Origin of the sequence: Bacillus cereus group sp. Bc010, assembly GCF_027716745.1 — a bacterium.
Taxonomy (GTDB): domain Bacteria; phylum Bacillota; class Bacilli; order Bacillales; family Bacillaceae_G; genus Bacillus_A; species Bacillus_A pacificus.
The window spans coordinates 1-57,671 of the sequence record NZ_JAQFUY010000023.1 but is presented as its reverse complement, the minus strand read 5'-3'; the positions used below and the strand labels follow the sequence as shown (position 1 = coordinate 57,671).

Here is a 57,671-nt window from a genome sequence, read left to right as displayed (position 1 = left end):
CTGAACAAACTTAAACAAATTTGTAATCATCCCGCTCTTTATTTAAAAGAAATGGAACCGAAAGACATCATCGAGCGTTCCATGAAAACGAGCACGCTCATGGAACTCATTGAAAATATAAAAGATCAAAATGAAAGTTGCTTAATCTTCACGCAATACATCGGTATGGGGAACATGCTAAAAGATGTGTTAGAAGAACATTTCGGTCAGCGCGTCCTCTTCTTAAACGGTAGTGTACCGAAGAAAGAACGTGACAAAATGATCGAACAGTTCCAAAACGGAACGTATGACATCTTCATTTTATCGTTAAAAGCAGGTGGTACAGGATTAAACTTAACAGCTGCCAACCATGTCATTCACTACGATCGTTGGTGGAATCCAGCGGTAGAAAACCAAGCAACAGACCGTGCATATCGCATTGGTCAAAAGCGTTTCGTTCACGTTCATAAACTGATTACAACGGGGACACTTGAAGAGAAAATCGATGAAATGTTAGAAAGAAAACAATCATTAAACAACGCCGTCATTACAAGCGATAGTTGGATGACAGAACTATCTACAGATGAACTAAAAGAATTACTTGGTGTATAAACAAAAGGAGCTAATCTTTTCGAGATTAGCTCCTTTTTCTATTCCAAAACCAATTACTTATTATAATACCTGTTAATCCGCCGCACGTATCCAGTAATGAATCTTGCCACATCGGTGTACGATCGCCCGTAAACCATTGATGAATTTCATCAAATGTTGCATATCCCGCAACGAAAAGGAGAGCGTATATAAAACACCTTTTTCTCGAATAACCTGATCGATGAAAAGCGTAATACGTCAATGAACCGAGCATAAAGAACACCATAAAATGAGCACCTTTACGAAGGAAAAACTCAATAAATCCGCCTACACCTTTATTTGCAATACTAACAGGTGTACCACCGCCGTAATCGATAGATACCCATGAAAAATGCTCTTTCACAAACTCCACATTTACATATTGTTCAATATCCGAACGCATATCCTGCTTTTTATATGGTTGTGCCGAGGAATAGAAAATCAGCCCCATCCATAGTAAAACAGGAATCCAAAATAACCATTTACGATTCATTCTTCCGAAACCCCTCTCTTATTCTTTTAAGAGTACCAAAAAAAAGAATAAATTTCACGCCAAAACATGACATTTTCCTCCTATTTATATAGTGAAAGGGGGTGATAAACATGGCAGTCGAAACAATCGTAATGGATTTAACTTTACGTCTCGTCTTAAACAATGGATTAGATAAGAATGGAAAAACAGTTTTTAAGAACAAACAATTTAAGCGCGTAAAAACAAACGCAAACTTAGAGCAAGTACAAAACGTAGCACGTGCTCTTGCTTCTTTACAAGCATCACCACTTCACGCTGTACAACTTGTTAGCACATCAGATCTTTCTACCCTTTAAGGTGGAAATGTAATCAGTGGGGATGCCCCACTGATTACAAAATAAATAAAAAGGAGGAATCAACGTATGCAAGTACTAGAATTAATTTTCGCGAAAGAAGATGGAAAAACAGTTGTCTTTTCTATCGAGAAGCCGATCACGCCCGTCGATGCACAAGTCGTAAATCAAGTAATGGATACGATCCTTGCCTCATCTGTATTTTCATCAATTAATGAAAATACCCGAAAAAAAGGAGCTCGTCTCGTAGAAAGGACTGTATCTGAAGTTCCCATTACCTTATAGACAAAAAGACGAATCTGCATCATTTTGCAGATTCGTCTTTTTTCTTCGGCATTTCAATTGGAATAAAGATTTTTGAAAAACCGACGCATACATATTTATAGTGTTCTCCGCCGATATCAAATTCCGTCTTATATGTTGAGAAGAATATATAATCATCTCGCTTCGTATAATGATCGATTAACAATCCAACTTGCGGCTCAACATATTTTTTCGCCAACTTCTTACCAGCCGATGCTAAATCACCAAGGAGCCCCTCTTCATTTTCCTTTTGAACTTCGTCTAGCTTCTTACTTACATCATTACGTTTCATAAACTGCTTCGCTGCCCAATCCGTATATTCACCTTTACTCGGATTACTATTTGCTAAATATACTAGAAGAACAACAACTAGAGCCATAATAATATACCTTTTCTTCATACTATCTCACCGCCTACTCTTTTCTATTTTCATATATATGTACAAGCGATGCAAATTAGAAAGACTATCATCTATTGATTGTAAACGAATAGCTAAAATTTACAATATGAAATAAAAGATTAACAATTAATTTACTTAATTCGTATATAATTATATTGAGAATTATTATCATTTATAAAGGGGGAATTGAATTTATGAATGACGAAAATGATATTATTATTTCTAATTCTACAATGATGTTAGAACCACACAAGCACCCTTACTATCAAACAAAGATTATCGAAAGTAGCGGGAACCATCTTTACTCCTGTCAAACTGCTCTCCAACTTATCAAACAATCTTGTCTAACCAATGTTCACTCTACTTATCAAGGTAGACGGAAAGCAGTTCAAACAAACTTTCATTTCAAACGAAATGTGCCGATTCCAATTAATCATCGAGAATATATTTGTGCTTTCCCAACAGAGTCTCCTTCTTCTCCAAACTGTATATGGCTATTTTATAACCATATAGATGACATAGAGTTTTTCAAAAAAAGTAAAAAAGCTACCATTCATTTTTCAAATGGTACAACTACAACTATACATATCAGTCAACATAAGTTAAAACAACAATTATTAAAAGCCGGATATGTATTATCACGTATGAACATGCAAGATTCACTACAATTTAAAAGCCTCTTACTACATTTACTACCTTAACAGAATAAGTAGAATGGAAAGCAATATTACTTGCCTTCCATTCTTATGATCATGTTTATCCTCTTAAGCTATTTCGCATTTTCTCAAGTGCTCGCCGATACATCCACCTCACTTGATAATAGGTCATCTCTGTCTCTAAAGCGATTTCCCCCATCGTCTTTCCTACAAAAAAACGCTCAAAAATAATATACTTCTCCTTCTCATCTAATACACTCATAAAATCCTTCGCTTTCATTTCAATATCTTCAAAATGAAAGATATCCTCATATGCTCCTACACATACACACTTTTCTTGCACTGCAAACTCTTTCTTCAACCTTTCTAATATATAACCACGCACCGTTACAACTGCATATGCAGGAAAACTCCCTTTCTCCGCATCAAACTTTTCATACGCATGCCAAAGACCGATTAACCCACATTGATAATACTCTTCATAATCTTGATAGATCCCTAACCTCTTTATTTGATTTACAATCAATCCTTCATACAACAAAGCTGCCTCTTTAAAAGTCGCTGGCTTCACACAGTACCTACTTCTAAAAGGTATACCTCTTTATTATTCCGCCGGTACCTCCACAATATAAAAATAAAGAGGGGAATTCACTGTGAGTAATTTTAAATACTATCGCTGAAATTTAAAATTACACTAGGTTGTATTTGAAATTTCAACGGCGGTATTTGAAGTAAAGGTACAAATAAAAAAGGTGACTCTCGGGAGAGCCACCTTTCTTAACAAATGTATTATGCACCAATACCAGTTAACCCTTTTACAACACCTAATGCAACTGATAGAACGAAGAAAATTACGATTAATGTTGTAGCTTGTTTCTTACTTAAACCAGCTACAATGTGTAATCCTAGTCCCGTTAAAACCAAACTCCAAATATTGAAGATTTCAATTGAAGAACCAATTCCATGTAACACTGTCCCTTTTTCGAATAAAGGAGCTAAACTTGTATAAATATCAACACCATTTCCATCAAATACAAAGCCTAACGCTACATTTAACAATCCGCCGATATAATAAACAAGATTAGCATATAAGTAAATAGATAGTATCTTCATGTACGGAGTATCATTGCTCATAAACATCATAATAATTTTATAAAAACCAGCTGCAATAAATAGCCCTATAGGGGTACCTATTACACCAACAAGTGCTCCACCACCAAGTGCAAATCCTTTTATCATTGCGCCCGCTTCACCGTTTAACTCTTTTGCCATCTCTGGCGTATTAATTAATGTTAAGTATGCTGCACCTGTTGCCATAAGTGTTCCTAATAAAACGAATAAGACAAATGCGACCCAAACCGGACTTTTCGTCTTCATTCTCTCAAACTGTTCACCTGGAGAAGTAATCATTCCAAATAATGATGGCTTCTTTCCACCTGCATCTTGCGTATTAATATTTGCCTCCATTATAACGCCTCCTTATTTATACTGGCACATTTGGTAAAAATGCCGCAATTAACATAACGATCGCTGCTAAGAATAACGCTTTAATAATAAATAAAACGATAATTGGAATAGCTGCTTTCACTTTACTTACTCCCGCTGTAATTTGCAGTCCTAACCAAATTAAAACGATATTCCATAAATAGAACACTTCAATTGTATTACCGATTCCATAAGCGAGTGAACCTTGCTCAAATAGTGGTCCTAAACTTGTATATGCATTTGGTGCTTCACCTAAAATTAAAGCTATAATTCCATTAATAAATCCACCAATAATAGCAACAATGTTCGCATATACAACAATCGTTACTAATTTTTTATAAGAGGTATCATTCCCATAGAACATCATAAATACTTTATAGATAGCTGCTACAACGATTATTGCAAACATACCACCTACAGCACCCGACACAATACCAGAAATAACGTCGGATGTCAGTGAACTCTGTCCTGCAAATTCACCTAATTCTTTTTTCATTTTAACCATCTCAGGTGAAGTATTCGTAACGTACGTAGTAAGACCACTTAAAAGCCCCTGTAATAGCGCCATTAAGAAGAACATACCCCAAACTTTCTCGCTCGTCTTCATTCTCTCAAACTGTAAAGCAGGAGAAGTAATCATTCCAAACAATGACGGTCTCTCTCCGCCAGCTTTTTGTGTATTCACATTAGCTTCCATTATACGCCCCCTTCTATGTATATAACCCGTTCTAACGGGCGGTTCACTTCCTCATATAGAGGCTACGAACCGCCCACTAGAACGGTAATGTTTAGTTCTACTACACTAGTAATTACTCATAACGTAATGCTTCAATTGGGTCTAATTTCGCAGCTTTATTCGCTGGAATTAATCCAAAGATAATACCGAGTGTCATCGAGAATAATACGCCGCCGACGACAACTTCCCATGAAACAAGAGGTGGCCATTTTGCAAATGTGGAAACGATATATGCTACGCCATATCCAAGACCAATTCCGATTAAGCCGCCTAGAAGTGTCAACATAACTGCTTCAATTAAAAACTGTAATAAAATTTTACTACGCGTTGCTCCAAGTGCTTTACGTATTCCAATTTCGCGCGTACGCTCCGTTACGGATACGAGCATAATGTTCATAACACCAATACCACCAACGACTAATGAAATACCTGCGATACCACCGATAATCATCGTCATGATGTTAGTTACTTTAGAAACATTTTCTTGGAATTCTTTTAAGTTCACCAGTTCATATTTACCTGGAATTTCACTTGGCTTACGACTATTTAATACATCAACAGCTTGTTTCCCAGCCTTTTCTAAATCATCTACATTTTTAGCTTGAATTGCGATATTTTGAATATCATCTGTTCCGAATAAAATAGGCCATAGCGTAAGGGGGATTAATCCTTCTTCCATTTCAAATCCCATAAATTCATTATCAGATGTATACACACCAACAATTTGCATTGGCTGCCCCTTCATCTCAATAATTTGTCCAACTGGGTTTACGTCCTTAAATAACGTTTCTTCTGTTTTTGTACTAATCATCATAACGTTATTTGCATGAGTAATATCTGATTCACTTAAAGTACGTCCCTTTACGACCTTTACTTTATTAACTGCAAAATATTCATTATCAAGACCAATAACATTCAGATTTGCCTTTTTATCATTTACATCAAGTATCTCCATCCCCTGATTTGTTGTAATAACGTGGGATACATCCTTCACTTGTTTTACTTCCAGAATATCTTCTTCCGTTAACTTCGGTATTTCATGCCCGCCCATATTAAACTCATCATTAATATCTGCTTTAAATTGAATTGGCATAAGATTATTACCGCCAGAACCTGCGAATTTCGACTTCAGCATCGCTTCTCCGCCTTGCCCAATTGCAACGATAGTAATAATAGAACCAACGCCGATAATAATACCTAGCATCGTAAGAGCTGAACGCAGTTTATGAGCTAAAATAGAAGAGAGGGCAATTTTTATACTATCTAGTAAACTCATACCGCACACCTTCTATCTTCTGTAATTTTCCCGTCTCGCAGTACAATGCGTCGGGAAGAATACGCCGCTACTTCCTCTTCATGCGTAACCATAACAATTGTTGTACCTTCTGCATTAAGCTTCGTGAAAATATCCATAACTTGCTCACCAGACTTCGTATCAAGCGCACCAGTCGGCTCATCGGCCATAATGAACGTTGGATTATTCGCGATCGCTCTTGCAATTGCGACACGCTGCTTCTGTCCACCTGACAATTCGTTCGGTAAATGATGCACGCGGTCTGCTAATCCAACTTTACCTAACGCCTCTAAAGCACGCTTCCGACGCTCTGCTTTCTTTATGCCGCCATATACGAGCGGAAGCTCAACATTTTCGACTGCTGAAAGACGTGGCAGCAAATTAAAGTGCTGAAACACAAAACCGATATATTCATTACGAATTAAAGCAAGCTTTGACTCGTCTGCTGTTAAGATATTCACATCATTCAACATATATTCGCCTTCTGTTGGACGATCTAAACAGCCGATAATATTCATAAGCGTTGACTTACCAGAACCAGAAGGTCCCATAATCGAAACGAACTCCCCGCCTTGAATTGTTAAACTAATACCATGCAAAATCGGCACTGCCAATTTTCCTTGATAATACGTTTTAGCAATATTATTTAACGTAATCATTTCTCTTTCACTTCCATTCCGTCATACACATCGTCGGAAGGATTTTTAACCACCTTTTGCCCCACTGTTACGCCTTCAGTAATCTCTGTCCAGTCTCCATCAGTAGAACCTTTTTTCACATTTTGTTTGCGAAGCTTTCCTTTATCCTCAACATAAACAAATGCATCATCACCTTTTTCTACAATGCTCTTAGTCGGAACAGCAACCATCTTCTTATTCTCTAAATTTACTTGCAGAGAAACGTGATAACCTGGAGATAAACCATCTTGACTATCAAGACTTGCTTTATATGTATATTGAGACATATTTTGAGTCGCTTCACCCATACCGCCAGCTTGTGCCATCTCTGCACTTGTTGGGAATTCACTTACTTCTGTAATCTTACCTGTCCACTTCTTCTTATTATTTGCTTTCGCAGTAACAGTAAATGTTTGATCTTTTTGAATTTGTGATTTTTGAAGCTCAGTTAACGTCCCTTGAATTTGGAACGGATCTTTAGAAGCCACTTGTAAAAAGGCTTTCCCTTGACCACCTAACGCTTGAGATGAACTTTGCGCCGCATCTTTATCTAACTTTTGAACGACACCCGCAAAGTTACTATAAATCGTAAGCTCTTTCTGCTTTTTACTTAACTCTTCTTTCTGCAACTTCCCTTTCTCTTTCTCAAGATCAGTTGTCTTTTGCGCCATCTCCAGCTCACTTACTTGCTCTTCCATCGGATCTGTTACTTCTTTCCCAGCTCCGCTATCTTTCGCCTTCTTAATTTCTTTCTTCAACGAATCAATTTTCTTCTTCCCTTGATCATAACGCATATCTGCCATCTTCTGATCAAGCTCAGCTTGCTTCATTTGAAGATTAATCTCTTCATTATCATAAGAGAATAACTTCGCACCTTTCTCTACCTCTTGTCCTTCTTTTACCTCAATATCTTTCACTTTTCCTTTAGCCGGATCCGCATAAAAACTTTCAATATTCCCAGGCTTCACTTGACCTGAAATTAACTTCGTATTATTCAGCTTACGCTCCGTTACCTTCTCGAAACTTACAGCATCAGCAGATGTTGATGCCCCCTTCTTCTTCCCTTGCATTACAAAAATATTAACTGCTGCTACAATAACAATTAGTGCAATAACCCCGATAATAATCCATTTCTTCTTCTTGTTTGGAGTACGAACCGTATTTGGTACCATATTCTCTCTCCTTTTTATAACTTAATAGTTTAATATAAAAATTGTATAAAACTTTCTGAAAATGAATTACATATTATTACATTCTTTTTACAAAGTTTTACACATCCATTTATATTGTAACAAAAATTCCAATGATTAGAAATATGACATTATGTCTTTTAAGATAGATTTAAGGAAAGATTATAGTAATATAAGAAAAGCTATCCAAAATGATAATTGGATAGCTTTTCAAACAAAATATTACGCCGCTTTAGGAGCTTTGCTTTCATGTCCACGTTGAACGATGAACAAGAAGATCGTTGATAAAATAGCACCTGTTAATAGTAAGATGAAGCAACCATCCCAGCCAGAACGATCAACGATAACACCAATTGCTGCGTTTGCTACAAGACTTCCGCCTACGTAACCGAACAGACCACACATACCGACTGTAGTACCTACTGCAAATTTCGGTACTAATTCCATCGCACTTAAACCGATTAAGAATTGTGGTACATAAATTAAACAACCGATAATAGAAACTGCAATACTTACAACAAGTATGCTAGTTGCTTGCCAATATACAAACGTACCAATAACAACTCCGACCATACTAATGATACATAATGGCATACGTTTTCCTTTAAATAATTTATCACTTAAAAGACCAACGATTAATGAACTTGGAATTGCCATACCTTCAAAGATTGCGTACGCCGCATGTGCTTCATTTTTTGAGAAACCTTTAACTGTCGTTAAATAAAGTGGAACCCAGTTAATAACGCCGAAACGAATTAAATAAACGAATGCATTTGCAATACATAAGAACCATACAAATTTATTTTTCACTACATACTTCATTAAAATTTCTTTTGGTGACATCTTGTTAGCATGATCTGCTTTTTCAAGATTTTCATAGTCATTACGATACTCATCAATTGGAGGAAGACCTTCTGATTCCGGTGTATCCTTCGCATTAATCCAAACAAGAACTGCAATTACCATTGCGATAATCGCTGGGAAAATAAACACGCCGCCTTGCCAATGATTTTCACCAAAAATACCTACACCAATTCCGACAAGTGGTGGTACAAGCATTCCACCAACGTTATGTGAAATATTCCAAAGACCTGTTTTCGTACCACGTTCTTTCTTTGAAAACCATTTCGTCATAACGATACTACAAGGTGGTGCACCCATACCTTGTACAATACCATTCACAACAAGTAATGTAACAATCATCCCAAATGAAGATGCAAAACCGAAGCAAATATTTACAAGCCCTGATAAAAATAAACCGACCGCGATAAAGCGCTGGGCGAAAGCTTTATCTGATAAATTGCCCATAAAGAACTTACTAAATCCATAAACAATTGCCATTACTGAACCTAGTAGACCAATTTGAGCTGTACTAAAACCATATTCTTGTACTAAATACGTACTTGATAACGTAAAGTTACTACGAACTAAATAATAAGCAGCATATCCAACTGAAATTCTGATTAACACACGAATACGTAGTAATCGATATACACGGTCGATCATATCCGCAGGCAATCTTTCAATTGCAGGTGCTGGCTTGAGCCATTTAAACATATTCTTTCGTCTCCTTTTCTCACTTCTGAGAGAGACGTTGTCTATTCCATATCTCGATTATTCCACTATTTGATATATGTTGGTTCGATCTTCTAACCGGCTGTCCTTCTATTTCTTTCTCGTTCTTCGCAAACATCGTTGGCACGCCAAACGAAACCTTTTCTAAAATGTGACCCGCTTCTTCTGATAAACAATAATCAATAAATAAATCCGCAATAATACCGTTCGGTGCACGTTTTAGTTTCGAAATCGCATTAACAGATAGCCCTGTTTGCTCAGGTACGATACTTACAACTGGAAAGCCTTGTTTTTGAAGCATTCTCTGATCTCCCATGAAATTGATGCCTATCATATACTCACCACTCGCAACAAGCTCTACTGGCATGTAACCATTCACTGTTACTTCACCAACTTGCCCTGCAAAGTTCTTAACATATTCTTTCGCTTCCTCTTCACCTACAGTATCAATAAGTGATTGAAAAAACGTATAGGCTGTTCCTGAAACATTTGGATCTGGCATAACAATCTTTCCCTTATATGCTGGATTTAATAAATCTTGCCACCTCGATGGATAAGGAAGTCCGAGCGGTGCTAATTCTTCGTTCCACCGCTCTTTATTGATCGCAATTGCCAGCTTCTCTACTTCATAACCGTACCAATAACCGTCTTTATCTTTCACAGTTTTTGAAATACGGTTCGCATGCTGACTCGTAACAGGAATAGATAGATTTTTTTGCTTCATCATTTGATGCGCGTCTACCGTACCGCCAATAATAATATCCGCTTTCGGATTTCCAGCTTCCTCTTCTACCCTGCGAAGAAGCTCTTCTGTCGAAAGACGAATAAATTCATACGTACAGCCGCGTGGTTTACAAAATGATGAAAGCAACGCTTCCCCAACTTCCTCGCGAGCCGCTACATACGCAACAAGATGACGATCATTCAAAATAGGGAGACCACTTTTATTATATTTAATAGAGGTTGTATCTCGAGAGCAACTAGACATCGCTCCTCCAATTACTAGCAAAAAGAAGAAAAAGGCTATCTTTCTCATGACACATTCTCCTTTACAAATACATTTGCGAGGGAGCTTTTCATATACATGACATTCCCATTATTATCACCGAGATATTGCACAACAAAATACGATGGATACACAGAAATAGTAAGAATGTCTTCACGCTCATTCTTTATACGCTTACCATTTTTATAAGCGGTAATATAAGCGATCGGTTCATTCTGTGATTGTAATAACTTCTGGATTTCTCCGTAATCTGTAATTTGCTTTGCATACCGAATCGAATCAAGTATGTGCGTAACATTCACCGCACGTTCTACACCACCTTGGCGTACTATGACATCCTGTGCTGACGCAAAAAAATCATGAATACGTTCTGGTGTGTAATACAGGCTTAACAAATACGTTTGCAATGCTGAAATCATTGGATCCGTACCATTCTTTCCGTACATATCAGCCCCGTACTGGAACAAGTCACCTACTGCAAAAGTACGTTTCTTTCCATTCAAGTACGTTACTTCTCCAGTAAATACTTGTTCTTGATTCTTAGCTTCGCTCGGATTGATTTGAATTCGGTCAAAGAATGAAACAATCGTATGCAAACGAACTTCATCCGTTATAACAATTTCTCCCCACTTTTCATGCCTAACCTTCATTTCAGTAGGCAGGGATTCATTCACTCTTTGTAAAACAGCTTGTTTGTCATTCACGATTGTGATCCGATTATATATTTGCTTCTCCATCACATAAAACAAAATAAGAGAAACAATTATACAAAAGACAAGTATAAGAATTTGAAATGATAGCCTTTTCATTTCTGCCTACCTCCAAGATAAAAAAACGTTGTTTCGAAAATACCGCATAATTGTTTCATAAATGTATCATTTAACCGCTTTCAAGTTTTTTATGTCTTCCATCCGTCTCGGAAGTAAGAATGTGATAAATATGGTAGTACCAACCTCTTCACTACTCTCAATCCGCATACTTCCGCCCTGCTTATTCATAATCTCCTGACAAATATACAAACCGTAACCATTCCCGTAACTAGAAGAAAGTACCTTCCCTTCTGGCGATTCATTCCACTCTGCCAGCACACCTTCATCTATACCAATGCCATCATCATGAACAAACACCTTCGCCTCACGTTCATTTACAATGACATTCATACGAATTTGCGTAGCATCGCTATATTTTATCGTATTATCTAGCACATTTAAGAAGATCTGTTTCGTCTTATCGAAATCGGCAACAACATATACATCTGTTAACTCATTAATAACTTCAATCTCAAACTTCTGCAGACGAGGTTTCACGATTGAAACTGCTTCTTCAGCTAATTCCTTTATATTCACAACTGTAGGTGATATTTCAAACGTACTCGTCCCGTACTTTGAAGACTTAAGTAATTCCTCTACAAGTGATAATAAACGCTCACTTTCTACAGCTACATAGCGCAAGCTCTCCTGTACATCTTCCTTCTCCTTTAACTTCGGAATTAAATCCACATAGCCAATAATCGCCGTTAGCGGTGTTTTTAGCTCATGCGTAATGCGATCTAAGAAATCTTTCTGCTTCTCTTTCTCTTCCTTCAATTGCTTAATATGTAGTTCAATCCCATCAGCCATCGCATTAAAAGACGCTGAAAGCTGCGCAATTTCCACATATTCATTTAGCTCAATCTTACTTTTATAATCACCATTCGCAAGCCGGTGCGCCATTTGCCTTAACTTATCAATCGGCTTATGAAGAGACTTTGCCAAACGAATCGCAAAGAAAATACCTGCAGCTACGAGACAAAGAGACGTCATTAAAAACGTCCAACCGACATTTGTTAACACTTCCTTCTCACCCGTTAACTCATTTATAAAACGAACACTACCAATGACATCGTTTCCATAATAAACCGGGCTTGAAAACAAAAGAATTGGAGCTGGGTCTCCCTCTTCAAACACATAAGATTTCTTCCCCTTCAAGGAACTCTCAATATCAATATTCCGGTGAAGAAGTGCTCCCTTTTGCGTATCCGCCACAACATCCCCATTCTTCCCGATCATCTGTACACGGACATCCATGCGCTTCGCTAAATACGAAGCAATTAAAAGTGAATTCGGACCGAGCGTCTCTACCTCTGCTTCCTTCTCTAAATAATTCATCGTATAAATTTGTGCTTCTACACTTAACTTTTCTAAAGAATTTGCCGCGTTATGATACATATTCTTTTCTAACGTAATATAAACAACTGCGTACAAAAGCACAAATATCGGGATTAACAGCCCAACAATTCCAAACACCATATTTCTTTTTAAAGACATACCATCACCACTTAACAATCCAGTTTATAACCAACGCCATAAATTGTCTTAATATATTCTCCGCTATTCCCTAACTTCTTCCGCAATCTTTGCACCATAATATCAACCGCTCTCGTATTTCCGATATACTCAAATCCCCATACTTTCTCAAGTAACTCATCTCTCATAAATACACGCTGCGGATTGGAAACAAACAACTGACATAAATTAAACTCTCGGTACGTTAACTGAATCTCTTGCCCACTCACATGCACTTTTCTTTCCTTAGGACAAATCGTTATCTCTCCCGCCCCGATTACTTCATGGCTTACCGTTACCTCCTTCTTCTTCACGCGCCGCGTCATATTCTTGACCCGAAGAATAAGCTCCGCATAATTAAACGGCTTCGTCACATAATCATCTGCACCAAGCTGCAAGCCAAGCAATTTATCATTCATCTGACTCTTCGCAGTTAACATGAGCACTGGAATATCCCGATCCTTCTCCCGGAACAAACGAAGTAACTCATACCCATCTGTATCTGGAAGCATAACATCCAAAATCAAAACATCCGGTCCTTCATTCCATCTCTCTAAAGCTTCTCTCCCGTCAGCCGCCGTAAGCACTTCATATCCTTCCATCTCAAGCTGCATCCGAATCAAATTACGAATACTCGATTCATCATCCACTACAAGTATTTTCATCATTCTCCTCCTTCCATCCTGTATTATAGTACAGTTTAGTATAGCAAAAATCTTATAAAAAAAGAGAGGGTATTGTCGAACATATGTTGAACGACAATACCCTCTCCTTCACTTATTAGTCTTACTTATCATAACCATTAGGTTTCTTCTGATGCCAATTCCAAGCATGCTCAATGATTGTCTTCACATTTACATACTTAGGATCCCAACCTAACTTCTCTTTCGCTTTCTGAGAAGAAGCAACTAAACGTGCTGGATCTCCCGCACGGCGCGGTGCTACTTCAGCTGGAATTTCATGATTTGTAACTTCACGAACTGCATCAACGATTTCTTTAACACTGAAACCATTACCATTTCCTAAGTTATAGAAATCACTCTCTCCGCCGTTCTGTAAGTCTTTAAGACCTAAGAAGTGAGCTGCTACTAAATCTTCAACATGAATATAATCACGGATACAAGTACCATCTGGTGTATTATAATCATCACCAAACATCATAATCTTCTCACGTTGACCTAATGCCACTTGCAGCACAAGAGGAATTAAATGCGTCTCTGGACGGTGATCTTCCCCAATAATACCATTTGGAGTTGCACCAGCCACGTTAAAGTATCTGAAAATCTTATAACGTAAATTAGAAGCTTGGCTATACCAATGAAGCATCTTCTCGATTGCTAACTTCGTCTCTCCATACGTATTCGTTGGATTTGTCATCGTTTCCTCAGTAATAAGTTCTACATCTACCTCACCATACGTCGCCGCAGTAGAAGAGAAAATAAACTTATCTACCTTAAACTCATCCATTACCTCTAATAAGCAAAGTGCACCATACACGTTATTATTATAATATTGAAGAGGCTTCTCCATACTAACCCCAACTAAAGAATCAGCTGCAAAGTGCATAACTGCCTCAATATTTTCTTGTGTAAACACATCTCTTAAAAATGCTTTATCACGAAGGTCGCCATTATAAAACTTAGCACCTTCCGTAATTGCATCCTCATGACCCGTTTGTAAGTTATCTACTACTACTACAGATAAACCTTCGTCTACTAACCTTTTCACAGCGTGAGAACCGATATAACCAGCTCCGCCGCAGATTAGGATTGAATTCATTGTATACCCACTTTCCACATAGCTAAATTTTCAGGCTTAGAACTATTTAATTTATAATATATTATACCATAGACATCTATCCCAATTACCTATAGTGTGTACACTAAAACCTTAATGCTATTTTGTGATATAACCATTTTTATTATTTGATTGCCATCTCCAAGAATCTGCACACATTTCTTCTAATCCACGTTTTGCTTCCCATCCTAATTCACGTTTTGCTTTTGATGCATCTGCAAAACATACCGCCACATCACCAGGACGACGCTCCGTAATTTTATAAGGAACTTTCTTGCCTGAAACCTTTTCAAATGCTTCAACCATCTCAAGCACACTATAACCTGTACCTGTACCAAGGTTATAAGCATCTACTCCCGTTGTATTCAGTACTTTTTCAAGTGCCTTTACGTGACCATTCGCTAAGTCTACAACATGTATGTAATCACGAACGCCCGTACCATCCTTCGTTGGATAGTCATTTCCAAATACACTTAATTCCTTTAGTTTACCTACTGCCACTTGTGTGACATATGGCATTAAGTTATTTGGAATTCCGTTTGGATCTTCTCCAATTCTTCCACTCTCATGTGCACCAAATGGATTGAAATAACGAAGTAATGCGATACTCCATGCCGCATCTGCAAATGCTACATCACGCATCATCTGTTCAATCATTAATTTCGTTTGACCATATGGATTTGTAGCACTTAATGGAAATTCTTCCGTAATTGGTGATGTTTCTGGAATACCATATACCGTTGCAGATGAACTAAAAATCATCTTCTTCACATTACGCTTTTGCATCACTTCACATAATACTAATGTGCTAATAATATTATTATTATAGTACATTAATGGCTTTGCTACCGATTCCCCTACAGCTTTTAAACCAGCAAAGTGAATAACAGCTTCAATTGTATTTTCCTCAAAAATTTTATTCAGTGCCTCGTAATTCTCAAGATCCTCTTTATAAAACTTAAATTGTTTTCCTGTTAACTCTTTCACTCGATTGATAGACTCTATTGAGCTATTTGACAAATTATCTACTACAATAATTTCATAATCATTATTCAGTAATTCTACGCATGTATGACTACCGATATATCCTGCTCCACCCGTTACAAGTATTGCCATAAGTATACCCCCAGTACTATTAAATGTTAATAAAAAAGGAAATCATTTATCTTTTATAAAACAAATGATTTCCTTCCTACAGATTTTATTTAGCTATAAAATAATCCGTTACATATTGCGCCCACACTTCATGCCCTTTAGCACTTGGGAAACCAAACTCTTCTGTTAAGTACGGCAGGATAGCCTTCGTTGATGCATCAGGCCATGCTCCCCAATGATCCACATATGTATAACCATTTTGCGTCGCAAATTGCTTTAACGCCTCAATTGCTTTTGGATAATTCTTCGCACCATACACTGGGTTTGATGGCTGAATCATAATTTTAGCACCCTTTGCGCTAGTAGAAAGTGCTTGTACAAACTTTTGCGTACTTGCTACAGAGTTTCCATTACCAGTTTTACCATTGTCAGTAATGAATGGTGGTTCAAATAAAATCACATCTGGATTTTCCTTCGCAATCTCTTTATCACGTTTATTCGCAATTAACTCTTCTGTGCTTTCACCCTTATATTCCTTTACCTTCACATTCCATAAACCTTTACCGTAAGCAGTTTCTAAATTAGCTGTTAGCTTAGCTGCCCAAGCATCTTTTGCAGATGAAGAAGCTTCATCACCAACAATAACAAGGTTTACTGCCTTTTTATCCTCAGCGGCTTTCTTTAACTTCTCTTTCACTTCATCTGGTAAATTCTTCGCATATGCTTCATTAAAAGATGATTTCGCATCTTGTTTCTTCTCTGATTTCTTCGTTCCACTATCTTTAACTTCAGACTTCGTTTTCGTTACTTCACTCGTCTGCCCTGTTGCATTCGCAATCTTCTTATTCCAATATAATTTACCGCTCACAACCGAAGCGATAAACAATACAAAAATAACTAGGACAAGTACTGCTTTCTTATTCATCGATTCACCTCATCTATTATTCTCACAACATATAATACTAATATAAATTCACGCAAAAATAAACCCAACTCCTACCAAAGGAGTTGGGTTATTACATATTACTTAGTCACTTCAAGATGCGCTCTTAACTTATTCGTTAGATCTTGCTTTGCTGCATCTGGAACATAATAGTACCAAATACCATCAGCGGCTTTGTGTCCGTCCCCTGGGATTTGGATATCCTCACTATTTTTCAAGCAATCTTTATAGTTCTTTTGCATATCAAACATTTGATCTTGCGTTAAGTTTGTCTTCACATTCTTTTGAATCGCTGTTAACACATCACCATAGCTTGATAAAGAAGAGAAGCTTGCGCCCTTCTTAATAACAGCCTGCATCACTTGACGTTGACGCATTTGGCGTCCGAAGTCTCCGCGAGGGTCTTCCTTACGCATACGTGTAAATGCTAGTGCTTGGTCACCGTTTAAATGGATATTGCCTTTTTGAAAATGGTGTTCCCTAACAGAAAACTCCAAATCATTATTCACATCAACACCGCCAACTGCGTCGACGATATCTTTAAAGCCTTCCATATTCACTTCAATATAATAGTTAATCGGGACATTCAAGAATTTTTCTACTGTCGCTACAGACATATCAACGCCACCAAATGCATAGGCATGGTTGATCTTATCACTTTTTCCTTTTCCAACAATTTCTGTATATGTATCACGAGGGATACTTACTGTTTTCATTGAATTATTATTAGGGTTTAACGTGATAACCATTAAAGAATCTGAACGACCTTTGTCTTCACCCTGCTCATCTGCACCCAATAATAGGATTGAAACCGGTTCAGATTTACTAATTTTTTCTTCTTGTTTATTACCTTGGTCACGCTTTAACGGCTTATGAACTTCATCTAATGTTTTTGAGACTTTAGAATATACATTATAGGCATATACTCCTCCACCTATAATCATTACTCCTATAATCCCTAGTATCCATAATAGGATTTTCTTTTTCATTGCTATAGACCTCTTCTTTCTATTATTCAAAATAAATATTCAGATAACATAAATATTAACTTAGTCTATTATACTAAGAACGAGATTCCATAACTAGTATATTTCCTGTACAGTAATGCAAAGTTTTGATTATTTCACTTTATAATAATCTACATACCAATTAGAAAATTCTTGCAAACCTTTTTCTATAGAAGTTTTAGGTTTAAAATCTACCGCTTTCTGTAATAAATCAGTTGATGCATACGTAGCTGGTACATCTCCTGGCTTAATAGGTTCAAACACTTTCTCAAATACAACTTCTCTTCCTAAAGCTTTACTTAATGCTTTCTCTAGTGTCTCGATGAATACCATTAATTTTTCAGGATTATTATTTCCAATATTGAATACTTTATGTTCAACATCACCTTTAGGTGGATTGTTTAAAAGACGTTGGATTCCTTCAACAATATCATCTATATAAGTAAAGTCTCGATACAGATCATTGTCAAAATCACCATTATTAAATATCTTAATCGATTCACCAGCGAAATATTTATCAGTAAATCCAAAGTAAGCCATATCTGGGCGTCCCATAGGGCCATACACCGTAAAGAAACGAAGTCCAGTTGCCGGAATCTTATACAAATGACTATATGTATGAGCCATTAGTTCATTTGATTTCTTAGTAGATGCATAAAGTGATACTGGATTGTCTACAAAATCTGTTTCTTCAAACGGAACTTTTTTATTAGCACCATAAACAGAACTAGACGACGCATATACAAGATGATCAATCGGATAATGTCTGCAAGCTTCTAAAATATTATAAAAACCAATAACATTACTTTGAATATATACATCAGGATTTTCAATCGAATATCTTACACCTGCTTGTGCAGCTAAATTTACAACAATATTCGGTTTGTATTCTTCAAAAACCTTATTAACCATTTCCTTATCAGAAATATCCCCTTTAATAAAGTTAAATTTCTCATATGGCTTAAGATTTTCTAAACGAGCAAATTTCAGATTCACATCATAATAATCATTTATATTATCGATACCTATTACTTGGCAACCTTGTTCTAATAATTTTTTAGATAAGAAGTATCCTACAAAACCGGCCACTCCCGTAACAAAATATATTTTACTATTATCTAGAGATTTGTAATTCAATGTTATCCAACTCCTTCATACGTTCTCTACTTGTTGATTTCCTACCAATAGAATGATACTCTATACCCGCTTCTTGCATAGCTTGAACATCATACATGTTTCTTCCGTCATAAATTAGAGGTGTTCTCATTAGCTTTTTATACATTTCTGGAGTTAGTGCCTTAACTTCTCCCCATTCTGTAAAGATAAAGCAAACATTTGCACCTTCTAAAGCTTGTTCAATATTTGTAACGTATGTGATATTTCCGTTCTTATTTCTTCCCCCCGGATACACTTTCGCAAAATTAGTTGCGCCGACTGGATCAAATGCATAAATATCTGCACCCTGCTCTAATAATAGCGGAATATTTTCAAGAGATGCAGCTTCTCTTAAATCATCTGTACCCGGTTTAAATGTTAATCCTAGCACTGCTACTTTAAGACCGTTGAAAGTAATTAACCTTTGACTCGCTTTTTTGTATAATAAAGTCTTTTGGTCCTTATTTACATCAATAGCGGCTTTTACCGTTTTCAATTCGTAACCATTTTGTCTCGCTAAATACTCCAATGCTTTAGTATCTTTAGGGAAACATGATCCTCCAAATCCAATACCTGCATTCAAGAACTTACTTCCGATACGCTCATCAAAGCTCATACCTTTTGCAACATCTTGAATGTCCGCTCCAACTAATTCACAAAGATTTGCAATATCATTCATATAAGAAATTTTAAGAGCTAAGAAATCATTAGAAGCATACTTAATCATTTCAGCTGATCTTCTATTAACAGAAACAATTGGCAAGTGGAATGGTTTATAAAGACTCATTAATACTTCTTCAGCCCACTTACTTTCTGTGCCAATAACAATCCTTTCTGCATATAACGTATCGTGAACAGCAGAACCTTGCGCTAAAAATTCTGGATTCGATGCAACTTCTACTCTCACATCATTAACTAAAAAGTCTTGAATAAACTGCTCAACTTTATCATTTGTTCCAATTGGAACTGTTGATTTTACAACAACAAGGCAATCTTTTTCTACACTTTCAGCAATTTGTTTCGCAACAGTTGCAATATATGAAAGATTTGCAGAACCATCAGCTTGTTCAGGAGTTCCTACACCAATAAATATTGCATCTGCATCTTTGTATGCTGATTTATAATCAGTGGTATAATCTATTCTGCCGGCAGCAAAATTTTTCTGCATTAACTCATCTAAACCCTCTTCATAAATTGGAGAAACGCCTGATTTCATTAATTCTACTTTTTTCTCATCAATATCTACGCAAGTTACTTGATGCCCTACTTCGGCAAAACATACACCAGCTACTAGACCGACATATCCTGTTCCTGCTACAGCTACTTTAAACATAAATTTTCCCCTACCTTTTAAAATTAATGCTTTTTTATTTCAATACTACAATAAAATTCTTAAACATTAATTTTTCCATATTTTTCTTTCACCTTAAACTATTGAATTCTCCTATACAATTTTGGTTCTTTTCCAAATCTAAACCTAAAATGCCTGATCATAACATTACAAACTTTTCCATCCAGTTAAGCTTTCTTCGTAACAATTAGGACTAATCTAACAATGCTATGCTACGACTTTTTTCTACAAGTATAATCGCTGGTAGCAATATCCACAAAGATGATATTCCCTCTATCAGTATTCACTCTCTCCTAATCCTCATCCACATTATAAAATTTAATTATTAATCCTTTTAGCTTTTATTCTCTTATATCGATTAAAGTAATACACTACGTAATATACTAAATTCACAATAGTACTTACCATATATCCCAATCCTAGAGCTACTCCTCCAAGACTATCCCTAAAAGCAAATGTAACCAAAAATAGCGTTAAATACCTTAAGGCTACTACAGTAAACTGTGACCACATTTTATTTTCTATAACTAAAAGTTGTAGAATTAAGTTGGAAATGACATCTAACATTGCACCAATTATAATTACAGTCATTAATGTGCTATGATCATAAAAATCATTACCATATAGACCAAAGAAAAGCTTTGAATTTACAACAATAATGAGCCCTACAATTCCTGACATTGCTATATTTATCGCAAAATTAACTTTTACTAAAGAGTTATATCTTTGTTTATCTTGCATACTCTTATAATTAGATAACGTTGGTAACATTACCCTTCCTATTAAATTGGGTATATATAGAATTATTATTTTATAATTATTTGCTGCGTTATACATTGCTAACTCGTTATACCCATCTTTTAATGTAACAATAAGGTTCGTGCTCCCCCATGTAATTACTCCTGAAATAATCCCACATAATGCCGCTGGTAATAAAAACCCATATGTAATATCCATATCTAATTTATTTATTTTAGTTATTGATATCTCTTTCTCTTTATATATCTTTTTAAGAATTATATGGTTATATATCCAAATTAAAAAGGAACTTAACGATAGGGCAAATATTGCTCCCATAATCCCGAATAAAAGGGTGCAAATCGTCGTCATCACAATATTAAATATACCTTGAACTAAATTAACACGTGCCACTTTATTAAAAAGTTCAAATCCCAATAAGGTTCCTATCTGAAAAGCATTTAGTGTAGTAAAAAGAATATAGAAAGCTGCTACTTTTAACAGACTAATTATACTACTATCCTTTAATACATTTGTCGCATAATATGAAGAGGCCCCAATGACAATTGCTGTAAAAGCTATACTCGTAATTAATGAAATTACCCTCATTGTAGATATTACCTGAGCACATTTTTCCTTATTAGAATCCCTATATTGCGACACGAATTTAGTAGCTGTTATCCCCAGTCCCGCACTTGCTATAGCAGCGAAAGTATATACATTGGACTGTATTATTGCATACTTCCCATACATCTCTATGCCCAAAAGTCTTGCAATTATCAAAGAACTAAGATACACACTGGCAGAAGATATCACACTACCTAATCCTACCCACAAGATTCCCCATATTAATTTTTTATTTTTTTTTATTAAATTTAATATATGTTTCATACCTCACCTTTTCAACAAGTTAAATTACTTTACAAGGGGATAACCTCAAATTTATTTGTTACTATACTCACTTCTTTAATATTCTTATGAATATAGAATCTTCTTTTATCTTTGTGTCTTTCTAAAAAATAGCTATCAAGAAAATGTAAATTCCCCAGTATTATAGCTCTTCAACTTTTGATACTCTACCTACAAATGTTATGATTATACACTATAAAAATTTTACTTTTGATTATATAGGACAAATGAGAGATATAAACATCACACAGCCATTTGTACATTAAAACTGCATTAATTTATTTTTCTTGATAAAGAAGAAATCTCATTTGCCTCGAAAACTAACTTTAAACTTATTGTGAGCCCCCATTTTAGGAAAATATTATCTTATTTATCTACTATTCAATTCACAAAATATTGTCAATTAATAAGACATATGCTATGTAGCCCTACATAAAAATAATAAAATGAATACCTACAGCTTCTGTCGATAATGATTTCGATATAATATATAAACAATAAAAATTGCCCCTAGAATATAAGCAAAATCACGAAACGCTACAACAAATGAAGATCGAACAAGTGATTGTAGATCTACAAGTAAAAATATTATTACAAAAGCGGAAGTAGATAGTTTATTTCGTGCAGTGTTCTTATTTACTCTTGATAATAGCCAACCAATTGCTGCTCCTTCTAAACAAGCCATGATTAGACCAAACCATCCAAAATTTATATATGTTTCAGCAATCATTGTATAACCAGGTCCATAGCTTATACCTAACATATTTTGAAGCCATTCACTTAATTGTGCATTAACCGTTGCAGGATGAATCTCCCAAAAGCCTAAGTTTGGTATAATTGTAGACAATCCGTATAAAAACGTACTTCCATATCTAAAATCCTCCATATTAGGAACGAATTGCATAGTATATCCTACAGAAGTCAAACTCCATCCAACTTCTCCTACAAAATCACCAATTATATTAAATCCTTTTGAAAAAAGTACAATAATTATATCTGTAATGCCATGACCCACTTGTCCACGAACTACTGCAACAGCATTAAGAATACCAACAAATAAATACGCAACAATTCCGAGAATTAAACCTTCCTTTTTATTAATCATTTTTATTATATAGTGCCACACGCATACTATAACCAAAACTGAGACCACAGCCCCATTTCTCTCACCAGTGTATAACGATATGACAATATTCATTAAGAATACAGCGAGTACAGAATTCCTTATTACTGCATTTTTATGTCTAGATATTAAAATACATATTAAGGAAGCTTCAAAAAACTTTCCCATATACAATAATATATCAATAAACTTAGGATAGTCTGGCCTGTAATGATAAATTCCTCCATAACCATGACTTATAACTAGATTAACTGTTGTAAATAAGTTAATTAAAAATGCTGGTGTAGAAATAACAAGAAAGAATACGCCTGTTGTAAATAATGCTCTATTATCCACACTCCTATTATCATATGTTTCACGCTTCACACTAGAATTATTGGAAAAAAGTAACGCAAACAAATGAAACAGAGAAAGGAATGGTAATGAGTACGCTTGAGCCTGTACTATAAAGCTTTGGCTCTCTCTTAAAACAAGGTCTTTATAAAAATCACTTAACCCCCAAATCCACGGGATAGATTGACCATAACAATAGATATATAATGTGAAAAAAAAGATCATATATGGGGAAATAATTTCATTATGCTTCTTTTTCCAAGTATATCCCGCAAAAAATAAAGTAATAATACCTAACCACGACATTATTATAATAGCATCCGATGCTTTTCCAGTATTTAATTCTAATGAAAAATCACCAACTAAAGCCTTATAAGCAAAAATACTATTTACTATACATACTATCGCCATTAAATACCCATATTTTAAATTACAAGGAATTTGACGTCTTTTGTGCAATTGATTTCATCCTTTTCATACTACATTTTTCCATTTGTATATACTCTCTCTAACATCTTACTTGTCTGAGAAATATCATAACCAGATTTCTTAACAACCTTATTATACTGCTCCCTGTCTCTATCACCCGTTTTTTCTAATATCAGATCGTACCAATTGCTAATATTATCATCTAACGATACAAACTCAATTAAATCCGTTAATGCTGTTTCCATTGAAACAGTATCAGATACAATACAAGGTAATCCACTTGCTTGTGCTTCTACTAATGAAAGTGGTAGACCCTCGTATATTGATGGCATAACCAGAATATCCATAGACTGCATTAATTCGTGTACATCTTCTCTCTCCTTTAAAAATAGAACATTCTCAAAAACCCCTAATTCTTGAGATTTATTTCTAATAGAGTCTAATAATACTCCATCTCCAATCAAAAGGAGTTTACTATCACGGTGCTTTTCATTTAAAAACTTAAAAATATCAATTAGGAATTCATGATTTTTCATTTTAGCAAATCTTCCTACATGTCCAATTACCAAACTTTCTTTTGATATGCCTAACTCATTTCTCTTCATTTCAGCAATCTTAGTACTATAAATAAACTTAGCTGTATCTATACTATTGGGTATTACAGTGATATTGTTAGATTTTATGAAATTCCCATACATCCAATTTGCAGCATCTTTAGAGCACGCATAGTAATGAGTTGCAAACTTATTGATTCGAGGTCTATATATACGACGCATTATTTTATGATAGAAACCGCTTGGCCCCGATGAACTATGACTATGTAAAATTATTTTTTTAACCCCTGCCCTTTTTGCTGCAATTAACGGTTCAATATAAGATGGGCAACTAGTATGAAAATGTACAACATCATACTTATTATCCTTAAAAAAATCTTTTAGCTTACTCCAATTTTTAAAAATCCCTTCTCGTCTGCTTGGAACTCGATAAATTCTCCCTCCCATTTCTCTTATTTCCTCATCATATGCACATTTTTTGGATGTAGTCACAAGAAAATCAAACTGAAATTTCTCCCTATTAATATTCCTAAGAACATTCATAACAAATACCTGAGCACCGCCACGATCCATACTATCAATTATCTGTAATACCTTTGTCATTGTAACTGTCACCCTTAACTTTAGATGAATTTATTATTTCTTTGTAAACTGTTTCTCTTTTTTGTACAATTATCTTATTAGATGGATACTCACCTTTAAGTACCGAACCAGCAGCAACAACACAATTATCTCCAATGGTAGTGCCGCGTAAAATTACACATCCTGCTCCAATCCAAACATTATTTCCTATTCTAATAGGAGATTCTCTAAACTCTCCGGCTTTAATTCCAGCATCTGCTCTAAAATCATGATCATGATCAAATACCAAAACATTAGGGCCTAATTGAGTGTTTGATCCTATATCAACTTGAGCCATACTATTTATTAAACATCCATTATTAAAAAAAGACTTATCTCCAACATTAATCTGTCCATTTTTAGAGACACGAAATTCCACGTTCCTTCTCGTGCCTATTTTTTTTCCCAAAGTTATTTTGCCTTTATCGTGAATTACGAACCTCGTTGAAAGGGAAATAACTTGCCAAGGATAAAACTTAAAACCCCTAAAATGAAAGATTTTTATACAATTTAAATACAAAAAAGCAAATAATCTTCGAAAAAAAGCCCTTATATATTTCATTTATTATCTGTCCCCTAAACTGCTTGCAAATTTCTTGAAAAAGTTTTTTCGGCGTGTTTCAATAACCTCTTTATCATATTTCTTAGCTTCTATATAGTTTCGATTTGACTGTGCTATCATAACTTCATTATTAAACTTTTTCAGTATGGCACATATTTCATCAATATTTTTCTTAGTATTGCTAAAAATAAATTCACTTTCTAATAATTCTGGAATCCCTGCTGTTCTGGCACCAAGAGCAGGCAAACCTCTACTCATCGCTTCAATTAAAGCGCGTGGTAATCCTTCTTGTCGGCTAGGTTGAGCATAAATATCAATAGTATCTAACCACTCGAATATTTGATTATGGGGAATAGCACCTAAAAATTTCACTTGATCCAAAACTTCATATTTTTTTGCTATCGCTTTTAAATACGTTTGGTCTCCTGCACCTGTCAAATGATATTCAAAATTTGTAATCCCTTGTTTTTTTAAATTCCCTAAAGCTTCTATAATATATTGTTGTCCCTTAAAACGTACATTTACAGCCGCAGTTGTACCAATAATTATCTTTGAATTATCTTGTTGAATGCGTTGTAGGCGTTTTTCTAAAACTGCATCATCAAACTCTATAAGCGCAACATTAGAGCAGTTTATATTCTCCCCTTTGGTTGGATATCGTTTTTGCAAAAACTCTTTAGTTACATAGACTGCAAAAGGAGCCTCCTTCACGCGATTTCTTGTAGCAATCTTCATATAAGGGGCAATAAGCTTACCTTTTATTCCAAGATTTAAAAAGGCATCCCACGGACAACCAACGACTTCAACAAAATATGGTTTTCCCATTTCTCTTGCTATATCAATGCTCAAATTGCCAATAAAACTTGGTAAACGTACAATAAGAAAATCCGCATTTTTAATTTCTTCAGATAAAATTTTCTTTGCCTTTGTTCGGTTAAATAGTATCCCCTTAACTGACGAAAGATTAGGGCAAGCAGTTACACTAAAGTTATCTAATTCTATCTTAGATAGTCCTTGGAGTATTTTTTCGTCTGTAACCTTTTTAACACGAATAGCTACTTTTAATTCATCAGCAATATAATAATAACGGGATAACACTTTTTCATTAAGGGCAACCCCATAATAACTACCCTTTATATCTTCACTAATTGGACCATCATAACAAAATAAACCCTTCATTATTCACAATCACCATTAAGCCTTTCCGGTAAACTAAATTGTGCACCTAAAATATAATCAAATTCATCTGGGTAAAACTTTGTATACCCACTAGCATTATAAAAAGTCAGTTCACCAAACAATATTTCTCCATCTATATTATATAAATCTACCCTTACATGAGGAAAATCTTCTGATAATTTCGAAGCAATTTTTAGCATTTCATCAAAATTCTTTGGTTTGTTTAATTTTTCTTTGATTTCTCCAAAATCCAATCTCCTATATGGTAGCTGATTGAACTCTGTATCATAGAAACCTAACTTCCCGTTATCATGATTATCTACATAGTCTATCATTGTGTATAAACAATGCACTTTTCCGTGAAAACAAAAGAATTTATAATCCGGTAAATCGTTATTTGAATCTCGCTTAATTAGCTTCTCAATAATAATTCTCGGTGGTACATTATAATAACTCCATTCTCTCCCATATGAACAATGCTTCAAGTGCATCCAATCATCTATTTGTTTTTTTACTAAATCAATATTCATCTTGGTTTTATCTTCTATAAATATATTGGTACCTGATCCGTTTGTAACCTTAATTGCAAATGAGTTAGGGAGAGATTCAAAATCAATTTCATCTGCATTACTGTAGACTCCGTACAAAGTATTTAATATACGTCCCAATCCTTTATTTTCAACATAACTTCTAACCCCATATTTATCTGAACATTGTACCATTAATGGATCACGATAATTAAGCTTGTACCACTGGAGTTTTTCTGTATAGCGTTGCGGATTTTTCAAATTTAATTTCCTTCCAGTTTTTATCCTGTATTGTAATTTGATCATTTGTTCATCTGACATAAAATTAAACAAATCAAGGATTTTAAATCTTAACTCTTGGCTCTTTATTATTCTTTTATAATTCATATTTCCCCCTAAAAACCAACTGATATTTTTTAATTCTTTAAAATTATACACTTTTCACTCGCGATAATATTGTTAGTAGATTTCTACACAAATTATTTAAAAATATAAAACATATTTAGTTTTATTTAACTATTTTAGCTATTTGGCCACGATACGCATCAACAACAAAATCCCTTGAAAACTCTCTACGAACCTTTTCTCTTCCTAAAATACCCATTTCCTTACGCTCTTTATTATTCATTTCTAAAAATAATTTAATCTTGATTACCAATTCATCTACATCTCCAGCATGATAAATGAAACCCGAAACATCATTATCTACTATCTCTCTACAACCTGAAATGTCAGTTGTAATTAATGGTCTACCTGAAGATGCACTTTCAAGGAGAACATTTGACATACCTTCACCGTATGAAGATGGATGAATTGTACAATGTGATCTAGCTATAAAAGGCTTAACATCCTTCTGACTTCCTCGATAAACTGTTATACCTTCATTTTCAAGATTTTGTAATTTTTCAGCGTAATGCATTTCGGTCGGTTCTATAAATCCTATAATATTAAACTCTATGTTGTTATACTCTTTTTTTAGTCTAGTAGCTGCTTCTATATAGTCATCTATACTTTTATCTTTCATAACGCGACCAATATAATTAAAAATAATTTTTTCCGAATCCATTGGATAAGGAGCTAATGGAAAACGCTCAGTATTTACCCCTGAACCTGGGATTAGTTGATGATAACCAGATACTAGACCTTGTTCCTTTGCTACCTTCATATTTTCTTCATTTTGGAAAAATATGCACTTAGACTTTTTAAATGCGATTCTAAATAAAAACATTATTAAACTTTTCAATATGCCATTTTTATTTATTACACTTCCCAATCCAGTTACGTTATTAATATATGGAATCCCCAATAATTTAGCAGCTATACTCCCATATACATTAGGCTTTGCAGTATAAGCTAAGACAACATCGGGGCTATGCTTTTTAAGTAATCTATAATAATGAATAAATAGTTTAAAATCTGCAATTACATTAGTTCCCCTACGATCAATTTTCACATCATCGTATTTAAAATTAATTTCTTTCATTAATTCAAGTTTTTCTCCATAGGGACAAGAAATTAATAACTCATATCCTTCTTCAATTAAACCTTCTATTAATTCTTTTCTAAAACAATAAATATCATCATCATGGTTTGTGAGTAAAGCAATTAACTTTTTATTCTGCATCATATTCTCCTAGTAAATTTTTATCTCTTGCACTCTATTAACTTGCTCTATCATACATATCTATTTATCCTTCTTAACAACTGCTATTAATGTTTGTAGCATTACTGCAAGCTCTCTCCAAAAACTAAATTCTTCTATGCTTTGTAAATTATAATTCATTTTTTCTGGTAAGACTTGATTTATATAAACTTCATCAGCATTATCTGCATTACTTAAAAGTTTTTCCTCATTTTTGTATTGAATACTAGCTTTGGAAGTAATTCCAGCTGGTAAAAGCAACGTTGCTAACATTTCATCTGTATATTTTTCAACATACTTTACAACCTCAGGTCTTGTTCCAACAAAACTCATATCACCTAATAATACATTGAATAATTGAGGGATTTCATCCAACCTTATTTTCCTTATAAATTTACCAACCCCAGTAATTCTATTATCATTCTTTGTAGTTACTTGTGTTCCAAGCTTATCTGCATTGATTACCATTGTACGGAACTTAAAAATTTTAAATTCTCTCCCATATTGAGTTACCCTAACTTGTCTAAATAGAACAGGGCCTCGGGAATCCAACTTAATAGCTATGCCTATAAAAATGAACACTGGAAGAGAAACAATTAACACAATAAGAGCCATTACTATATCAAATACCCTCTTAAAGAATAAACTAAATCTCTTTTTATATAGAATATCATAGTATTTTTTCACACTTGGAACCTTCATATTTTCAGGGATATTTTCCCATCTTTTTAATATCAACCTCTTCTACACTCCTTATTTATTACAGAAGATCCTTCTTTGCTAGCAAATTTCTTCCATCACTATTTTTAAACTTTGGCAAATATATTCTACATCTTCATTTGTTAATAAAGTATGCAATGGTAATGTAATTTCATTTTTATACATATCAAAAGCATTAGGGTAATTCTTAATATCAAAACCTAACTCTTTATACGCTGTTAGCATTGGCAATGGCTTATAATGAACATTGCTTGCCACACCCATATTAGCCATTTTTGCAATAATTTCATTTCTTTTAAATTCATCCATGCCAGGTATCCTTGTTAAGTAAAGATGTCCTGATGACTTATGTGCTTCCCCATAATGTTGTAAAGTCTGAATTCCAAGAGGTTTCAACGCGCTATCATACATTTCAATAATTTCTCGTCGTCTTTTCATCAATTGTTCATATCTATCTAACTGTACTAATCCAATAGCTGCCATAATATCAGTCATATTACACTTATAAGCTGGATATACAATATCATACTCCCATGCACCTTTTTGAGTCTTAGCTAAAGCATCTTTTGATTGGCCGTGAAGACTATATAACATAAATTGTTTATAGATCCATTCATCATCTAAACCAAGGCCATTTCTCCAAACAACCCCTCCACCTTCTGCTGTAGTTAAATTTTTCACAGCATGGAAAGAATAACAAGTAAAATCAGCTACTTGTCCACATTTTAAACCATTTCTTTCAGCCCCAAAAGCATGAGCTGCATCTGTCATTACAATAATCCTATTAAATAAACCTTGGATCTCGTTATTAGATTGAAACAGCCCTTTTTTACTTTCAATTACCTTATATATCGCATCGTAATCACACATTTTCCCAGCAATATCAACTGGAATAATTACCTTTGTTTTCTCTGTAATTGCCTCAGCAAGTTTTTCATAATCCATTTCAAAAGAATCCGGTGCTGTGTCAACTAATACAATTTTTGCGCCCACGTGATCTATAATCGAAGCAGATGCTGTATACGTATACGCCGATGTAATAACTTCATCACCAGGTCCGATTCCTAAAATACGAAGCGTTAGCTCCATAGCTGCTGTAGCAGAATTTAAACATACTGCTTTATTTACACCAATGTATTCAGCTATTCTTCTTTCTAATTCTTTCGTTCTAGGTCCAGTTGTAATCCAACCAGATTTCATCGCTTTTACAACTTCTTCAATTTCCGCATCTGTAATATCTGGTGGAGAGAATGGTATGTTTCTTTCTTCTATAGTAATCATTTAATTGTGTCCTCCCTATATTTAATTCTAAATTTTTCTATCTTCAAATATAAAATAAACACTTATACTAACAATTAGTATAAGTGTTTATTCACCCTTGAATTCAGACATCCATCTGAATTTTATTATTCGCAATATCTAATAATCGTTCTCTTATTTCCTCTTGACTAATTTCTTTAAAATCATGCATGAATTGTCTTAAAATTTCTTGATCTATTAAAACAGCTTTTCCTATATGAATTTTCGGGAATATTTGCTCAGGATGAATTTCTCCTTCATTTAAGAGCTCTTCATACATTTTTTCACCTGGTCTCAATCCAGTAAATTTAATTCCAATTTCTTCAATAGAATAACCTGAAAGGGTAATTAAATTTTTAGCTAAATCTACAATCTTGACTGGATCCCCCATATCTAATACGAATAATTCCCCACCTCTAGCTAGCGTACCAGCTTGAATTACTAACCTAGAAGCTTCTGGTATTGTCATAAAGTAACGAATCATGTCGGGGTGAGTAACTGTTACAGGTCCACCTTTTTGAATTTGCTTCTTAAATAGAGGAATTACACTCCCCCTACTTCCAAGGACATTGCCAAATCGAACGGCAACGAATCTTGTATTAGTACTTACAGCTGCCAAATGCTGTACAAGCATTTCTGCAAATCGCTTTGTAGCCCCCATTACGTTCGTTGGATTTACAGCTTTATCTGTAGAAACCATAACAAACGTATTCACTTTAAACGTATCTGCCGCTTCAGCTACATTTTTCGTACCAAAAATATTATTTTTCACAGCTTCTTCTGGATTACGCTCCATTAAAGGAACATGCTTATGTGCAGCTGCATGATACACGATATACGGTTGATGCTTTTTCATTATTCCAAAGATTTTATGGCGATCTTGAATATCAGCGATTTCTGTTGTAATTTCCACAGAATCTTTATAAGTGACTCTCATTTCCATCTCAATATTATAAATGCTGTTTTCACCATGTCCTAAAAGGACAATTTTTGCTGGTTTATATTTCATCACCTGACGACAAATTTCTGAACCAATTGATCCACCAGCACCTGTTACTAAAATTGTTTTACCAGTAATTTTTTCTCCAATCCCTGCATCATCTAATTGGATCAGCTCTCTTCCTAATAGATCTTCCACTTGTACATCTCGGAATTCATTAACAGAAACCTTACCATCTAAAAGATCTTCAAGCATCGGTACAATTTGCGTTTTCGCCTTTGTTTTTCTACACTTCTCAAAAATCTCGTTTATTTGATTTCTATTTAAAGAAGGAATTGCAATAATAATATGTTCAATATCGTTATCTTCCACAATTTCTTGAATATGATTTGTTGTACCCACAACCGGCACATTATAAATTTCTAATTTCTGTTTATTTCTATCATCATCAACAAATGCAATTGGATATAGGTCTGCTTCTTTATTATGTTGTAATTGACGTACTACCATTGTCCCTGCTGAACCCGCGCCAATAATTAATGTTCGTTTTTTATCAGCAGCTTTTGTAATATACGTATCACGGAACATACGCCATACAAAGCGAGAGCCACCAATTAGTAATAAGTGTAACATCCATGCAATCGCTAAAATTCGAACGTAAATATCATGATTTATAATTTGTTGCACAATTGCTGTTACAATAATGGAAAGTGTAATAGCTTTAAATATTTGCTTTAATTCCCCAATACTTGCATATTCCCACGCCTTATTATAAAGCTTATAAATAGCGGCAAAAATATGATGACTGCACAATAATGTAATAGAACTAATAACTACTGTCATAGGAATTTTGCTTAATACATTTGGATGTATGAACCAATAACTTAAATACACGGCAGTTAATACGATAAATGAATCTAATAAAATCAATAATGAGAGCCGTTTTCGATAACTCAATATACATGTTCCCTTCTTTATATAATTCCTATCTTATTTATAATAAAAAAGGACATTCCCTTATGAATGTACCTCTTCCTTTTTTACAAGTTCTTTCATATAATTCATTAACTCTACATTTAATTCTTCATTTTGTAGCGCCATCTCAATTGTCGTCTTAATAAATCCAAACTTCTCTCCAACATCGTAACGGATACCTTCAAAATCATAAGCAAATACACGTTGAATTTCATTTAAACGTTGAATGGCATCTGTCAGCTGAATCTCTCCACCAGCACCCGTTTGTTGATCCTCTAGGAACATAAAGATTTCTGGTGTTAATACATAACGTCCCATAATTGCTAAATTTGATGGAGCTGTACCTTCTGCTGGTTTCTCCACAAATTGGCGCACTTGATAACGACGATCATTTTGTTCAACTGGATCGATAATACCGTAACGATGTGTTTCATTTTCTGGTACTGTTTGTACACCAATAACCGATGATTGTGTCCCTTCATATTGATCCATCAATTGACGTAAACATGGCGTTTCAGCTTGTACAATATCATCACCAAGTAATACCGCAAATGGCTCGTTTCCAATAAATTTGCGTGCACACCATACTGCATGTCCAAGCCCTTTCGGTTCTTTCTGTCTTATGTAATGAATGTTAATCTTTGAAGATGCTTGTACTTTCTCAAGCATTTCATACTTTCCTTTTTCTAAAAGGTTTTGTTCTAGTTCAAAAGAATGATCGAAATGATCTTCAATAGCACGTTTTCCTTTTCCAGTAACAATAATAATATCTTCAATTCCTGATTCTATCGCTTCTTCTACTATGTATTGAATTGTTGGTTTATCAACGATCGGTAACATTTCTTTAGGCATTGCCTTTGTTACCGGTAAAAATCTTGTCCCCAGTCCCGCAGCTGGAATAATTGCTTTTCTTACTTTTTTCAAATCTAGTATCCCCAAATATATTATTTCATCCATATGTAACAATAACAAAAACCCTACTTATAGGGTCGTCTTTACAACTCCATAAGTAGAGTTTCTAACACAAATAAATGATGGGCATCTAACCCAACCTCACGCCATACCCCCGACGACAAGCGTCTAAGGTAGGTTCGAAATAAAAATTTCTACCCACAGCACGACCGAGTGCCTCCGTTGATAACGGTTAGGAGACATCACCAATTCTTTATTTAAAAAATACCAAACAATTTTTTACGACGAATTTGTTCTGGATCTTCTTTATAAATTGCTTTCCCGCTAATGATTAAATACGGATTCTCTCTTAAATCATTCATAACAGTTGCACCGAATTCTTTCTCTATTAGTTCATAGCTTTCTGCTAAATGAAATCCTCTTGATGTTGTGTTATGTGCATCTGATGCGATCATATGGGTTAAATTATGTTCCACAAGCTGCAGTGAAAATTTTTTGATTTTTTTACCAAACTTACCGAGTAAGCTACCTGCCGTCACTTGTGTTAATGCACCTTTATTGACAAGGTTATATAACTTATCTGGCCGCTCAATTAACTCGGCATTACGTTCAGGGTGAACGATAATTGGGATCATTCCTTTTACACGTAGTTCATAGAATAGTTGTTCTGCGTAACGAGGTACATGATTAGATGGAAATTCAATGAATATGTATTTGTTTGTTTCATTTAAAGTAACGATTTTACCAGCTTCATAGTCTTCTAATAAATCACCGTATAACCTGACCTCTTGCCCTGGTAAAACTTTCAGTGGGATTTCATGTTGCTCTAATTCATCATTTAATTGCTTCACTTGATGAATAATAGAAGCACGCTCATTTACATATTTTCCATTTTGATGGTGTGGTGTTGCGACAATTGTATGTATTCCTTCTGCCACAGCTTGCTGTGCCATCGCTAAACTATCAGTTATTGTCTGTGCACCGTCATCGATACCAGATAAAATGTGGCAATGTAAATCAATCATTTGTTTTGTCCTCCCTCGCTTATAGTAATCTTTTTTTCCTTGAATATGAGATATTCCTCATATTCAAGGAAAAAAAGGAGATATGTTCTTCCCATATCTCACTCTTTTCATTAATTTGCACCGTAGTAATAATATAAGCCCTGTTCACGTTCACGATCATTCAGAACAACACCTAACAACTTACCTTTAGCTGATTCTAGTAAACCTTTTGCTTTTACTGCTGTTTCTTTCTCTGTCGATTCACTACGAACGACAAGAATAGAAGCATCACATACATTTGCCATAATTTGCGCATCAGTAACAGCTAAAATCGGTGGTAAGTCGAAAATAACTAAATCGTACGTACTGTATGCTTGTGCCAGAAGCTCCTGCATTGATTTTGAGCCTAACAATTCTGCTGGATTTGGTGGAATCGGACCACAAGCTAAAAAGTGCAGATTATCAACTGATGTCGTTTGTACACATTTTTCTAAACGCTCACTATGTGTTAATACGTTCGTTAGCCCAAAAATATTATCTACTTGAAACATTTGATGCATCGCTGGTTTACGCATATCTGCATCAATTAATAATACTTTCTTTCCTTGTTGGGCAAACACGACTGCCATATTCGCTGTCGTCGTTGTTTTCCCTTCACTTGGGTTCGCAGACGTTACCATTAATGAGTGTAAATTCGTATCAACAGCTGCAAATTCAACATTTGTTCGAATATTACGATATTGTTCTGAAATTGGTGATTTCGGTTGTTGATGAGCAATTAATTGACGACGTTGACGATGATTCTTTTTCTTTTTAAATAAATTAAGAGCCAATTGTTTGTCCCCTCACTTTTCTTGATGATGGAGCGTGTGATTTCACGTTCATTGTTTCTTCATCCATACGAGCTACAATACCTAACACTGGTAAACCAAGTAAGTTCTCTACATCTTCTTCTTTTTTTACTGTGTTATCTAAGTATTCTAGTAAGAATGCAAGACCAACTGCAGCCATTAAGCCAACAACGAAGGCAATTACTACATTTAACATTGGAGCCGGTTTAATTGGAGATTGGTTCTCAGTAACCTCAGCTTTCGATAGTACTGTTACGTTATCCACGTTCATAATTTTTGCAACTTCACCTTTAAATACATCTGCCGTTGCATTTGCAATATCACGAGATAACTTTGGATCTTTATCCTCGACTGTTACAGAAATGACTTGTGAATCTTTTTCATTCGTAACATTAATCTTCCCGTTTAAAGATTGCGTTGTCATATTTAAATTTAATTTTTCATTCACTTGATCTAAAATTACTGGACTTTTAATAATAACCTTATATGTATTCGTCAATTGAATATTTGATTGAATTTCTCCTAACTGAATTGCTGTACCCTCTTGCTTCTTCTGATTAACAAGAATTTGCGTCGAAGATTGATAGATTGGTGTCATAAAGAAGAAGCTAATGATAGCACTTACTATAGCGGCACCAAAGGCGATTACGAGGATCATTGCTAAACGTTTTTTAAAAATATGAAATAACTCTTTCAAACTAATTGTTTCTTCCATAAGTTCCTCCAACTTTCTAAAATTTGCACATAAGAAAAATTATAACATATAAATCTTACATTTTTTATTTTGATTGATTTCGTTCGACATTTATTCACATCAAGCACATATAATCTTACAAAATAATCTTAAATATGACAACACATTCCAACGATTTTCCAAAATTTCCATTATATCACCCTTTTTGTATAATGCAATAAAAAATTTTATAAAAATTCAAAAAGCCGACAAAAAATATTTGCCAGCTTTTACATTTTACTATTCTATATACTATTTTTTAATAATATCCATATTGTTCCTTTTCTTCTCTCTTATCATTTAAAACAGCACCAAGTAATTTACCAGACGCTTTGTCTAATATTTGCTTCGCTTTTACGATTTTATCTTTTTCTGTTTTTTCACTACGTACGACAAGTACAATTCCATCGCATTTGTTCGCTAAGAGTTGTGCATCGGTAACCGCAAGGACTGGTGGTGTGTCGATTAAAATAATATCAAACATGTTATATGCTTCTAGTAATAGCTCATCCATTGCCCGGCTACTTAATAGTTCAGCTGGGTTTGGCGGTATTGGACCTGAAGCCATTAAATAAACATTCTCTATATCTGTTTTTTGAATACATTGCATGAATTTCGCTTGTCCTGATAATAGGTTCGTTAAGCCATTAGGGCTATGAACAGCAAATAAGTTTTGAATTGTTGGCTTACGTAAGTCTGCTCCAATTAACAATACCTTTTTCCCTTGTTGACCGAAAACAACTGCTAGATTGGAAACAGTCGTTGTTTTTCCTTCACCCGGATTTGCCGAAGTGACAACAATAGAACGAATACTGCTATCTATAGATGTAAACTCAATGTTTGTACGGATGTTACGGTATTGTTCCGCAATACGTGACTTAGGCTCTTTATGTGTAATTAATTGTCGTAATGGTTTTCTTTTTTTTCTCCCGAACATGGTATGATCTCCTCTTTTCAAAATGCGACACTTTCCCCTTTATCTCTCTATGTTCGATATGCTACGCCCATTTTTCATTTACTGATACTGTTAATTTTACCCATCACTTTCTTCTACACTTCATCATAACCAATCATAATAAGCTTTGTCCTATCTCATAACCTTTATAATGTGACAAGCGCGTCTCTATTTTTATCGCGCTATCATTTATCTTAATTCCAAGATATTTATAGCGTCATTATATACGAACTTCCATTCATTTACAACAAGAATTCTGATTAATCTGTATTTTAATATTTCAGATAAAAGATATATGAATTAAAAAAATTCTCCTGCATGTTGCAGAAGAATTTTTTTAATTCACATCTATTCTTTTTTATCACCAATCGCAAATGTAATTTCAGCTTCACATGCAACTTCACCATCTACTGTTGCAATTGCTTTTCCTTTTCCGATTGGACCACGTACACGCGTCATTTCTACTTCTAGACGAAGTTGATCACCTGGACGTACTTGTTTTTTGAAACGACAATTGTCGATACCTGCGAAGAAAGCAAGTCTTCCGCGGTTTTCTTCTTTCTTTAATACAGCAACTGCTCCAACTTGTGCTAATGCTTCTACAATAAGTACACCGGGCATAACTGCGTAGTCAGGAAAGTGCCCGTTAAAGAATTCTTCGTTTGCGGATACATTTTTAATTCCAACCGCTCTTTTTCCTTCATCTACTTCTAATATTTTATCAACAAGTAAAAATGGATAGCGGTGAGGAATGATTTCTTTAATTTGTTCTATATTTAGCATATAACAATCGCCCCTTTTGTAATATTGGTCTTACCACTTGGACATATTGTTTATTATCCCATTTTGTTTATTGTTTGTCATTATAAAGTGAAACTTTACTTCCTATTTATAAAAAAATGCATACACTCTATTCTCTTAAAGTAGTTGCACATCCTTGCAACTGACACGGAGGTAGAAAAGAGTGTATGCCCAGATTAGGGAAAGGCAATATGTATTAACACATGATTTGCCTTAATGTCGTATTCGACTCATTATATTATAAACGTTTTCAAATAAGGAAATATTAAATTTAACCATATATATGAATATTTTACCTATATTCTTCGTTTTTCTTTATTTTTCTTCTATTTTCTCAAAAAATCGAAATAAAAAAATAAAAATACAAAAAAAGAACTAAGGTTTACACCTTAGTTCCTTTCACTTTATCGTAAAGCACGCTTTGGTAATCTATCGATATTCTCTAACATAATACCTGTACCAACCGCAACGCAGTGCATTGGGTTTTCAGCAATTAATACTGGTACTTTTAGTTCTTCTGCTAGAAGCATGTCGATACCGTGTAGTAAAGCTCCACCGCCTGTTAGAATGACACCGCGGTCGATGATGTCCGCTGATAATTCTGGTGGTGTGCGCTCTAGTACGCCTTTTGCAGCTTGTACAATAACAGCCGCATTTTCTTTTAATGCTTCTGTAATTTCTTCTGAGCATACTGTAATTGTACGTGGTAAACCTGTTACCATGTCACGTCCGCGAATTTCAAGTTCTTCGCTACGTGCACCTGGGAATACTGTACCAACTTTAATTTTAATATCTTCTGAAGTACGTTCTCCAATTAATAGCTTATACTTACGTTTAATGTAGTTTAAGATCTCCATATCAAACTTATCGCCAGCCATTTTGATAGAGGAAGAGGTAACAATATCACCCATAGATAGTACAGCGATATCTGTTGTACCTCCACCAATATCAACAACCATGTTACCGCTTGGTTGGAAGATTTCCATACCAGCACCAACTGCGGCTACTTTTGGTTCTTCTTCTAAAAATACTGTTTTACCACCTGAACGTTCAGCAGCCTCACGAATTGCTTTTTGTTCTACTGATGTGATATTTGTTGGACAACAAATTAAAATGCGAGGTTTTGAAAAGAAGCTCTTTACGTCCAATTTGTTAATGAAATACTTTAACATTGCTTCTGTAATTTCGAAATCTGCGATTACACCATCTTTTAGTGGACGAATGGCTACAATATTACCAGGCGTACGTCCCACCATACTTCTTGCTTCTTCACCTACTGCTAATACTTTACCTGTGTTACGATCAATAGCAACAACAGATGGCTCATTTAATACAATACCCTTACCTTTAACATGGATTAATACGTTAGCCGTACCTAGGTCAATTCCGATATCTCGCGCAAACATTCCCGTCTTTTCCTCCTCGATATTCAAAATCAGGTTACACCCGAATTCTTTTACACCTAATTTCTGATTTTATCATAAATTTAACAGAAACGTAATATTCGCAAAAAGAATTCTTCTGAAAAATATTACCGAATTGAAACGGAATGTTTGCGATCGCATATTTATTGACGTACCGGCTTTTCTACATCTTCTTTTCTATACTTTTGTTTTGTTGCTTCTCCGCCTCTTAAATGACGAATAGACTTATGATAATCAAGAATTTCTTTCACTTCATTTGCGAGCTCTGGATTAATTTCTGGTAGACGTTCCGTTAAATCTTTATGGACTGTACTCTTTGATACCCCAAATTCCTTTGCAATGACACGCACTGTCTTTCTTGTCTCCACGATATACTTACCAATCTTGATAGTTCTCTCTTTGATGTAATCGTGCACACCACTCGCCTCCCTAAATTGGATGTGAGAAGGGTGAAATGAGCCTCGCTGCATACGACTAAGAAGTAAGTGTGAGTGCTGTTTGTAAGCGTTAAACATTCTTGGATTTATAATGAAATGATTCACGATTTCTCACCTCAAACACTCTCTTTGCTTTGGTTTATACCATTGTATTGCCCGCACTACTGATATATGCTACATGTTCACTATTTTTGCGGACTAAGTTAAGAAAAATTACGTTTTTTTGTGAGAAATACGTTAACAGTGACTATTTTGGCGAAAAAAAATGACACCTTATATATAAGGCGTCATTCTTCTCGTTCTAACTCTTCTTCTAACAATTGATGGTGGGGAACCTCTTTCTTACCGGCAATGTAATAATATAAAGTAAATAAAACAAACAATAAAATAATAGCAGTCGACAGAACAAACAAAAATGACACAGTATCCCCTCCTTTTTGTAATATATATTCGTGAATCTCGTCATTTTTCCTTGTTATTGCAACTTTTTTCTCGAAATTGAGTATTTTTATATGGAAATAAAAAAATCAGCTCTCCTAGTGAGAACTGATTTTTTCACTTTCTTATTCTTGTGAAGAAGAACTGTTAGATGATTCTGTAGAACCATTTGTTAATTTTTCTTCTTTCTTCGGTTCTTCTTTTTTGTCACTAGTTGAACCGCTAGTTGATTTCTCTTCTTTTTGAGACTTGTCTTCTGTTTTACTTTCTGGTTTCGTGCTCGTTGACTTTTCTTCTTTTTGAGATTTGTCATCAGCTTTTTTACCAGAAGCGTTCGTTGCCTTTGCAGCACCTGCATCAGCTTTAATTTCTGCTACTGACTTATTTAAGTAGCGCTCAGGGTTCACAGCCACATTGTCTTTACGTACTTCAAAGTGAACGTGAGAACCTGCTTCTTTATTCATTGCACTTAGACCGGATTTTCCTAATACTTCACCTTGTACAACTCGTGCACCTTTTTCTACTTTTACACTGCCTAAACTTTGATAAGAAGCTGCTACACCATTTCCGCTATCGACTGTTACAACATAACCAAGAAGTGAATCTTTTTCAGCCTTCGTTACTGTGCCACTTAAAGCAGCTGTAACATTGAATTCTTTTCCATTCTTCGCAGCAATGTCAATTCCTTTGTTCGGGGAATATGTGTTGTTATAAAAGACAAGTGCTTTTTCTTGTTCCGCCTCAGTTGCTGCATCTTCATAGAACTTCTTCTGTACGACTACTTCTGCATTAGCAGGAGCTGGCATTTTCACTACTTCTGAAGACTTCGTTACTGGTACTGCTGGATCTTCCGTTTGTGTATACGGCGTTGCTTGATCTTGGTTCGGAGTCTTCTTCGTATTAGCTCCTTGGAACCATAGCGCAACCATTAAAATTACCGCTGCACAAGCAATGTATAGTGCCGGAAATACCCATCTTTTTTGAAATAAATGTACTACCTTTTGCGACTTTTTATTATTTCTTCCTCGCATTCCATCATCACCTCAGCAATCATTTTGAACAATATTCACGCATCCTATACAACGTATAACTAATTACTTTTCGACAAAATCTGTAAAAATATGTATAGGAATTGTAAAATTTCCGAGGAAATGATAGAAAATAGAAAAAACTGAGCGTTTCGGCTCAGTTTTTAATCTAATTGTTTCTTTTTATACACGATTAAACATGCAATAAGTGAAATAATAAGCCAAGCTCCAACATTTATCATATGCCCACTAATACTACTAAACCCAGCACCCTCTACTAAGCTTTTAATTGCCTTTTCAAGATGAAATGTTGGAAGATAACTAATCATTGTCTTAATTACTTTATTTTCAACCATTGGCTCAAATTGTACAGCTAAATACATCGTCATTAATATTGGCATTCCAATTAGTGATGTTTGTGGGACAGACTCAGCTAGTAATCCAATCACCGTTCCAATTAAAGTAAATAGAATTGTTCCACATAAGAAAACAAATGCTAGTAATAAGAAATTTCCACTTAATTGATCTAAAATGAATAAGTTTACAATAGAAATACCTAGCGTTAAACATGCTGTTAATATACTTTTCCCAAGAAGAACTTCAACAGAAGAAGCTGGCGATAGCATTAACACACGCAATGTATGTTTTTCTTTTTCTTCTGCGATTACCATCGATTGAACAAACCCAGCAACAAATAGAAAGGCCATTAAAGTAATAATGCCAACCCCTGCACTCCCTTGTCCAAACCTGCTATATATAAATGCAAATATAATTGGTAAAGATGCCATTAGCAGCACTTGTGAATTTGCCTTAAAATCTTGTACTTCTTTTCTAAAAATAGCTGATACACGTCTCATTGAAAATGTCATTATAATCCCCTCCCAGTAACTTCAATAAAGATATCGCCTAGCGTTGGCTCGTGAGAATGGATAGATAATAGCTCTCCTTTTTTCATCCATTCTGAAATGCGTTTTGCACCTAATTCATCTTTTTGTACCGTTTCTTTCTTCTTATCCTTTAACACGACTTGTATTTGATCTTTCGCGTATTGTAAGCGAAGGTTTTCCGGTGTATCAAGCGCTACAATTTCTCCGCCGCATAGAAAGGCGATGCGATTACAAAGCGTCTCTGCTTCTTCCATGTTGTGCGTCGTTAAGAAAATTGTCGTTCCTTCTTTATTTAAATCTTTTAAGACTTTATGAATGTTTTGTACGTTTACTGGATCGAGTGCAGATGTTGGTTCATCTAAGAAGAGGATATCTGGTTTATGAAGGATTGCTCTAGCTAATGTAACGCGCTGCTTCATTCCCTTTGATAGTTTCTTTACTAATGTTTTTTTATCATCTAATAAGTTCACTTGCGCTAATACTTCATCGATTCGTTCTTTTTTACAATTGTATAAGTCACAAAATAGTAGTAGATTATCATAAATGCTAAGTCTTTCATATAAACCGCTATTGTCTGTTAAAATACCAATTCGTTTATAATCGATGCTGCTTGGTCCTGTAATATCTTTCCCTAATACTTTTACCGTTCCAACGCTATGAAGTAATTGAGAAGTTAATATTTTTACTGTTGTCGTTTTCCCAGATCCACTCGGTCCGAGGAATCCAAAAATTTCTCCTTGCTTCACCTCAATATTTACATTTCGAAGTGCCGTTTTTTCGTTGAAACTTTTCATTACATCTTTCATTTCAATTGCCAATGTCATCTCGTCATCCCCTTTGTTTTTTTCTTTTATAGATGAAAGTCGCTTTAGCGCTTTTCGTTTGTTTGTTTCGCTTTTCTTGACTCAATCATATGAAAATCAAAGGGTTTACGCAGTAAAATACCGGTAAAAGGAGTATTTTTACCGGTGAATGGATCGTATTTTGAGCTTATTGGAGCACTTTTTATAGCCCAATTACACCTTTCAACTCATCCATTCGTCCTTTCGAAAGCGGAATTGAACTTTTTCTTTCGTCGTCTAAAATTAAGCTGAAACTGTTACGAGTCCAAGTAATTACTTCTCGTACTCTTTGTAAATTCACAAGATAAGAACGATGACATCTAAAGAAACCAAAACCTGTTAATCTTGCTTCTAGTTCACTTAATGTTAATGTGCATACGAAATCCCCTTCACGAACGTGAATATGTGTCACTCCGTTTTGCGTTTCGATGAAATGAATTTCCATCGGATCAAGTAAAATGATTTTATCATTCACTTTCGCTGGTATTCTTTCTAACTTCATTTGCGGAATCATTTGAACGACTTTTTCTTCATCGACTTCTTCTGCTTCCTCTCGTTCGATTTCTACTTTTTTCACACCATCATTGTTTAATATGTATACATCTTCTGTTAACGAAAGGGCATCCGATAGGAAAGATGATGTAATAAAAATCGCCTTTCCTTGCTCTTTCATTTTCATAATTGCTTTTCGAATCATAATCGTACTCTCTGTATCTACATTTTGCTCTGGTTCTTCCAAAATAACTAAATCCGGATTATGAATCATCACTCGCCCAATATGAAGACGACGTTTCTCTGAAAATGATAGTTTTTCTATTTTAACGTTTAATTTATCTAAGAGGCCGACATATTGTACAACTTCTTCTATACTCATATTCGATTCATACAACCCTATTAAAAAATTAAAGTATTCCTTCACCTTCAAACGATCATATGCTTCATCTTTCAAAAAACAAAAGCCGATGCGAGAATAATTTCTCTTTCCAATCGCTTCACCTTCAAATAGCACATTGCCAGTTGAAGCTTCTTCCTGACCAATAATAATGCGGTGTAACACTTTAGCTGTATGGTTATTACATTGCAAAACAACACATTTCCCCTTCTCAACCTTCAGTTCAACTGTCGGTAACTGGTTCGTCTTCCCTAACTGTTTCAACTCCAGTAACGCCATTTTGTCTCCCCCAAATACTTTTTATCCTATTATACCAAACAGTTAATGGAAAATTATGATATTTTAAACAAAAAAGTAGGTGCCAGGAGACCCTGACACCTACTTCTTCACCATCAACTTACCTTCATAATCGTTCATCGTCTTTATTTCGACACCTTTATAATAATGAGCGACGATATCTGTATATTTCTTTCCTTCCGCCGCCATACCATTCGCTCCATATTGGCTCATGCCAACGCCGTGGCCGAAGCCTTTCGTCGTAACAACGATTTTATCTCCCTCTTGTTTCCACGTGAAATCAGAGGAGCGTAAATCTAATTTGTCACGTACATCTCTTCCGGTTAATGTTTTCCCCTGAAATGCTACATCTTTTACACGCTTTCCTTCCGTACGCCCTTTAATATCACCAACTTTTCCGTCTGCTAGCACTTTCACCCCGAGACGTTTTTGAAAATCAGCTACTGTAAAAGTTTGCTCGCTCGTAAATTTCGGAGAAGCTTGATCCCACGGACTATCTACGCTCTTTAAGTACGGATAATCATTTCCCCAATAATCAGCCGCATTTTCTGTCCGGCCATTACTCGTTGAGAAGAAGGATGCTGAGATTGGTTTTCCCTCATACGTTAAAACTTGTCCTGCGGTTTTTGAAACAGCTTCTTCAATTTTCTTCAAATTATTTTCGTAGTTATTGCCCCATTGTTTCTTCAATTCTTCTTTACTTTTGTACACTTGATCTTTCACCGTATCTGTCACGTCCGCATTGTTTTTCTTACCTCCGCTTAGCATACGCTGCACGACAAATGTTCTCGCTGCTAATGCCTGCGCCTTTAGCGCCTCTATTTCAAAACTGGCATTCATCTCAGAAGCTACTACACCGGTCACATACTCCTCCATAGGTAATGACTCTACCTTTTTCTGTTTCTCACGATATACAGCAACTTGAACCGCTGTATCCACTTTCCCTGGAGCTGGTATACTTTCTATCGCTGGAGGAGTTTTAGAAGCTGCTTTTTCCTCTACTTTTGCTTTCGCAAACGGAATCACAAGAGCAGCAGGTACAATGATAACGAGCGCTATGAGAAGCGCTACTGTAATAAAAAGTGGCTTTGAAAATTTCATCTTATTTCCCCCAATATAAAGTGAAACTTTAATCAGTGGGGGTTTCCTTCATCCCCCACTGATTATTAGTTGAACCAATCGTGCTTTTATGGGCAGCCCGACCCCCACCTAACTTCTTTGCTTTTGCTGAATTTTGAGGTGTGGGTCTTACTGCCCATTAAAGCGGGATAAAAAAAGCTTTACTCCATTCATTCTTATGGAACAACTCTTTCTTTTAGAACATACTTAAGGGGATCCATATAAAACAAAAATTTTCTAAATATTTTTACTGGTACGTGCATAAGTATAGAATTTCTTGACTATAACAGTAATAAGCCCAAAAAAATAGCCCCTATGTCAAAAGACATAGAGACTATTTCAATTAAGCGTGAAGATCAGAAACTTCTTGTTCTTTCACTTCTTCTACTTTTTCGTTTACACGTTCAATAGTTGCACCTAATGCAGCTAATTTCTTATGGAAGTTTACATAGCCACGGTCAAGATGTTTTAACTCAGTTACACGAGTGTAACCTTCTGATACTAAACCAGCTAAGATTAATGCAGCTGCAGCACGTAAATCAGTTGCTGCTACTTCAGCACCTTGTAAGCTGTTTGGACCGTTCATAATAACAGAACGACCTTCGATTTTAATATCAGCATTCATACGACGGAATTCTTCAACGTGCATAAAGCGGTTTTCAAATACCGTTTCTGTAATCATACTTGTTCCATCAGCTTGTAGTAATAATGCCATCATTTGTGATTGCATGTCTGTTGGGAAACCTGGGTGAGGCATAGTTTTAATATCAACCGCTTTTAACTTATCTGGGCCGATAACACGTACACCTTCATTTTCCTCAATAATTTTAACACCCATTTCTTCCATCTTCGCTGTAATTGAGCGTAAATGTTCAGGCACAGCATTTTCAATTAAGATGTCTCCACCAGTAATTGCCGCTGCAACCATGAATGTTCCCGCTTCAATACGGTCAGGAATAATAGAGTGGTTTGCACCATATAATTTATCAACGCCTTCGATACGAATCGTTCCAGTTCCAGCTCCGCGTACTTTCGCTCCCATCGCATTTAAGAAGTTAGCTAAGTCAACGATTTCTGGTTCTTTCGCTGCGTTTTCAAGGATTGTTGTCCCTTTTGCTAATGTAGCTGCAGACATAATGTTTTCTGTCGCGCCCACGCTTGGGAAGTCTAAATAAATTTTAGCTCCTTTTAGTTCTCCCTCAACGTATGCCTCAACAAAACCGTTACCAACCTGTACTTTTGCTCCCATTGCTTCGAAGCCTTTTAAATGTTGGTCAATTGGACGTGAACCAATTGCACATCCACCAGGAAGTGCAATACGAGCACGACCGTTACGTGCTAATAAAGGTCCCATTACTTGAACAGATGCACGCATTTTACGTACATATTCAAATGGTGCTTCAATGTTTAGCTCTTTAGAAGCATCAATTGTTACTTGGTTATTTTCAAATACGACTTCAGCATTTAAATGACGTAATACCTCATTAATTGTGTATACATCAGACAAAACTGGTACTTCAGATAGTACATTCTTTCCATCACTCGCTAATAGGGCTGCAGCGATTATAGGTAATACAGCATTTTTTGCGCCCTCAACACGCACTGTGCCTTTTAACCGCTTTCCGCCACGGACGATGATCTTTTCCAAATTATTCCCCTCCGTGTCCTTTTTTCAGTATCTATTCACTCAATACTCAGAAGTTATGATCGGTGTGCCAACCACAATTGTATCTTTGTTGTCTGTAGAACGTATTGCTATTTGCACATTTATTTTCTCTCTATTTGTTGAAAGAGCGTCATCCCACTTTTTATTGTATGCGGAGACTGACACAAATGCTCTTTCTTCTATCTGTTCGATCGCTCTTGCTGAAAGATCTTTCAAAACCTGATTGGTTTTATTTTGCAAAACACCTTCAATCTTATCATTCAGTACACCTTGAACACAAGTGTAAATTATAGGTTTTTCACTAAAAATTTTATTCGTTTTCTGAATATACTTCGGGTCCCATTTTGCCCCGCTTACTTCAAAGATAATGAAAGTGTTTTCTTTAGTATTTTCCTTACTCCAAGTTACTACTACTCGTTCTTCATAAGAAGAATACTTTTTATAGGATGTAGCTTTATATCCATCTGGAGATTGCTCTAATTCCCACTTTTGAATATTCGCCTTATCCTTCACATCGTTTAACAACTTTTGAAACGTATGTATATTAGAAATTGTTTTTGTTTCTCGTGCTAACCATGACCATTTCTCTACTTTAGCATCATTTTTCTCTACAGCTGCGATCATGTTCTCCATCTTCTGTTCATCGCTGATTGGTTTCATCTCTCTATACCCAACCAAAAATAAAACAACACTTAATGCAACAATAAGAATGGCTTTAAGCTTCAATTTCATCCCCTCCTATCCCCATTGTTAACGGAGATTTGAGGTTCTATACACTTACTTTACTAAATACGTTAAACTCTTTGAATAGCCTAAATAATCAAGGAAAAAGTTACTTACAGATGTCCCAATTGCAATTGTAATTAAGATGAGTAATACTCTCGTCTGCATCACCTTTCCAGGCTTCATTAAACGCTCAATGTGAATACCTTGTAAGGCCCACCACGTAATGGTAATAAACAATAAATGCGAAACGATGGCAATCAGTGCTTGTTGCCCTAAAAGATGTGCCAAAAAACCGACTCCTTTTTACCCAGCTACTACTTACGAAACACTATAAAAACGATACCATAGTAAGTAGGAGCCACACTTTTTCAAATACAAATAAGCATCTTACATTTTACATCGTAATTTTCTCTTTAAAAGCGTATACTTATATGCATTTTCAATCGTAGTTCACACAAAATAAAAAGCGCAGAGTAACGACTCCACACCTTTTATTTTCACTATTGTACCACGTTCCCTAAGAAGAAGAAATCTTTCATTAATGGAAAATATTCATAAAAGAAATTGTACCCAACCATCGGCATAATCCCTAGTATTACAATTGAAATTGCGCAAAGGCTCATCACAACCTTTATATTGAGTGGCAAACGAATTTTCTCTTCTACTTCTCCCGTACGGAAAAACATTTGCTGTAAAATACGGAAATAATATACGAATGAAATGACTGTCGTCCCCATCATAATAGAAGCTAGTACGTAATGAGCTGGCTCTACATGAAGGGCCCCTAAAAAGATGTTAATTTTCCCAATGAAACCAGCTGTTCCTGGTATCCCCGCTAGCGATAAAATAAAAATCGTCATCACGATCGCTGTAAATGGCGACCTTTTATATAATCCAGTGAAAATGGTCATATTTTCTTTGTCGCTTTGTAAGATTAAGCCGTGGATAATTGCAAACGCGCCTATATTCATAAGCATATACGCAAGCATGTAAAACCACATGCTATCCATCGTAAATGGCGATACTGCTACAAGCGGTACGAGTAAATATCCTGCATGTGCGATTCCTGAATAAGCAAATAAGCGTTTTACGTTATATTGCTTTAATGCGACTACATTTCCAATAATCATCGTAATACTAGCTAGCACAGCGATGTATATGCTCATACGTCCGTATAAAGATTGCATGTCTCCTTGCACCGATACACTTGCAAAAACCATGAGGAACAGACGAATAATGAGTAAGAACCCAGCAATTTTAGAAATCGTTCCAAGAAAAGCGGTAACAGGTGTAGCCGCTCCCTCATACACATCAGGCGCCCACATATGAAACGGCACTGTCGCAATTTTGAATGAAAGCCCAACGAGTAATAGTAGAAATGCGAGAGCTAGCAATAACTGAATACCACCAGCCAGTTCCCCGGCAAATACTTTTTGCATATCCACGATATTAGTTGACCCTGTAATACCGTACAAATAACTCATTCCAAAAAGCGTAATTGCCGTTCCAATTCCTCCATTAATGACATATTTCATTGCTGCTTCATTTGATGCACGGTTCTTTTTTCGTATTCCTACTAAAATGTAGGAAGAAAGTGAAAGCAATTCTAAACCGACGAAAAGTGTAATGAAATCAACGCTAGAAGCCATAAACATCGCCCCAAGAAGCGCCATTAAAAATAAGTAATAATATTCTCCCTTATCTTCAATTGGATTTTTCTTATCGTCGCTCATTGCGATGCATAAAATGAGGGCCGCCCCGCCTAACAACAACGTTTTAAATCCTTTTGAAAATCCATCTAACACAAATGATCCATTTAAAATATCTCCCGCTGGTTCGCTATATAGCGTAATTAGTGACACGATTGCTAATACGACCGCCGCGATTGCACCAAGTGCTACGTATCTATGGTTCAGCTTAAAAAACAAATCACATATGGAAAGAAGGATGGCAGCTCCGAGAATAATGAATTCTGGCACCATGAGATGCCACGATAAGCTAAGTAACGTATTCATATCCATCCTACTTCACCCCCAATGTTTTCAACGTATTTTGAAGCGGATCCCCTAGTATTTCTGGCATTACGCCAATTGCAATAATGCAGAAGATAAGTAGCAATATAGGAACATACTCCCAACCGTGTATATCAGCTTTCGCTTCCCACTCTTTCTTACCAAATGTTACTTGCAGCGTTGCTCTTAATACGTATACAGCGGTTAAAATGATGCCAAGTACTCCTGCCGCAGCAATAACTGGCTCTCCTTGGAATAAACCGAGAAAGGCAAGAAATTCGCTAACAAATCCGGACATCCCTGGCAATCCAAGCGATGCCATTCCTCCCGCTAAGAAAAAGCCGCTAAGTACCGGTACACTTTTTGCAAGTCCGCCAAGCGCTGTAATATCCGACGTTCCAAAGCGCTGTTCTATAACACCAAGTAAGAAAAAGAGTAAGGCCGCAATTAAACCGTGCGAAACAACTTGGAATAAAGCGCCTTGTGTACCTGGTGCATTTAACGCCCCAAGGCCCATTAATACAATACCCATATGTGAAATACTAGAGTAAGCAAGCACCTTCCGGAAGTCCGTTTGAATGAGCGCTAAGAAGGCTCCGTACAATAAATTAATGACCCCTAAAATCGCAATGAGCGTTGCAAACTCGCGAAAGTATTCCGGGAATAACCCCTGTCCGAAGCGGATTATACCGTATGCTCCAATCTTCAGTAAAACACCTGCATGAAGCATAACTACAGCCGGATGTGCTTCAATATGTACATTGACCATCCAGCGATGTAACGGGAAAACGGGTAGCTTAATTGCAAAAGCAATCATTATACTAAGAAACAAACCGAACTGTAAGCTATTTGGGACAGCCATTCCTCCACCAGCACCTACACTCGTTAATATTTCTTTAAGCTCTGTAATATTGGTTGTACCTGTTTTCGCAAATAAAACCGAGAAAACGATGAGCAAAATAGCGGAGCCAATACCGTTATATATTAAATAACTATAAGCAGCCTTTTCACTCGACAATTTCCCCCACTTCCCAATTAATAAAAACATCGGTGGCAATGTAATTTCAAAGAAGATAAAGAACAATATTAAATTTTGAGCAGTGAAGACACCGAGCATCCCTATTTCTAACATAAGTAACAGCATATAAAATGCTTTCAAGTTTCTTTTAATAGTAAATGCTGCAATCGCTGCAAGCATCGCTAGAAGGGACGTTAGTACCATCATAATGAGCGATAAACCATCAATACCAAGCTCGTAATAAATGGAAAACCACCTTTTATCCACCGCTGCAAAATCCCCAAATGTAATCCATTTCACTTTTTCATCAAATAGAGACAAACTCTTTCCAGAAGCATATGTACAAGCGAGGACGATAGCGATTCCGAATGGAAGCGCTGTTCCAAATAAACCGAGCGCTCGCACTGTACGCGATTCTTTTTTCGGTGTGAATGTAAGTAAGAGAATTCCTAAAAGCGGGGAAAAAATGAAGAACGTTAATAACAAATCATTCATCGTAAATCCCCTCCCGTATAGAGCAAAATAATGAAGAGTACTGCAAGTGAAACGGCTGTTACAGTCCCGTACACTTGTACATTTCCGTTTTGGAGTCTAGAGCCAATTCCACTTATCCCTTTCACTAAGCTCCCTATTAAAACGGCAATTCCTTCGACTACATACACTTCAAATAGGCGAAGCACATGAGCGATTCCTTTCGTAATAGGAAGCACCGTCATATTGTATAATTCATCCACATAATATTTTTCTTTCAAAAGTTTATAAAGAGACGAGTCCTCGCCACCAGCCCAATCTCTAGAAATAGATTTCTTGCCATATATGACATATGCAAGAGCAATCCCTGTCAAAGAAACGAGCGTCGCAACAATCATAATCCAAACTGGCCCGTGCCCCTCTCGCACTTTAAACGCTACATCTTTCGTAAGCCAATCTCCGAGAAACGTTCCAAACCACGGTGTATTTATATAGCCTGCCACGACTGCAAGAACGCCAAGGACAATCATCGGATACGTCATGATGCGGGGCGATTCATGCACATCTTCCTTCGTCTTCGCTTCCCCCGTAAAGACAAGAAAGTATAGGCGGAACATGTAGAACGCTGTTAGGAATGCTGCAAGTATCGCTAAGACGAATAAAACGTAATTGCCGTTCATCCAAGCTGCCGCTAAAATTTCATCTTTACTAAAGAAGCCGGAAAGGAGTGGCACACCACTAATTGCAAGAGTACCGATTAAAAATAAGGCACCCGTTACTTTCATCTTCTTCTGTAAACCGCCCATTTTATTAATGTTTTGCGTATGCACTGCATGAATGACACTTCCTGCTGCCAAAAATAGTAATGCTTTAAAAAAAGCGTGTGTCGTTAAATGGAACACACCAGCTACATAACCGGCAGATCCTAGTGCAAGCATCATATACCCGAGCTGGCTAACTGTAGAATAAGCAAGTACTCTCTTTATATCCGTTTGTACAAGACCGATGGAAGCTGCAAAGATTGCAGTGAAGGCTCCAACAATTGCTACCGTCTGCATCGCCACCGCACTTGCTGAAAATAGCGGAAACATCGTTGCCACTAAATATACGCCAGCTGCGACCATTGTCGCCGCATGAATAAGTGCCGAAACAGGCGTCGGCCCTTCCATTGCATCCGGTAACCACGTATGAAGCGGGAACTGACCTGATTTCCCCATCGCTCCGATAAAAATTAAAATCGCCGTTATTGTAATCATTGTCGGAGTCAGATCACCCGTATGAATCGCTCTAAAAATTGCGTCATATTCAAAACTACCTGCATGCCAGAAAATTAAGATCATCCCAATAAATAAACCGACATCGCCAATACGTGTCATAATAAAAGCTTTTTTCGCAGCAGCCTTCGCTTCTTCTTTAAAGAAATAAAAACCGATGAGTAAGAACGAACCGAGGCCGACTAACTCCCAAAATATATAAAGCTGTAATAAATTCGGTGATATAACAAGCCCGAGCATCGCAAATGTAAAGAGTCCTAAATAGGCATAAAAGGTTGGTAATCTTTCCTCACCTTTCATATAACCTTTCGAATACACGTGTACAAGTAAACTCACAAGTGTAACGATAAACAGCATTAAAGCCCCTAATGCTGTCACTTCAAAGCCAAATGATATATCAATATCTCCAGCTCTAAGCCATACCCACTTATGCTTCACTGGTACTGTCGAAAACCGTTCTATTAATACAAGTACCGCAAATATAAAGGAGAGAAAGACGAAGAAAATACTAAGTACACTGCTTCCTTCTCTAATTTTCTTCCCGAATATAATTAATAACAAAAACGAAACAAGCGGGAAAAGCGGTATGAGCCATGCATAATCGATCATTGTTTCCTTCCCCCTTTTCGGTCACAATGTTATCCTTTAAGCGTATCCATTTCATCTACATGAACTGTCGTACGATTACGATATAAAGCAATTAAAATGGCGAGTCCTACCGCCGCCTCCGCTGCTGCTACGGCCATCGTAAACAGAGAGAAAATTTGCCCTGTTAAATTTGGGAACAAACCTAATTTACTAAACGCTACTAAATTTAAATTGGCTGCGTTCAGCATTAATTCAATACAAACTAATACAATTACTGTATTGCGCTTCGTTAAAGCTCCAAATAAACCGATGCAAAATAAAATAATCGCAAGCGTTAAATACGCAGAAGCAGGAACGCTACTCATTGGAATCCTCCTCTTTCTCATCCTTCTTCGCAAGAATAATTGCGCCAACAAGTGCTACAAGTAAAATAACTGAGGTTAGCTCAAATGGAATAATATATTTTGAATAGAGAAGTGTACCGATTTGAAGTGTGTTTTTTTCATGGAGAGGTAAACTTCCTTGTGTGCTTTCATTTGCAAAATCAATATTGTTAACAGCGAAATACATAACTGCCCCAAATGCTACAACCGCAAAGAAGATAATCCATTTTCGAAGCGTAAGACGTGATTCATTTTCTGCGTTATGTTTCGTTAACATAATGCCAAAAATCATAATAATTGTGATCGCACCCGAGTAAAGTAAAATTTGTGCAACCCCGATAAATTCAGCTGATAAAAGAAAGTACAAACCTGCAATGCTGAGAAATGTCAGAACGAGAGCTAGCATCATATGCATGACTTTCGTTAAATTCAACATAAGAACGCCGCCGATAATTGCAGACAAGGATAGTATAAAGAATGCTATAAACTCGCCATTCATGCTTTATTCTCCTTCCTGACGTTTTCATCGTTTTCATCGAGCCACTGCAAATTTTTAAATAAGTCATCCCGTGAATATTCCGCCAGTTCAAAGTTATTTGTCATAACAATCGCCTCTGTCGGACAAACTTCTGTACATAAATCACAAAGAATACAAATTTCAAAATTAATATCGTACGTGTCGATAATTTTTCCTTTTTTCGTAGGATCCGGATGTTTTTTCCCCGTTAACTGAATACAGTCTGTCGGACAAATGTTGGAGCACTGGTTACAAACGATACACTTTTCTGGATAAAACTTTTGAATCCCTCGAAAACGATCTGGCAATGGCAACGGTTGGTTCGGATAATCATAAGTTACCTTCTTCTTACTCAAATTGCTTAGTGTATATTTTAGTCCTTTAAATAGACCTTTCATCTCTTACTGGCACCCCCCTCATAGATTAGAAGAATAACTCCTTAATCAATGCCGTTAAGAAAATATTTGCAAGTGCAATTGGCAATAATACTTTCCAGCCAAACTCCATTAACTGATCACCTCTTATACGTGGAAACGTAACACGGAACCAAATTAATAGAAAAACTACACTGCTAAACTTTAAAGCAAACCATACGGCACCTGGGATAAATCCAAGGAACATAACTGGATTCCATCCGCCTAAAAAGAGCACTGTAATTAAAGATGCCATCCCGAAGAAATATACGTACTCTGAAAGCATGAAGAACGCCCAGCGAAACCCTGAGTATTCCGTATGATATCCAGAAACAAGCTCCGACTCAGCTTCTGGTAAATCAAACGGCGTCCTATTTAACTCTGCTACTGCTGCGATTAAAAATACGATGAAACCGATTGGTTGCACGAAAATATACCAAACATTTTCCTGCGCTGCTACGATTTCATTTAAATTTAGGCTACCAGCTAATAAAACGATCCCGATTACACTCATTACGAGCGGAATTTCATAAGAAATCATTTGCGCCGCTGCGCGCATCCCCCCTAAAAGGGAATATTTATTATTCGATGCCCATCCTCCGGTTACGACACCAATCGTCGTAATGCCAGAAACAGCAATGTAATACAGTAAGCCTACGCCAATATCTGCGAACTGAAATTTATCAGTAAACGGGATGACTGCAAGCACCATAAATGCTGGAGCGAATGCAATGACAGGCGCTAATATAAATAACGGTTTATCTGCCGCCTTCGGAATACTATCCTCTTTCAGTAATAGTTTTAAAACATCGGCTACCGTTTGCAACAGACCAAACCGGCCTCCAACTTGGTTTGGCCCAATCCGCCCTTGCATAAAACCCATCACTTTCCGTTCTGCCAAAATTCCATATGTAACGAAGCCAAGGACTGCAAATAATAGGAGCACCGCTAATCCGAAAAAAATGAAGAAATTCGTCCAGCTAGAAGGTGATTGTAAGAGCGTTTCAATCATTAGCCATCAACCTCCCCAAGTACAATATCCACTCCACCTAAAATCGTAATTAAATTGGCGATGTTTTCACCTTTCAATAACTTCGGTAAAATTTGCAAATTGTAAAAAGACGGCCTGCGAAACTTCAAACGGTATGGCTCTTTCTTTCCGTCACTAGCAATATAGCAACCAATCTCTCCTCGCGGCGACTCTATACGGACGAATGCTTCCCCTTTAGGAGCCTTAATAATCTTCGGTACTTTCGCAAGTACTGCTCCTTCTTTCGGGAAATGCTGGACAGCTTGCTCGACAATTTTTAAGGACTCCTCAATTTCCTGCATGCGGCAAACGTAGCGATCCCAAGCATCCCCCACGCTCCCAACAGGAATATCGAAATCAAAACGGTCGTAAATGGAGTACGGTTCATCCTTGCGAAGATCCCAGTTTACTCCGGTGCACCGCAAATTCGCTCCGCTTAAAGAATACGAAATTGCATCTTCTTCGCTATATATACCAACGCCTTTTACACGATTTAAGAAAATCTCATTGCCACTAACGAGATCATGGTAACCCGCCAATTGCTCTCTCATATACGGAACAAATTCTTCCACTTTTTCAATCCAACCGTCCGGCGCATCCCACTTTACACCGCCGACTCTCATATAGTTAAAAGTAAGCCGGGCACCGCATAATTCGTTTAATAAATTAATAATCATCTCCCGCTCACGGAACGCGTATAAAAACGGGCTGACCGCTCCTATATCGAGAAGATTTGTTCCCCACCAAACGAGATGACTCGCAATCCTTCCAAGTTCCATTGCAAGTACTCGCAAGTATTCGGCTCGCTCCGGGATTTCAAGCCCCATCATCGTCTCTACAGCATGGCAAATGACGTAATTATTCGTCATGGCTGATAAATAGTCCATCCGATCTGTATAAGGGATAATTTGCGTATACTGTAAGCTTTCCGCAATCTTTTCAGTCCCGCGATGCAAATATCCAATAACCGGTGTAGCTTCTTTAATAATTTCCCCGTCAATCTTAATAACAAGCCTGAACACACCGTGCGTACTTGGATGCTGAGGACCTACATTCAAAAGCATTTCTTCCGTACGGATCATTTAGCTACACCTCCACATCATACGGTTCATAATCTTTCCTAAGCGGATGACCTATCCAATCATCGGGCATTAAAATACGCGATAAATTCGGATGTCCCTTAAATACAATACCGAGCAAATCATACGCTTCCCGCTCTGGCCAGTCCGCCCCTTTCCAAAGCGGCGTCACCGATTCTACTTGCGGCGCTTCCCTATCCAGCTTCACCTTTACCGCTACTGACTGTTTCTTTCCATATGAAAATAAATGAACATACACTTCCATGTGTGTCACAAAATCCGTCGCATGTAACTCTGACATATAATCAAATGCAAGTTCCTCATGGGATCGCAGTAACTCCATTACTTCATAATATTTTGAGGGTTCCACTACAAGAGTTGGCACCTCTTTGGAAAGTTTATTAATGTAGCAATCTACTAAAGCACCCTCTCCTACTTTTCCCTTAATAACTTCAACATACTGATTTAAATACAGTTGATTCACAGATGGCTCTTCCTGCTTCGCTTCCTCTTCCTTCTTACCTTCAGCACCCTTCGTCTTCGCCCTTGCAGCCGCTGCCGCTTTTGCCTTCGCTGCTGCAATTGCTTTCGCCTTGGCCTTTTCTTCTTCTGTTACTTCTTCCATTCCTTCTCTTTTTTGTTTTGCTAACGCCGCCGCTTTCGCTTTTGCCCTTTCCTCTTCCGTCACTTCTTCTGTTCCTTCTCTTTTTTGTTTTGCTAGCGCCGCTGCTTTCGCTTTTGCGGCTGCTGCTGCCTTCGCCTTTGCTTTCGCCTTTTCTTCTTCTGTTCCTTCTTCCATTCCTTCTCTTTTTTGTTTTGCTAGCGCCGCCGCTTTCGCCTTGGCCTTTTCTTCTTCTGTTCCTTCTCCTTTTTGTTTTGCTAGCGCCGCCGCTTT

The 57,671-nt window shown here is 36.2% G+C and carries 59 protein-coding genes (1 of these 59 running past the window's edge); 4 read left to right on the top strand and 55 right to left on the bottom strand.

Features of this window, described 5'->3' with window-relative positions:
• Positions 1-591: the final stretch of a DEAD/DEAH box helicase gene (locus tag PDQ68_RS20960; RefSeq protein ID WP_061184219.1), read on the top strand. It extends 2,166 nt beyond the left edge of the window; the window shows 591 of its 2,757 coding nt (coding positions 2,167-2,757); its start codon lies off the left edge, out of view; the stop codon is at positions 589-591.
• Positions 592-616: 25 nt separating this feature from the next.
• Here PDQ68_RS20960 and PDQ68_RS20955 read toward each other — a convergent pair whose 3' ends face one another.
• Entirely contained in the window at positions 617-1,102 is a 486-nt protein-coding gene (locus PDQ68_RS20955) for a VanZ family protein (protein WP_001080717.1), read from the bottom strand.
• A gap of 110 nt (positions 1,103-1,212) precedes the next feature.
• Between PDQ68_RS20955 and PDQ68_RS20950 the strand changes: the two genes are divergently transcribed.
• Positions 1,213-1,437: a DUF1659 domain-containing protein gene (locus PDQ68_RS20950; RefSeq protein ID WP_000257707.1), complete on the top strand. Its 225-nt coding sequence runs from the start codon at positions 1,213-1,215 to the stop codon at positions 1,435-1,437.
• A 66-nt stretch (positions 1,438-1,503) separates the two neighbouring features.
• Positions 1,504-1,719 carry a DUF2922 domain-containing protein gene (locus PDQ68_RS20945; RefSeq protein ID WP_016718961.1) on the top strand — a complete coding sequence of 72 codons (216 nt, stop codon included), beginning with the start codon at positions 1,504-1,506 and terminating at the stop codon, positions 1,717-1,719.
• A gap of 19 nt (positions 1,720-1,738) precedes the next feature.
• On the opposite strand, the gene PDQ68_RS20940 is transcribed toward PDQ68_RS20945, so the two are convergent.
• Positions 1,739-2,137, bottom strand: a complete 399-nt coding sequence (locus PDQ68_RS20940; protein WP_000747726.1) for a DUF4359 domain-containing protein — start codon at positions 2,135-2,137, stop codon at positions 1,739-1,741.
• Positions 2,138-2,331: 194 nt separating this feature from the next.
• Between PDQ68_RS20940 and PDQ68_RS20935 the strand changes: the two genes are divergently transcribed.
• Positions 2,332-2,838, top strand: coding sequence for a competence protein ComK (locus tag PDQ68_RS20935; RefSeq protein ID WP_000997441.1), 507 nt, complete (start codon positions 2,332-2,334; stop codon positions 2,836-2,838).
• A 55-nt stretch (positions 2,839-2,893) separates the two neighbouring features.
• Here the strand turns inward: PDQ68_RS20935 and PDQ68_RS20930 are convergent, their stop codons facing one another.
• The 53 genes from PDQ68_RS20930 to PDQ68_RS20670 form a co-directional block, all read right to left on the bottom strand.
• The gene (locus tag PDQ68_RS20930; RefSeq protein WP_061184218.1) at positions 2,894-3,364 is read right to left on the bottom strand and encodes a sigma-70 family RNA polymerase sigma factor; all 471 of its coding nucleotides are present in this window, start codon (positions 3,362-3,364) and stop codon (positions 2,894-2,896) included.
• Positions 3,365-3,582: 218 nt separating this feature from the next.
• Positions 3,583-4,260, bottom strand: a complete 678-nt coding sequence (yknW, locus tag PDQ68_RS20925; RefSeq protein WP_016718963.1) for a YknW family membrane protein — start codon at positions 4,258-4,260, stop codon at positions 3,583-3,585.
• 16 nt (positions 4,261-4,276) lie between these two features.
• A complete protein-coding gene (gene yknW, locus PDQ68_RS20920; protein WP_016718964.1) occupies positions 4,277-4,975 on the bottom strand; it encodes a YknW family membrane protein in 699 nt (232 codons plus the stop codon).
• 112 nt (positions 4,976-5,087) lie between these two features.
• Positions 5,088-6,290, bottom strand: a complete 1,203-nt coding sequence (locus tag PDQ68_RS20915; RefSeq protein WP_061184217.1) for an ABC transporter permease — start codon at positions 6,288-6,290, stop codon at positions 5,088-5,090.
• Positions 6,287-6,967 (bottom strand): ABC transporter ATP-binding protein, encoded by a 681-nt coding sequence (locus tag PDQ68_RS20910; protein ID WP_000631615.1) that lies wholly within the window; start codon positions 6,965-6,967, stop codon positions 6,287-6,289. The genes PDQ68_RS20915 and PDQ68_RS20910 overlap by 4 nt, the downstream gene beginning before the upstream one ends.
• Positions 6,964-8,157, bottom strand: coding sequence for an efflux RND transporter periplasmic adaptor subunit (locus PDQ68_RS20905; RefSeq protein ID WP_016718966.1), 1,194 nt, complete (start codon positions 8,155-8,157; stop codon positions 6,964-6,966). The genes PDQ68_RS20910 and PDQ68_RS20905 overlap by 4 nt, the downstream gene beginning before the upstream one ends.
• 240 nt (positions 8,158-8,397) lie before the next feature.
• The gene (gene pgtP / locus PDQ68_RS20900) at positions 8,398-9,732 is read right to left on the bottom strand and encodes an MFS transporter (protein WP_270786940.1); all 1,335 of its coding nucleotides are present in this window, start codon (positions 9,730-9,732) and stop codon (positions 8,398-8,400) included.
• Positions 9,733-9,751: 19 nt separating this feature from the next.
• On the bottom strand, positions 9,752-10,786 hold the full coding sequence (locus PDQ68_RS20895) for an ABC transporter substrate-binding protein (protein WP_016718967.1): 1,035 nt from the start codon (positions 10,784-10,786) through the stop codon (positions 9,752-9,754).
• Complete coding sequence (locus tag PDQ68_RS20890; RefSeq protein WP_061184215.1) at positions 10,783-11,565, bottom strand: DUF3919 family protein; 783 nt, start codon at positions 11,563-11,565, stop codon at positions 10,783-10,785. The genes PDQ68_RS20895 and PDQ68_RS20890 overlap by 4 nt, the downstream gene beginning before the upstream one ends.
• A 66-nt stretch (positions 11,566-11,631) precedes the next feature.
• Positions 11,632-13,062, bottom strand: coding sequence for a HAMP domain-containing sensor histidine kinase (locus PDQ68_RS20885; RefSeq protein WP_061184214.1), 1,431 nt, complete (start codon positions 13,060-13,062; stop codon positions 11,632-11,634).
• A gap of 11 nt (positions 13,063-13,073) precedes the next feature.
• Entirely contained in the window at positions 13,074-13,745 is a 672-nt protein-coding gene (locus PDQ68_RS20880; protein WP_000699577.1) for a response regulator transcription factor, read from the bottom strand.
• A gap of 121 nt (positions 13,746-13,866) precedes the next feature.
• The gene (galE, locus tag PDQ68_RS20875) at positions 13,867-14,859 is read right to left on the bottom strand and encodes a UDP-glucose 4-epimerase GalE (RefSeq protein ID WP_061184213.1); all 993 of its coding nucleotides are present in this window, start codon (positions 14,857-14,859) and stop codon (positions 13,867-13,869) included.
• Positions 14,860-14,976: 117 nt separating this feature from the next.
• On the bottom strand, positions 14,977-15,993 hold the full coding sequence (gene galE / locus PDQ68_RS20870) for a UDP-glucose 4-epimerase GalE (RefSeq protein ID WP_061184212.1): 1,017 nt from the start codon (positions 15,991-15,993) through the stop codon (positions 14,977-14,979).
• An 85-nt stretch (positions 15,994-16,078) separates the two neighbouring features.
• Positions 16,079-16,897, bottom strand: a complete 819-nt coding sequence (locus PDQ68_RS20865; RefSeq protein WP_061184211.1) for an SGNH/GDSL hydrolase family protein — start codon at positions 16,895-16,897, stop codon at positions 16,079-16,081.
• Positions 16,898-16,995: 98 nt separating this feature from the next.
• Positions 16,996-17,904, bottom strand: a complete 909-nt coding sequence (gene tagU / locus PDQ68_RS20860) for a polyisoprenyl-teichoic acid--peptidoglycan teichoic acid transferase TagU (RefSeq protein WP_061184210.1) — start codon at positions 17,902-17,904, stop codon at positions 16,996-16,998.
• Positions 17,905-18,033: 129 nt separating this feature from the next.
• Positions 18,034-19,059, bottom strand: a complete 1,026-nt coding sequence (locus PDQ68_RS20855) for a GDP-mannose 4,6-dehydratase (protein WP_061184209.1) — start codon at positions 19,057-19,059, stop codon at positions 18,034-18,036.
• On the bottom strand, positions 19,037-20,410 hold the full coding sequence (locus tag PDQ68_RS20850) for a UDP-glucose dehydrogenase family protein (protein WP_270786938.1): 1,374 nt from the start codon (positions 20,408-20,410) through the stop codon (positions 19,037-19,039). The genes PDQ68_RS20855 and PDQ68_RS20850 overlap by 23 nt, the downstream gene beginning before the upstream one ends.
• Before the next feature lie 336 nt (positions 20,411-20,746).
• On the bottom strand, positions 20,747-22,057 hold the full coding sequence (locus PDQ68_RS20845) for an oligosaccharide flippase family protein (RefSeq protein ID WP_270786937.1): 1,311 nt from the start codon (positions 22,055-22,057) through the stop codon (positions 20,747-20,749).
• Between the two features lie 472 nt (positions 22,058-22,529).
• Positions 22,530-23,990, bottom strand: coding sequence for an O-antigen polysaccharide polymerase Wzy (gene wzy, locus PDQ68_RS20840; protein ID WP_061184206.1), 1,461 nt, complete (start codon positions 23,988-23,990; stop codon positions 22,530-22,532).
• Between the two features lie 20 nt (positions 23,991-24,010).
• Entirely contained in the window at positions 24,011-25,117 is a 1,107-nt protein-coding gene (locus PDQ68_RS20835) for a glycosyltransferase family 1 protein (protein ID WP_061184205.1), read from the bottom strand.
• Complete coding sequence (locus PDQ68_RS20830; protein WP_061184204.1) at positions 25,092-25,697, bottom strand: acyltransferase; 606 nt, start codon at positions 25,695-25,697, stop codon at positions 25,092-25,094. The genes PDQ68_RS20835 and PDQ68_RS20830 overlap by 26 nt, the downstream gene beginning before the upstream one ends.
• A 3-nt stretch (positions 25,698-25,700) precedes the next feature.
• Positions 25,701-26,876 carry a glycosyltransferase gene (locus PDQ68_RS20825; protein WP_061184203.1) on the bottom strand — a complete coding sequence of 392 codons (1,176 nt, stop codon included), beginning with the start codon at positions 26,874-26,876 and terminating at the stop codon, positions 25,701-25,703.
• Positions 26,876-27,790, bottom strand: a complete 915-nt coding sequence (locus PDQ68_RS20820) for an ATP-grasp fold amidoligase family protein (protein WP_061184202.1) — start codon at positions 27,788-27,790, stop codon at positions 26,876-26,878. The genes PDQ68_RS20825 and PDQ68_RS20820 overlap by 1 nt, the downstream gene beginning before the upstream one ends.
• Positions 27,791-27,911: 121 nt before the next feature.
• A complete protein-coding gene (locus tag PDQ68_RS20815; RefSeq protein ID WP_201027252.1) occupies positions 27,912-29,027 on the bottom strand; it encodes a glycosyltransferase family 4 protein in 1,116 nt (371 codons plus the stop codon).
• Positions 29,028-29,087: 60 nt separating this feature from the next.
• The gene (locus tag PDQ68_RS20810) at positions 29,088-29,747 is read right to left on the bottom strand and encodes a sugar transferase (protein ID WP_061184260.1); all 660 of its coding nucleotides are present in this window, start codon (positions 29,745-29,747) and stop codon (positions 29,088-29,090) included.
• 78 nt (positions 29,748-29,825) lie between these two features.
• Entirely contained in the window at positions 29,826-31,046 is a 1,221-nt protein-coding gene (locus tag PDQ68_RS20805; protein WP_061184200.1) for a DegT/DnrJ/EryC1/StrS family aminotransferase, read from the bottom strand.
• 103 nt (positions 31,047-31,149) lie between these two features.
• Complete coding sequence (locus PDQ68_RS20800) at positions 31,150-32,961, bottom strand: polysaccharide biosynthesis protein (protein ID WP_061184199.1); 1,812 nt, start codon at positions 32,959-32,961, stop codon at positions 31,150-31,152.
• Positions 32,962-33,021: 60 nt separating this feature from the next.
• Complete coding sequence (gene bpsC / locus PDQ68_RS20795; protein ID WP_061184198.1) at positions 33,022-33,903, bottom strand: UTP--glucose-1-phosphate uridylyltransferase BpsC; 882 nt, start codon at positions 33,901-33,903, stop codon at positions 33,022-33,024.
• A 245-nt stretch (positions 33,904-34,148) separates the two neighbouring features.
• Positions 34,149-34,916: a tyrosine-protein phosphatase gene (locus tag PDQ68_RS20790; protein WP_061184197.1), complete on the bottom strand. Its 768-nt coding sequence runs from the start codon at positions 34,914-34,916 to the stop codon at positions 34,149-34,151.
• Between the two features lie 110 nt (positions 34,917-35,026).
• Positions 35,027-35,728: a CpsD/CapB family tyrosine-protein kinase gene (locus tag PDQ68_RS20785; protein WP_061184196.1), complete on the bottom strand. Its 702-nt coding sequence runs from the start codon at positions 35,726-35,728 to the stop codon at positions 35,027-35,029.
• Positions 35,718-36,461, bottom strand: a complete 744-nt coding sequence (locus PDQ68_RS20780; protein WP_061184195.1) for a YveK family protein — start codon at positions 36,459-36,461, stop codon at positions 35,718-35,720. Before PDQ68_RS20780 ends, PDQ68_RS20785 begins: the two co-directional genes overlap by 11 nt.
• A 277-nt stretch (positions 36,462-36,738) precedes the next feature.
• A complete protein-coding gene (locus tag PDQ68_RS20775) occupies positions 36,739-37,416 on the bottom strand; it encodes a CpsD/CapB family tyrosine-protein kinase (protein ID WP_061184194.1) in 678 nt (225 codons plus the stop codon).
• Positions 37,417-37,782: 366 nt separating this feature from the next.
• Positions 37,783-38,217 (bottom strand): 3-hydroxyacyl-ACP dehydratase FabZ, encoded by a 435-nt coding sequence (fabZ, locus tag PDQ68_RS20770; RefSeq protein WP_000931959.1) that lies wholly within the window; start codon positions 38,215-38,217, stop codon positions 37,783-37,785.
• A gap of 422 nt (positions 38,218-38,639) precedes the next feature.
• Positions 38,640-39,641 carry a rod shape-determining protein gene (gene mreB / locus PDQ68_RS20765; RefSeq protein WP_000457987.1) on the bottom strand — a complete coding sequence of 334 codons (1,002 nt, stop codon included), beginning with the start codon at positions 39,639-39,641 and terminating at the stop codon, positions 38,640-38,642.
• 161 nt (positions 39,642-39,802) lie between these two features.
• On the bottom strand, positions 39,803-40,075 hold the full coding sequence (spoIIID, locus tag PDQ68_RS20760; RefSeq protein WP_000544012.1) for a sporulation transcriptional regulator SpoIIID: 273 nt from the start codon (positions 40,073-40,075) through the stop codon (positions 39,803-39,805).
• 308 nt (positions 40,076-40,383) lie between these two features.
• Complete coding sequence (locus tag PDQ68_RS20755; RefSeq protein WP_000008903.1) at positions 40,384-40,518, bottom strand: hypothetical protein; 135 nt, start codon at positions 40,516-40,518, stop codon at positions 40,384-40,386.
• A gap of 141 nt (positions 40,519-40,659) precedes the next feature.
• On the bottom strand, positions 40,660-41,565 hold the full coding sequence (locus tag PDQ68_RS20750) for a stage II sporulation protein SpoIIQ (protein WP_270786936.1): 906 nt from the start codon (positions 41,563-41,565) through the stop codon (positions 40,660-40,662).
• A 161-nt stretch (positions 41,566-41,726) separates the two neighbouring features.
• Positions 41,727-42,431, bottom strand: a complete 705-nt coding sequence (locus PDQ68_RS20745) for an ABC transporter permease (protein ID WP_061184192.1) — start codon at positions 42,429-42,431, stop codon at positions 41,727-41,729.
• Positions 42,431-43,273: an ABC transporter ATP-binding protein gene (locus tag PDQ68_RS20740; RefSeq protein ID WP_061184191.1), complete on the bottom strand. Its 843-nt coding sequence runs from the start codon at positions 43,271-43,273 to the stop codon at positions 42,431-42,433. Before PDQ68_RS20740 ends, PDQ68_RS20745 begins: the two co-directional genes overlap by 1 nt.
• Positions 43,274-43,454: 181 nt before the next feature.
• Positions 43,455-44,462 (bottom strand): LytTR family transcriptional regulator DNA-binding domain-containing protein, encoded by a 1,008-nt coding sequence (locus tag PDQ68_RS20735; RefSeq protein ID WP_061184190.1) that lies wholly within the window; start codon positions 44,460-44,462, stop codon positions 43,455-43,457.
• 99 nt (positions 44,463-44,561) lie between these two features.
• Positions 44,562-45,581, bottom strand: a complete 1,020-nt coding sequence (gene spoIID / locus PDQ68_RS20730) for a stage II sporulation protein D (RefSeq protein ID WP_000672637.1) — start codon at positions 45,579-45,581, stop codon at positions 44,562-44,564.
• Between the two features lie 361 nt (positions 45,582-45,942).
• Positions 45,943-47,247, bottom strand: coding sequence for a UDP-N-acetylglucosamine 1-carboxyvinyltransferase (gene murA / locus PDQ68_RS20725; RefSeq protein WP_061184189.1), 1,305 nt, complete (start codon positions 47,245-47,247; stop codon positions 45,943-45,945).
• 39 nt (positions 47,248-47,286) lie between these two features.
• Positions 47,287-47,991 (bottom strand): YwmB family TATA-box binding protein, encoded by a 705-nt coding sequence (locus tag PDQ68_RS20720; RefSeq protein ID WP_410973915.1) that lies wholly within the window; start codon positions 47,989-47,991, stop codon positions 47,287-47,289.
• 51 nt (positions 47,992-48,042) lie between these two features.
• The gene (locus PDQ68_RS20715; protein ID WP_000940742.1) at positions 48,043-48,279 is read right to left on the bottom strand and encodes a DUF1146 family protein; all 237 of its coding nucleotides are present in this window, start codon (positions 48,277-48,279) and stop codon (positions 48,043-48,045) included.
• Positions 48,280-48,491: 212 nt separating this feature from the next.
• A complete protein-coding gene (nuoN, locus tag PDQ68_RS20710) occupies positions 48,492-50,006 on the bottom strand; it encodes an NADH-quinone oxidoreductase subunit NuoN (protein ID WP_333724090.1) in 1,515 nt (504 codons plus the stop codon).
• A gap of 7 nt (positions 50,007-50,013) precedes the next feature.
• Positions 50,014-51,516 (bottom strand): NADH-quinone oxidoreductase subunit M, encoded by a 1,503-nt coding sequence (locus PDQ68_RS20705; protein ID WP_061184187.1) that lies wholly within the window; start codon positions 51,514-51,516, stop codon positions 50,014-50,016.
• Entirely contained in the window at positions 51,513-53,375 is a 1,863-nt protein-coding gene (gene nuoL / locus PDQ68_RS20700; RefSeq protein ID WP_061184186.1) for an NADH-quinone oxidoreductase subunit L, read from the bottom strand. The genes PDQ68_RS20705 and nuoL overlap by 4 nt, the downstream gene beginning before the upstream one ends.
• A gap of 29 nt (positions 53,376-53,404) precedes the next feature.
• Positions 53,405-53,719, bottom strand: coding sequence for an NADH-quinone oxidoreductase subunit NuoK (gene nuoK / locus PDQ68_RS20695; RefSeq protein ID WP_000100078.1), 315 nt, complete (start codon positions 53,717-53,719; stop codon positions 53,405-53,407).
• Entirely contained in the window at positions 53,712-54,236 is a 525-nt protein-coding gene (locus PDQ68_RS20690; RefSeq protein WP_001012803.1) for an NADH-quinone oxidoreductase subunit J, read from the bottom strand. The genes nuoK and PDQ68_RS20690 overlap by 8 nt, the downstream gene beginning before the upstream one ends.
• Complete coding sequence (gene nuoI, locus PDQ68_RS20685) at positions 54,233-54,652, bottom strand: NADH-quinone oxidoreductase subunit NuoI (RefSeq protein WP_000677191.1); 420 nt, start codon at positions 54,650-54,652, stop codon at positions 54,233-54,235. Before nuoI ends, PDQ68_RS20690 begins: the two co-directional genes overlap by 4 nt.
• 25 nt (positions 54,653-54,677) lie before the next feature.
• Complete coding sequence (nuoH, locus tag PDQ68_RS20680) at positions 54,678-55,679, bottom strand: NADH-quinone oxidoreductase subunit NuoH (protein WP_000573429.1); 1,002 nt, start codon at positions 55,677-55,679, stop codon at positions 54,678-54,680.
• Positions 55,679-56,779: an NADH-quinone oxidoreductase subunit NuoD gene (gene nuoD, locus PDQ68_RS20675; protein WP_061184185.1), complete on the bottom strand. Its 1,101-nt coding sequence runs from the start codon at positions 56,777-56,779 to the stop codon at positions 55,679-55,681. Before nuoD ends, nuoH begins: the two co-directional genes overlap by 1 nt.
• A gap of 4 nt (positions 56,780-56,783) precedes the next feature.
• On the bottom strand, positions 56,784-57,671 hold an 888-nt coding region (locus PDQ68_RS20670), incomplete at its 5' end, for an NADH-quinone oxidoreductase subunit C (protein ID WP_270786934.1).

Bases quoted from the DNA above. Each gene is read 5' to 3' on its own strand.
- PDQ68_RS20955 (WP_001080717.1), bottom strand. From the start codon at position 1,102: ATGAATCGTAAATGGTTATTTTGGATTCCTGTTTTACTATGGATGGGG.
- PDQ68_RS20950 (WP_000257707.1), top strand. From the start codon at position 1,213: ATGGCAGTCGAAACAATCGTAATGGATTTAACTTTACGTCTCGTCTTA.
- PDQ68_RS20945 (WP_016718961.1), top strand. From the start codon at position 1,504: ATGCAAGTACTAGAATTAATTTTCGCGAAAGAAGATGGAAAAACAGTT.
- PDQ68_RS20940 (WP_000747726.1), bottom strand. From the start codon at position 2,137: ATGAAGAAAAGGTATATTATTATGGCTCTAGTTGTTGTTCTTCTAGTA.
- PDQ68_RS20935 (WP_000997441.1), top strand. From the start codon at position 2,332: ATGAATGACGAAAATGATATTATTATTTCTAATTCTACAATGATGTTA.
- yknW (WP_016718963.1), bottom strand. From the start codon at position 4,260: ATGGAGGCAAATATTAATACGCAAGATGCAGGTGGAAAGAAGCCATCA.
- yknW (WP_016718964.1), bottom strand. From the start codon at position 4,975: ATGGAAGCTAATGTGAATACACAAAAAGCTGGCGGAGAGAGACCGTCA.
- PDQ68_RS20915 (WP_061184217.1), bottom strand. From the start codon at position 6,290: ATGAGTTTACTAGATAGTATAAAAATTGCCCTCTCTTCTATTTTAGCT.
- PDQ68_RS20910 (WP_000631615.1), bottom strand. From the start codon at position 6,967: ATGATTACGTTAAATAATATTGCTAAAACGTATTATCAAGGAAAATTG.
- PDQ68_RS20905 (WP_016718966.1), bottom strand. From the start codon at position 8,157: ATGGTACCAAATACGGTTCGTACTCCAAACAAGAAGAAGAAATGGATT.
- pgtP (WP_270786940.1), bottom strand. From the start codon at position 9,732: ATGTTTAAATGGCTCAAGCCAGCACCTGCAATTGAAAGATTGCCTGCG.
- PDQ68_RS20895 (WP_016718967.1), bottom strand. From the start codon at position 10,786: ATGAGAAAGATAGCCTTTTTCTTCTTTTTGCTAGTAATTGGAGGAGCG.
- PDQ68_RS20890 (WP_061184215.1), bottom strand. From the start codon at position 11,565: ATGAAAAGGCTATCATTTCAAATTCTTATACTTGTCTTTTGTATAATT.
- PDQ68_RS20885 (WP_061184214.1), bottom strand. From the start codon at position 13,062: ATGTCTTTAAAAAGAAATATGGTGTTTGGAATTGTTGGGCTGTTAATC.
- PDQ68_RS20880 (WP_000699577.1), bottom strand. From the start codon at position 13,745: ATGAAAATACTTGTAGTGGATGATGAATCGAGTATTCGTAATTTGATT.
- galE (WP_061184213.1), bottom strand. From the start codon at position 14,859: ATGAATTCAATCCTAATCTGCGGCGGAGCTGGTTATATCGGTTCTCAC.
- galE (WP_061184212.1), bottom strand. From the start codon at position 15,993: ATGGCAATACTTGTAACGGGTGGAGCAGGATATATCGGTAGTCATACA.
- PDQ68_RS20865 (WP_061184211.1), bottom strand. From the start codon at position 16,897: ATGAATAAGAAAGCAGTACTTGTCCTAGTTATTTTTGTATTGTTTATC.
- tagU (WP_061184210.1), bottom strand. From the start codon at position 17,904: ATGAAAAAGAAAATCCTATTATGGATACTAGGGATTATAGGAGTAATG.
- PDQ68_RS20850 (WP_270786938.1), bottom strand. From the start codon at position 20,410: ATGTTTAAAGTAGCTGTAGCAGGAACAGGATATGTCGGTCTAGTAGCT.
- PDQ68_RS20845 (WP_270786937.1), bottom strand. From the start codon at position 22,057: ATGAAACATATATTAAATTTAATAAAAAAAAATAAAAAATTAATATGG.
- PDQ68_RS20835 (WP_061184205.1), bottom strand. From the start codon at position 25,117: ATGACAAAGGTATTACAGATAATTGATAGTATGGATCGTGGCGGTGCT.
- PDQ68_RS20830 (WP_061184204.1), bottom strand. From the start codon at position 25,697: ATGAAATATATAAGGGCTTTTTTTCGAAGATTATTTGCTTTTTTGTAT.
- PDQ68_RS20825 (WP_061184203.1), bottom strand. From the start codon at position 26,876: ATGAAGGGTTTATTTTGTTATGATGGTCCAATTAGTGAAGATATAAAG.
- PDQ68_RS20820 (WP_061184202.1), bottom strand. From the start codon at position 27,790: ATGAATTATAAAAGAATAATAAAGAGCCAAGAGTTAAGATTTAAAATC.
- PDQ68_RS20815 (WP_201027252.1), bottom strand. From the start codon at position 29,027: ATGCAGAATAAAAAGTTAATTGCTTTACTCACAAACCATGATGATGAT.
- PDQ68_RS20810 (WP_061184260.1), bottom strand. From the start codon at position 29,747: ATGAAGGTTCCAAGTGTGAAAAAATACTATGATATTCTATATAAAAAG.
- PDQ68_RS20805 (WP_061184200.1), bottom strand. From the start codon at position 31,046: ATGATTACTATAGAAGAAAGAAACATACCATTCTCTCCACCAGATATT.
- PDQ68_RS20790 (WP_061184197.1), bottom strand. From the start codon at position 34,916: ATGATTGATTTACATTGCCACATTTTATCTGGTATCGATGACGGTGCA.
- PDQ68_RS20780 (WP_061184195.1), bottom strand. From the start codon at position 36,461: ATGGAAGAAACAATTAGTTTGAAAGAGTTATTTCATATTTTTAAAAAA.
- PDQ68_RS20775 (WP_061184194.1), bottom strand. From the start codon at position 37,416: ATGTTCGGGAGAAAAAAAAGAAAACCATTACGACAATTAATTACACAT.
- fabZ (WP_000931959.1), bottom strand. From the start codon at position 38,217: ATGCTAAATATAGAACAAATTAAAGAAATCATTCCTCACCGCTATCCA.
- mreB (WP_000457987.1), bottom strand. From the start codon at position 39,641: ATGTTTGCGCGAGATATCGGAATTGACCTAGGTACGGCTAACGTATTA.
- PDQ68_RS20750 (WP_270786936.1), bottom strand. From the start codon at position 41,565: ATGCGAGGAAGAAATAATAAAAAGTCGCAAAAGGTAGTACATTTATTT.
- PDQ68_RS20745 (WP_061184192.1), bottom strand. From the start codon at position 42,431: ATGACATTTTCAATGAGACGTGTATCAGCTATTTTTAGAAAAGAAGTA.
- PDQ68_RS20740 (WP_061184191.1), bottom strand. From the start codon at position 43,273: ATGACATTGGCAATTGAAATGAAAGATGTAATGAAAAGTTTCAACGAA.
- PDQ68_RS20735 (WP_061184190.1), bottom strand. From the start codon at position 44,462: ATGGCGTTACTGGAGTTGAAACAGTTAGGGAAGACGAACCAGTTACCG.
- spoIID (WP_000672637.1), bottom strand. From the start codon at position 45,581: ATGAAATTTTCAAAGCCACTTTTTATTACAGTAGCGCTTCTCATAGCG.
- nuoN (WP_333724090.1), bottom strand. From the start codon at position 50,006: ATGAATACGTTACTTAGCTTATCGTGGCATCTCATGGTGCCAGAATTC.
- PDQ68_RS20705 (WP_061184187.1), bottom strand. From the start codon at position 51,516: ATGAATGATTTGTTATTAACGTTCTTCATTTTTTCCCCGCTTTTAGGA.
- nuoL (WP_061184186.1), bottom strand. From the start codon at position 53,375: ATGATCGATTATGCATGGCTCATACCGCTTTTCCCGCTTGTTTCGTTT.
- nuoK (WP_000100078.1), bottom strand. From the start codon at position 53,719: ATGAGTAGCGTTCCTGCTTCTGCGTATTTAACGCTTGCGATTATTTTA.
- PDQ68_RS20690 (WP_001012803.1), bottom strand. From the start codon at position 54,236: ATGAATGGCGAGTTTATAGCATTCTTTATACTATCCTTGTCTGCAATT.
- nuoI (WP_000677191.1), bottom strand. From the start codon at position 54,652: ATGAAAGGTCTATTTAAAGGACTAAAATATACACTAAGCAATTTGAGT.
- nuoH (WP_000573429.1), bottom strand. From the start codon at position 55,679: ATGATTGAAACGCTCTTACAATCACCTTCTAGCTGGACGAATTTCTTC.
- nuoD (WP_061184185.1), bottom strand. From the start codon at position 56,779: ATGATCCGTACGGAAGAAATGCTTTTGAATGTAGGTCCTCAGCATCCA.